Origin of the sequence: Neisseria sp. RH3002v2f, from assembly GCF_014596375.1 — a bacterium.
Lineage (GTDB): Bacteria > Pseudomonadota > Gammaproteobacteria > Burkholderiales > Neisseriaceae > Neisseria > Neisseria cinerea.
On sequence record NZ_MAYZ01000019.1, the window covers coordinates 226301 to 268848 of the forward strand.

Sequence of the window (42548 nt, forward strand, 5' to 3'; positions counted from 1 at the left end):
CGCTGCTGGCGGATGGCCGCAGCATTTTGGGCGCGGACGGCTACTGGTTGGCTGAAAGCGACCAGACGCGCCGCAAGCTGATTAAGGGCGCGTATCGGCTGCACCGTATGAAAGGCACGCCGTGGGCGATACGCGAAATCGTGCGGCGGCTCGGCTTCGGAGAAGTCGAAATCACCGAAGGCTTGGGCAATAAGGAACACAACGGCGAAATCAGACGGGACGGAACCTACGCGCACGGACAGTCCGACCACTGGGCGCATTACCGCATCACCCTGAACGGTGCGCTAACCAACGATCAGGCGGCTTTGCTGCGGCATACCCTGCAAGCCTTCGCGCCAGCACGATGCGTATTGGCGGCATTGGATTACCGCCACGCCGCCGTCCGGCATAACGGACGGGCATCGAGAGACGGAACATTTAACCGAGGAACTGCATAATGGCAAATTTGAACGAAACAGCACAATGGGAAACAGGCATTTATCAATTAGAAACCTCCGACCCCGTTATGGGAGGTCCGGACGGTATAGACAACCGTCAGGCAAAACAATTGGCTAACCGCACCCTCTGGCTCAAAAAACAAACCGAAGACCTTCAGACGGCAACGGCAGGCAAAGCCGCATCATCCACCGACGTCACCGCAGGTAACGGACTAACAGGCGGCGGCAACCTGACCGCTTCCCGCACCATCTCATTAGGGCAGCCGGGTCGGATTACCGCCCAAAGCCAAAATGCCGTACAAAGCAGCGGCCACACCCACGCCATCGACACCGCCACTACATCACGCGCCGGCATCGTGCAGCTTGAGAGCAGCACCGGCAGCCAGGCGGAAGACCGCGCCGCTACGCCCAAAGCCGTCAAAGCCGCCTACGACAAAGCCATCGAAGCCATCAACGCCGCGCAGGGCATCAATATTCCGTCGGTAGGAACCGCCTCCACATCACGCGCAGGCATCGTCATGCTTGACAACAGCACTGGCAGCCAGGCGGAAGACCGCGCTGCCACACCAAAAGCTGTAAAAGCCGCCTACGACAAAGCCGTCGATGCCGCCAACGCCGTCCATGCTTTCAGTATTCCGACCGCCTCCACATCACGCGCCGGCATCGTGCAACTGGCAGACCGAATCAGCAATGCCGCCGCCGACGCAGGCAAAACCCCCACCACCGCCGCCGTCAACCGCGCCATTGACGAGCTGGGCGAGAACGTATTGGGCAGAATCTCACAAGCCAACAACCGTATCGACACCGCCGTCACCCTCACCGGCGACCAGACCATCACCGGCGCGAAAATCTTCCAAGCGGACATCAAAGCCAGTGCCAGCACCACCCACGCCGCCGCCGACCGCTTCATCAGGCTGGGCGCAGACACAACCGGCGCATATGCCGTGAACTCAAAAAGCGGAAAGATTTTATATTTGAGGCATGACGGCAACCTCACCTACGACGGCCACAACGTCCTGCTCGCACGGGAAATCAGCAGTGCCGTCAACTTAAACGATAGCAACAAGGTCGCATCGGCGGCCGCCGTGAAAACCGCCTACGATGCAGCTGCCGCCGCATCCGCTGCCGTGCAGAATATGGCATTAACCGGCAACGCCGTCGAGAACGGCTGGCTCAAGCTGCCCAACGGCATTTTAATGCAATGGGGCAAGGCGACAATCGAGGGCGTTCACCGCCAAAAAGAAATCTTTTTCCCCGTCGCTTTCAGGGAAATTTATTCAATCGCAAGTTCTGCCTATTTCCCCAATGCCGCTTACTGGGACAACATGGCAGGCAGCGTTGTGATTCGCTCCTACACCAAGAATAAATTCGCCGCGCAGGTCGGTTCCGTTTATGCGAACGCGTCCGGCGCAGACACCTGCATTTTATGGTTTGCCGTAGGCAAAGCCGCCTGACCGCCGACCAACCGACAGAAAGAACGATCATGACGATTTATTTTAAAGACCAAGCCTTTTACGACGCGGATACCCCCGAACAAGCTCCCGAGGGCGCGCGTCCCGTAAGCCCCGAACAACACGCCGAGCTGCTCGCCGCCCTCAATTCCGGCTGCATCGTGTCCGACGATCTGACCGTTTCCCCGCCGCGCCCGTCGGAATACCACAAATGGGACGGAAGCGACTGGGTGCTGACACCTGCTGCCAAAAAGAAAATGCTGCAACAGGCGAAGTCTGAAAAACTGGCGGAAATAAACCGCGCCGCGCAATCTTATATCGACCGTTCAGCCGGCTTGGATAAAGTGCCCGAATTTGAGGTGGCGACTTGGACAACGCAGGCATTTGAGGCGAAGGCATGGCATGCCGACCCCAATGCTGCAACGCCGACGCTTGACGCCATTGCCGCTTCTCGAGGCGTGCCGCCCGATGCTCTAAGGCAAAAAGCTTATGAAAAAACGCTTAAATTCGAGCGGTTGACCGCTTATGTGGCAGGCTTGAGGCAGGCGGCGGAAGACAAAATCAATGCCGCGGCCAATCTTGATGAACTGACTGATATATCGCTCGTCATCGAGCTACAAGCCGAGGCTGAATGATAGTAGAGGTTTATCTGGGACTTTTGATAAATAACCTCAATAAAGGAGGATAAAAAATATTAAAGTGGGACGGCGACGTACCGGTGCGGGAACACCGGTACGCCAGCCAAGCAGGGCAAGCTGCATTGACTTCAAGGCCGCCTTAGTCTCTAGAGACTTTGGTATTCTATCCAAAATTGGAGTGAGTGCAAATGCAAAACTACCGCGAACTGCGCTGCCAATATTGCGGCAGGCTGCTTGCAAAAGGCAGCGGCAGCGTGCAAATAAAATGTATGCGCTGCAAAAATATCAATACCTTCAACTAATTAAAAAACATCAGAATGCCACCGAGCATCAAAACATCATGATTCATTATATGGATAAGAGTACCGCGAGTACCCGTTATATAGGAGTAAATCGTGGACTATACAAAATCCCAACCTATCGTCCCTTGGATGGGCGGTAAACGCCGCCTAGCAAAACACCTGTTCCCCATGTTCCCCGAACATTCCTGTTACGTCGAACTGTTTGCAGGTGGAGCGGCACTCTTTTTCCTTCGCCCGAAACCTGCCAAAGTAGAGGTACTCAACGACATCGACGGACAGCTTGTTAACCTCTACCGCGTCGTTCAGCATCATTTTGGTGAGTTTGTCAGACAGTTCGAGTGGACGCTGACCAGCCGTGAAGTCTTCTCCCGACTGCAAAGCACACCACCAGATTGCATGACCGACATTCAACGTGCCGCACGGTTCTTCTACCTCCAGCACAATGCCTTCGGCGGCAAAACCATCCAACAGCATTTCGGTACGGCAACAACATCTAAAGCATGGGACGCCTCTCAAATCGAAGCAAAACTGACCGCTGCCAAAACCAGACTGAGCGGCGTATTCGTTGAAAACGAACCGTGGGAACGGTGCTTCAAACGCTATGACCGCGAACATACCTTCTTCTATGCCGACCCACCGTATTGGCAAACAGCAGGCTATGACCGTTCTTTTGATTGGATGCAGTACGAACTATTGGCGAAATCGATGGCTGAGAGCAAAGGCAAAGTAATGATGTCAATTAACGACCATCCCGATATTAGAGAGTTATTTAAAGATTTCCGAACCACCCGCCTTGAGCTTATCTATTCCGTTGGGCGGGAAAAAACGCAAAAAACCAGCGGCGAACTGGTTATCTGCAACTGGTAAAACAAAAGCGACGGTTATCGTCGCTTTTATAAAAGTGCAAGGGAGTTGCAAATAATGCAATAAATTGCCAAAGTTTTTTCTCAGAAAATGCCGAGATTTTTCTCGGTGCGCTTCACTAAATATAAAAAAAGGGTGGCGATTCTGCCACCCTTTTTCATTTTGACTGCTTATACTTAGATACAACCAAACTTCATTACCACTGATAGCCGACAGATGTGGAAGCACCAAAATGACCGCGTGAATTACCGGATGCCGTACCTTTGATAATCCAATTTCCATTATCAGAAATACTGGAGTAACCAATGGCATAACCGGCTTCACCGCGATACACACCGCCACCGATTGCCAGCAGGCTCTTGCCTGGTAAATAAGCCTGAACCAAACCTGCGGCTGCAATCGCTTGGGCAACACCTCCGCGAAGATTTTTATCTGCCATATCAATCTTATTGTCCAGCGAACCTATACGGTTGTTAATATCTGATGCCACACTGTGCAACTGGCTGCCGTTGATTGCATCGGTAGAAGTTGATGAAATTTCACCTGGTGCTACGCCTGTAATCTTAGTTGGTGCGCCTGTCGCTGTACCAACATTGATATTTCCACCATTGTTAGTAATCTTAGGACCATTATCACCGAATTGAACACTGTCAAAGGTTACATTAGAAGCAGTTGCGTAAGTCACTTTACCGTTAGACTCTTGTTTCACGGTCATATTTTTACCTGCAACCATTTCAACTTTTTTGCCTGGATTGATCATTTCTGGAGTACCTGAAATTTTCTCACCGCCATTTGCTGAAGTGGCTAATGTAAAGCCTGACTTGTTAATTGCATCCGCAACACCTTGAGCGGTTGCAATTTGGTTACCGGCGTTATTGATATTAGTCTGTGCTGCATCAACCTTATCTTGAGCAGCCTTCTTCGCTTCAGGCGTGGTTGCATCTGCTAATACTTTTTTAGCATCATCTAAGGCTTTCTGCATTTCAGGCGTAACTGGACCTGAAACAGAACCATCTTTATTACTTGTAACAGTGCCTGTATCAACATCAAACTTCACGTTACTTGTTGTGCCGTTTGGCGTGGTTTCAACGACAGCTTTAGTGCCTTTACCATCTACAAAGTTTACGGTGTCATAAGGTTTTACAAAATCCTTATCTTTACCATTATTTTGTAGGTTCCAACCTGCATTTAACACATCGGATACGGTCGCTGCATTATTTTTAACTTTAGCAGCGTCTTCATCTGTTGGTGCTGCCTGGTTCAATGTAGGGTTATTACCATTCTTAGTTTCAGGCAAGTTAGATTTCACATTACCTAATGTCGTTGGTGCACCAATTTCATTCGGTTTTGCCGCTGGATTAACCATATTAGTGGTTAAGTTCTCAGGTGCAACTTCTGTTGTCGTTGGGTTACCTTTATCATCAACAGTAAAGTATTTATCACCAACTTTAGTCACTGGCGTGCCATTCTTATCAGTATATTGAACTGGTAAGCCTGTTACATCCACCTTAACAAAAGTCGTCGCTTTTTTCGAACCATCCTCATTTTTTGCATCCACAGTGACCATTTTTACTACAGTATTTTGACCATCTACGAATTTAACATCATCATTAGGATTTACTTTGTCATGAACTTTGGCTTCTTTTTCAAATGCTTTAGTCACATCTTTAGCTTCAGCTTTTCCAATGTTCCACCCAGATTCTTGAATAGCTGTAGCGACAGCGTTACCACTTACAAATTTAGAACCTTCGTTGTTAACCTTATCTCCTTCAGCAAGAGTAATTTCTTTAGAACTATCTGGCTTACCATCCTGACCTTTCTCATAAAGCTTACCATCAGGACCTTTTACACCATTTATAACTGTGCCATCAGCTTTAGTAACAGTCACATCGTTTGTTACTTTGCCTTCAGCAACAGAGATTGTGATTTCACGAACGCCCTTATCATTAGTTTTACCCGTTACAGAAATACCGTTTTCGCCTTTAAAGTCTACTTTATTAGCATTCTTCACAGTATCTACATAACCATTTTCAGGCGCACCAACAACCCAGCCCATATTCGCTAAATCACGAACTGTAGCCGCCGAGTTTAGGACGTCATCTGACAACGGCGCATCTTCACTACCTAAATTCACTAACTTAGGCTGTTTATCTTCAGGTGTTGTTTTTCCCTCAGGAGCAGTTGGCACTTTTTTAGTATTTAATACAGAGCCCACTCCTTTTAATTGAGTTGGTGTAGCTTTATCACCTTCACCCGATGAGAAATTCAATGCGGTAGTCGGCGCTTTACTATCCTGATTATTGTCTGCAGGCGTTGCGTTCTCTGTCTTCAAGTTAACAGGCTGTTTACCATTTTCTTCAGCTTTACCTAATTTTACAGAAGTAAACTCAACATCCTCTTTCGTTGCATAAGTTACTTTACCATCAGCATCTTGTTTCACAGACATATTTTTGCCAGCAACCATTTCAACAGTTGCACCCGGATTGATTAATTCGCCATCATTCTTAGTACCTTTAGCTTTTTCACCGTTACTATTTTTATCAGCAGAAGTCTTTAAGTTAAAACCAGATTTATTAATCATATCTGCGACATTACCTGCAGTTACTAATTTTTTAGCATTATCACCTTCAGGATTTGTAACCTTGCCGCCCGTAGATGTTAAAGTTTCAGTTTCTGGTTCTGGTTGTTTTACATCTACTGTAATAGTGCGAATACCATTTACAGTTTTACCTGATACCGTTGCAGCACCAGTACCAATGAATTTTACTTCATTCGCATTTTTTACTGTATCTTTGTATTCTGCACTTAAAGCACCAGTTGTTTTATCGGAAGATACAAGCCATCCCATGTTTGCCAAATCACGAACAGTTGCTGCAGAATTTAATACATTATCAGGTAGAGCTTTCTCACCTGGCTTAGTTCCTAAATTCACCAAGTTAGGTTGCTCAGTTACCGGGGTACCTGGAGTTGTTGTTACTGGCTTAGCATCTAATGCAGATTTAACTCCAGTAATTTTTTTATTACCTAAATCTACACCCTCAGGATTAAAAGTCATAGTGGTTCCGTTACCACCAATACTTGTAATATCCGTTAGCTCAGGGTTTAAAGAATAAGTAAAGTTTTTACCATCTTGTTTTAACTTGATGTTTTTACCTGCTTTGAACGTTACTGTATTACCAGCTTTCACGCTCTCAATGCTTGTCTTGTTATCCTCAGTAAATTTACCGCCATCTTCATCGCCAGTTACTTTCCAGAATGCATTGTTAATTGCATTAGCAACATCCCCTACGCTCGCGACTTTCTTGTTATCGCCTTCCTTAGGTGCAACTTGACCAGAAGTATCATCTTTCGCTGGTGATACTGGTTCTGCAAATTCACCAGTATTTACTTTAATGCCATCTTTACCAACAGTAATACTATCGTCAGCTGCTTTAACGTCATATTTAATATGGCTTACTTTACCATCAGTATCTGTAGTGACATTAACGCTAGTGCCTTTACCATCAATAAAATCAACAGTGTCATAAGGTTTAACAAAATCACGTACTTCACTTTTTTCTGTTAAATTCCAACCAGCATTCAATACATCGCCTACAGTTGCCGCATTTGAGGTATTAGGCGCATCAGCTCCCTCTGGTAATGTACCTGAGGTTGTAGGGGCGGTAGAGCCATTTTTTGCACCAGGCAAGTTACCAGCGATATTAGCCAATACCATAGGCGTTGTCGTATTATTACCAGCATTATTCATTGAGGCAATTACATCATCATTTGGCACGTTTTGATCTACATTTTTTGGTTGACCTTTATCATCCAAATCAGTTGTTTTATAGAAGTTATTGCCAACTTTAACCAACTTGTCACCAGCTTTATTGGTATAAACCACAGGCTCTTGTTTATTTTCAACACGATCCATCAATGCATATAATTGAGAACCATTGATTGCATCTGTAGAAGTTGGGGTAACAGTACCTGCAGCTAAGTTTTTAATTTGGCGCTCTGAACCTTTTTGACCAATACTTACATAGTGACCAGCATCAGCAGGTTTCCCTGCAAAACCAGAATAAGTAAAGTTAGGACCAGCAATAGTACGAACTGTTGCATCTGTTACTTCTTTAACTTCATGAGATGCACCTGTTGTTCCAACAACTTCTGTTGAGTTCGCGCCTAATACAACTGAATTTGCTGTTGTTAATTTAGTAATATTCGCACCCAATGCTACGGAGTTTGCACCGCTTACATTTGAGCTAGTACCCACTGCGATAGCGTTTTCAGCCGTTGCTTGTGTGTTTTTACCTTGTGCAATAGATGCAACACCTTTTGCACGTGCTGTATTACCAAAAGCAAGGGCACTTTCATCTGTTGCTTGTGATTGGTTACCAATAGCTATAGCATTTGTTGCATCACGTGTAGTACTAGAAGATAAACGCTTAATATCCTCATTGATACGTTTAATCGCTAAATCCAAACGCTCTACTGCTGCTTTTGCTGCAGATAATTGAAATTTATTTTCCGCGGTAGGATCAGCCTTTGCTTTATCTGTCTTTTCTTGCAAACGTTTATCCGCGTTAGCTTTATGTGCTTCAAGTAACATTTTTCTATCATCTAAAGCATCTATGTCTGCTTGAGTATGACCACCTGCAATAGCTGCATGACCAATTGCAATACTATTATTCTTAATCGCCGCTGAATTGGTACCCATTGCAATAGAGTCGTTACCTTTAGAGGTTGTTGCTTGAGTACCAATCGCGACACTACTTGTTGATCGCGCACCAGCCTCCGCACCAATAGAAACTAAATTTCCCCCAGTTGATTCATCAATATTCCTATACACTATACCGCCATTGCCGGGATTTTTAACTTCTCGATCATATATTAATGACGCTGCTCCAGATAATTGACCAATTGCTACAGAACCAGTTTGGTCGGCAAAAGAAATTGCCCCCATAGCAACGCCACCATTTGCAGAGCCACTCACTCGTGAAAATGCACCGATAGCAACACCGCTATCTTTAACAGCTTCCCATCCCCTGTCAGAGCCAATATCAGAACTGGTCCCTACACCAATAGACACTGACGGGCCAGAAACTTGTGCAGCATAACCAACAGCAGTAGCAAAAGAATCTTGGCCTCCGCCGCCACTTCTAACTCGGTTTCCGATTAACGTATCACCAGCATTACCAGATGAATTACCGTTCATATCATTACCAATAGCGACAAACTCATCACCAATTGATGACGGAACACGACCATTACCAATATAAATAACGTTTTTAGGTGTAGTTGCGTCAGTAGACTGAGCATTAATACTAGCTTGATTATTCGTTAAAATTGCAAGATTACCATTTGTTTTGCTTACTGCGGTAATAGTTGAAGATGCGGCCATAGCATCCATTGAAAGAGCTGTCCCTGCAACTAACGAAAGTGCGGCTAATTTTGAAATTGTTTTTGATTTAGTTTTGCCTTTTGCTGAAGTAAGCTCAGAAACAGCAACCCAAGATTGCGCAGTATGGCTCCATACAACACGGAAGATTTTGTTCATAGATAGTTCCCTTATCTTAGATTAAATGAATGAAAATACAGGCATGACCCCTCGGATCAGCCTTACAATTTGGTAAGTTTTTTATTCCAAATCAGATTTGATTTATTCACCGTATCTTTTCAGACGGCAGCTGCCCGTAAGCAAGAAGGGGCAACCAAAATTTTGGTAATTTTATAATACTATCTTAAAATACTACCGAATATAAACTTTAATTTGGGCAAATCTCCCTTTATTTTCATACCATTACATTACGATTACATTACGATTACATAATGAATTAATTTTCTTGTCATAAATATTTTTTAAGTTTGTATAAATACAACATTTATCATTTTTTATGCCGCAGATAATATGTTCTACATTACATATTCCCCTCACCTTCAAAACAGCCGATATTTACAGCTCTATAGTTGCCGTCAATAATCCGGTCTTTTTTGTTTAAGCAGACTTGGTGTTTTTGACTTGTTCGCCATTTATCAGCATGATTGAGAACCTTGATTATGTGATTTAAATTGATACAGGCAAATAAAAAGCCACCCGCTAAAAAGCAGATGGCTTATATTCCGTACCTCTAATTAGTCCCAACGTATTTTAAGTAATTGATTTATTTATTATTTTTGGTGCGGACGGAGAGACTCGAACTCTCACACCTCTCGGCGCCAGAACCTAAATCTGGTGCGTCTACCAATTTCGCCACGTCCGCTTAAGAATGGGGATTATACAGATTTTGTCCGATTGCGCAAGGCTTTGGGCGTAATAGTTGAGGCTTATGCTTTGCAGCGGTAAAATCTGCTATTCGTCCGCCCGGCATCGGAATCCGGCGGTTTTATTTTATTGACGGAATTTGAGTATGCCTGCTGCTTTGATTAAAGATTTTCTGCTGACCCAAGGTTTAAAGCTGCCGCCAGACGAGGTACGGACGGCGTATCTGACCGTAAAGACGGTGATGGATATGGGGATGGCTTCGATAGACCGTTCAGTTTTGTGGCGCAATCATGAAGGTTGGAAACTTGCTGATTATCTTCCGTGCGATGATGGTCGCGAAGACAGCCTGAAACGGCTTTTTATGGCTCTGGATTCGGTATTCTCACGCTCTAAAGGCGTGCGCGCCGCAGCCGTTTATGCCCTGATGCCGTCTGAAAACGCCGCCTTTCGGCTGGTGTGCCTGTCCCAACAGGGAGAAGGTTTGGAAAACATATGGGAGCTGGATGAAAATGTTGCCGATGTTTCGCTTGCCTGCCGTTGCGCGCAAAGCGGCTGGATGAATATTGCTTTGGATGTAGCCCGTTGGCTGGCATTGGGCGAGCTGTCCGGCGGACGCAACCGGCATTCGGAGGCGCAACTTTCCATTCCCGTTTGCACGGAGAGCGGAGGCGTACTGGGTGTGGTTCACGTCGAATTTGAAAAAGCCGGTTGTGCGGATGAGGCAGCACAGGCGGAATGGGTCGCTTTGGCTTTGGCGCTGTCCGAACCTTTGAAGCATCTTTTAGGCATCACTGCCGCAGAGGGAGCTGAAAATGTCTGAGTTATTGAGCTATGTTGCTTCCTGCCGCCTACCTACCGAATGGGGCGTATTTACAATGCACGGTTTTGAAGAAGCAAGCGGTCAGGAACACATCGCGCTGACCGTCGGTGATTTTTCAGACGGCGATCCGGTTCTGACGCGCATCCACTCCGAATGCCTGACGGGTGATGCGCTGTTTTCCAGAAAGTGCGACTGCGGGCCGCAACTTGAAGCGGCCATGAGGGCGGTACAGGCAGAGGGGCGCGGCATCATCATCTATCTGCGTCAGGAAGGACGCGGCATCGGGCTGATTAACAAAATCCGCGCCTATCATCTGCAAGACCAAGGTATGGATACCGTTGAAGCCAATTTGGCACTCGGGCTGCCCGTCGATGCCCGCGATTTCCGTTTGGCACAATATATCTACGAATATCTGGGCATCCGCTCGGTCAAACTACTGACCAACAACCCCGAAAAAATCCAAACCCTAAAAGATGCGGGGATTAACGTGGTCGAACGCATCCCCCTGCACGTCGGGGAAAATCTGGAAAACGAGCGTTATCTCCAAACCAAAGCAGACAAGCTTGGGCATCTGATGTCGGAATAAGCAACACGCCATATGCCGTCTGAAGCCGGATTTCGGGTTTCAGACGGCATATTTACTTAAAAGTAAACTTTACCGAAAGATTGAAAGAAGTTTGCTTTTCGGTAAATGCAGGACTACAATCCCACACAGCAGTTTCCGCAAAGGGAAAAACAATGACCGATACAGCCGACCTGCGCCGCCGCAACCTGCGGCAGTGGATAGAAAAATACTACGGCGGTTTGCAAACCCGTTTTGCCGAAGCCGTCTGCCTCAATACGGGCGAACTCTCCGCCCTCTTAAAAAACAAATCCTTCGGCGAGAAAAAAGCCAGAAAAATCGAACAGGCGGCAAACATGCCCGCCATGTGGCTGGATCAGGCAAACCCTGCCGCCCAAACCGACCATCAAGAAAGGCGCACCATGTCCCATATCTCCACCATCCCCGAAATCCTAGCAGACATCAAAGCCGGCAAAATGGTCATCATTACCGATGCCGAAGACCGCGAAAACGAAGGCGACCTGCTGATGGCCGCCCAATTCGTTACCCCCGAAGCCATCAACTTTATGATTAAAAACGCGCGCGGCTTGGTCTGCCTGCCGATGGCTGGCGAAATGGTCGAAAAACTCGGTCTGCCCATGATGACCCAGAAAAACGGCGCGCAATACGGCACCAACTTTACCGTCTCCATCGAAGCCGCCCACGGCATTACCACCGGCATTTCCGCCGCCGACCGCGCCCTGACTATTCAAACCGCCGTTTCCCCAACCGCCAAACCCGAAGACATCGTCCAACCCGGTCATATCTTCCCGCTTCGTGCCCAAAAAGGCGGCGTACTCGTCCGCGCCGGACACACCGAAGCCGGCGTCGATCTGGCGCAAATGAACGGACTTATCCCCGCCGCCGTCATCTGCGAAATTATCAACGACGACGGCACCATGGCGCGTATGCCCGAGCTGATGAAATTCGCCGAAGAACACAACCTTAAAATCGGCACTATTGCCGACCTCATCGAATACCGCAGCCGTACCGAAAGCCTGCTCGAAGACATGGGCAATTCGCCTGTACAAACCCCGTGGGGCGAGTTCCAACAACACGTTTACGTCGACAAGCTCTCCGGCGAAACCCACCTCGCCCTCGTCAAAGGTACGCCCTCTGCCGACGCAGAAACCCTCGTCCGCGTCCACGAACCCTTCAGCGTCATGGACTTCATCCAAGCCAACCCGCGTCATTCATGGTCGCTGCCCAAAGCACTCGAGCGTATCCAACAGGCTGAAAGCGGCGTAGTCATCCTTCTGCACCGCACCGAAGACGGCGCCGCCCTGCTCGACCGCACCCTGCCCAAAGGCGCAAACCAAGCCTACAAATGGGATAGCAAAAGCTACGGCATCGGCGCGCAAATCCTCGCCGGCCTCAATGTTAAAAAACTGCGCATACTCGGGCAGCCCTCCGCCTTTACCGGACTGACCGGCTTCGGGCTCGAAGTTGCCGGTTTCGAGGAGGCCGAAAAATAACGCGCCTGCCGACACAATTCAATCCAAACAAAATGCCGTCTGAAATTTCAGACGGCATTTTAAGTTTAACCGGTTTCATTCATCGGTATTTATGAATTGAATTTCAACATCGCCAGCCTATCCTTAATCTCTTTTTCCAATTCGGCAGATTCGGTGAAAAGTTTATCCAAATCCGCCGAAAATCCTGCCATTTTTTGCACAAATTCGTCGGCGGAAATATCCACATAATCAATTTTTACTTCAAAATACTGCCCTGCCGACAAGCTGTAATTCTTCGCTTTGATTTCATCGTAGCCGACCACCACGCTAAAATCTTCCACTGCCTGTTTGTGCGTGAAGGTATTGCAGATTTTTTGTTCTTCTTCGCGGGAGAGTACGGTTTTTTGGTTTTTGCCGTCTTTGATTTTTTCGCCCAAGCCCGATGCGTCGATTAACACCACTTCGTCTTTATTGGCTTTATCGATAAACAGGATGGAAACGTTGGTTCCTGTCGTGGCGAAAATATTGGAAGGCATGGACACCACGCCGGCGAGCATTTTGTTTTCCACCAAATATTCGCGGATTTTTTTGTCGATGCCCGATTGGGCGGTGATAAAGCCCGTCGGCAATACAATCGCCGCTTTGCCCTTTTCTTTTAGGCTAAACAAGATATGCTGGATAAAAAGCTGGTAGATTTCCATCTTATCCGTGTCTTTTGCCTTGATTTTCGGGATACCGGCAAAAAAGCGTTCGCGGTTTTCCTCGCCTTCCAGTTGGTCGCGGAAATCGCTGAAATCCAATTTAAACGGCGGATTGGAAACGATGAAATCAAATTTTTTCAGACGGCCTGAAGCGTCTTTATGGGCAGGCGACAAAATCGTATTGCCTTGAACCACATTATTCAAAGAATGCACCAAATTGTTCAAAATCAGATTCAGCCGCAAAAGATTGGATGATTTTTGCGAAATATCCTGCGTATAAATCATACATTTATCTTCGCCGATGGCATGGGCGACGTTCATCAACAGCGTTCCTGAACCGGCCGACGGGTCGTAAACGTCCACGCTGCGGATTTGCCCGCGTACCTCTTCCGGCACCAAAATATCCGCCATAATCCGCGCTACTGCGTGCGGCGTGTAGTATTCGGCGTATTTGCCGCCGGAATTGCTGTTGTAGTCTTTAATCAGGTATTCAAAAATCGTGGCGAAAAAGTCGAATTTTTGCGCAAAAATCGCCTCGAAACTAAAACCCGCCAGTTTGGAAATCAGCGCGCGGCAAAAATCATCACGTCGGCCTTCATCCGTAATATATTGACTGATACGCTCGAACAACACGATTTTCGCCCCGCCTTCGGTTTTCACCGAAAACAACTCCGCATTACAAGCGGCAATATCGGTGAGCGTATCGTCAAAGAGTTTGGCAAAGTCCGCGCCATTTTGTCGCTCGGACAGATATTTTATGGAATGTTCGGGCTTCAATACCGCCGTTTTTCCTTCAATATCCATATTGACGAACTCGATTGGCTCGTCGGGCTTTTCTTTGCGAATTTGTTTAACTTCGAAATCGTATTTGTCGTTTAAGAATTTATACAAAAACGCCTGACTGATGATTTTAAATTCGTTGCCATCGTTACCTAAGCCATAGTTGGCGCAGATAGTTTTCAAACTGTCAATCAGGGCTTTGGTTTGTTCGGTAAAGTGTTGTTCGGTCATTTTTTATCTCGTTTTTTTATTGTATCGGCCGGATTTTTGAATCCGGATTATTCCGCCACAGATACCTGTCCGTTCATCAGCATGGGCAGTAGGAAATCGCGTAGTTGGGTTAGTTGGTGGTTTTGTTTTTGGGTTATTAGCATTTTTTGAAAAATAGGAGTAACAATTCTTTCCATTTTTTCCAACAATAATTGAGAAGGAATACAAATATATGCTTGTTTTAAATGGTCTTGGGTAATATGTCCCATCGTAGTTTTTCTTAAATCAGCAATCATTTTAAAATGCTTCAAATAGTTTAATAATTCAAAATAAAAAAAGTATTTTGGATATTCGGAAGAAGTTACTTTAAAAATATGTTGATTTAAAGCCCCTTTGCCTTGAGACCAAATTTTGATTTCTAAAGTTGCAGACCAAGAAAATAAAATATCCCCATCATCAATAATTGCTTCTTTTGGGATATTTGTTTTAGCTCTTTCAGTATTTAAAGAAACACCTTCATTCATTTCTCTAATTTTAATAACTGGCAAAAAATCATCGAATTCATTTTCAGGACGATATTTTTGCAAAGCTAATCCGTTAAAATACTTCGCTACTTTCCATAAACTCTTCACCTCCCATCCCTTCGGAATCTCACGTTTCAAGGTTTCGTCAAACACCATGTCGCCGCCTGAGGATTTGTAGGGCTTACCGTTGACGTCGGGGAAGTCGAACTGCACAAACCAGTAGTCGTATAGGGTTTTCGCCATCTCTTCCAAGCGCACGTTGATTTGTTTGTTTAGGGCGATTTTTTTGTCCAAAGCGGATAGAACGGCGGCGATTTTATCCTGTTCTGCTTTCGAAGGAATTCTAAATTTGAGTTTCGTTAAAAAATCTATATTTATATTATCTTGTATACTTCCACTTGCGGCAGATTGAATCGATTTTTTTATAAAGGTAAAAATATAGTGCATAAATAATTCACTTGATATACCTTTATAAGCAGTAAACCCAACGACACTATCAGGAAAGCACATTGGGTATTTTAACAAGGTTGTCTCAGCAATATTAGCTGCAATAGTGATACATAACGTATTTTCTTTCCATAGCTTGCTCTGCTTGAGCCCAAATTCGTTATAATTTTCTGTATGATGTTCTAAATATAAATTTGCTTCTTTTATATCCCCAGTTTGAATAAATGGGTAAATACCATTTTGAAATAACTTTGGGTCATTACGTGGACGATGGCTAGATTTTCCTCTAGTAAAATCCCCAAGCTCAGATAATGCCTTTATTTCCCATTGTTTATTAAGTTTAGATTGATTGAATATCATATATTTCATGCCACTCTCTTGATTATCAGTAAGTTAATATTCCACCCTGCACTCACCCTTCAAAGGTCGTCTGAAAAAAACATTTCAAAATCCGACCGCACTTTTATTGTCCACTTCGAACGTATGCAATACGCCCATAAAGGCTACCTGAAAAACCACGTCCTCAAATCCGCCCGCTTTCTTTTAAGTATTCCCGCACCAACAGGCGGTTGATGGCTTGGATGTCTTGGGGTTGAACAGGGAATTTTTGCTCCGTTCTGAAGCGTTTTAATACGATGCCCTGTATTTGTTTTTCAAAGTAATTCTGGTTGTCCAAAATCTGCTCCATATCCAGCACTTTTTGGTCGGCATCGGTTTTTACACCGCTTAGCGCGTTAAAGACTTTGAGTTTGTCGCCATAGAGGGCGGGGTTTTCCATCAGCCGCTTGTGGGTGCGGGCATATTTGGCGTCGCCGCCGTATTTGTGCCGCAAGAGGTCGTTTTGTCGGTTCAGCTCTTTGATTTTGGTATAGACGGTTTGGAGTGTGGCGATGTTTGCCTGCATTTCTTCTTGCCCGACTTCGGTGAGGTTCTTTTTCTTGAAGATGCGTTCCAGCTCTTCGCGCAGGCTGATGTATTCGGGGTCTTCTTGGTCGAAGTTGCCCGCCAGCCCTTCGCGGACTTTGCGCATGATGTCTTTCAAATCGTCGGCAAGTTTGAGCTCGGCTTCGCCGATTTTGACGAACTGGAAGTAAACGTCTTCCAGCGCTTCATTGAGCAAATGGGCGGTGTCGCCTTGCTGTAATTTTTCGGCAAGGTTTAAGGTATCCAAGCGGGCGGCGGTTTCGCGGTACAGGAGATTGAGCTTGTCAAAATCCAGATGCGCGAGAAATTCATGGCTGCCTTGCAGGCGCAGGACGTTGTACAGCTCTTTGGCGGTTTGCAGGGCTTTTTTTAAGGCTAGAAGCTGTTTTTTGTCTTCTATTTGGCTAATTTGGCTGCAAAATTCTTCGGCATTTTCGGTATCGAAATCAAACAGGGCGTTTTTAATGTCTGCAATTTCCTGTTCGATTTCTTCTGCCGTTTTGAAAAGCTGGCTGTAACTTCCGATTTCGTCGCCCAATTCGTTCGAAAGTTCGTCCCAATAGGCGCGGTTGGTTTTGTCAAATTCGCGTTCAATGTCGGCAAAATCGACAACATAGCCGTAACGGTAAGATTTGTAGGTGCGGTTGACGCGGGTCAGGGTTTGTAAAAGGTTATGGGCTTTTATCAGTCTGCCCAAATAGAGCTTTTTCAGGCGCGGCGCGTCAAAACCGGTCAAAAGCATGTTGTACACAAACAGGATGTCGGTTTTACCTGCTTTGAAGTCTTTAACCCATTGGTCGCGTTCGTCTTTGGTGCCGACGTCGTGCAATATCAGCGCGGCGGTTAAATTATGGTTTGAGGCCGTCTGAAAATGCTCAAAAAGCTGGCGTGCCTGTTCTGCGCTGTCGCAAACGACCATGGCGCCGAGGCTGTCGTCTTGGTTGGTTTTTCTGAATTTGGCGAAGTCGTCCAAGATATAGTCAAGCATCGGGCGGACGAAGTGCGGATGGGCGTAGATTTCTTTGCGGTCAAAGCTGCCTTTTTCGACTTCAAGCTGCGCCAATGCAGCCTGCAATTCAGCTTTGTATTGGCTGCTGATGGCCTCGCGAATCAGGCGCAAGGTGTAGCCGTCGGCGATGGAGGCGTTGTAATAGTATTTATGGATGTAGTCGCCGAAGAGTTCGCGGGTATTGACGTTGCCTGCGGTTACGCCGATAAGCGGCGTGCCGGTCAGCCCGATTTTGACAGCGTTTATGTCGGACTGGTTGAGGTTGGCAAGAAACGAGCCTTTGGGGTTGTAGCTGCGGTGTACTTCGTCGAGAAAATAGACGCGCTGGATGGCAAGATCGTAGTCGTTACGGGCGACGACATTGGGGTCGTCTTGGAATTTTTGGATGTTAACAACGGTGATTTCCGCTTTGCCTGAGTGGTTGTGCAAAGTTTGGGCGGATTTGATGTCGGCAGCAAAGGCTTCACGGCTGTCGATGGTATGGACGACTAAATCGCGGGCGGTAAATTCGCGCTGTGCCTGTTTCAATAAATCGAGCCTGTCCACGATGAAATAGAATTTCGGCACGATGCCCTGTTTGGCGTAATAGTGAGTCAGGTAGCGGGTGTTGTAATAAGCAAGCGCGGTTTTGCCGGAGCCTTGGGTGTGCCAAATCACGCCTTTTTTGCCGCCGTTTGATAAATGTTTTTCAATGGCAAGGGTGGCGAATAGCTGCGGATAGCGCATGATGTGTTTTTGCAGCGCGCCTTGGTTACTTTTAACGTAGGTCAGCCCGTGTTGCAGGATAAAGGCGAGGCGCTCGCGGCAAAGCAGCGAAGTCAGGATGCGGTTGGTCGGCGTATCGGGCGATTTATTGCTGATAAATTCGGGGCTGTGTTTGATAACGGGCAGATTATTGTCTTGCAGAACGTTGTTTTCAAGGTCGTCTGAAAGCGTGTTCAATAACTCGGCAAGGTTTAATTTATGCTCTTCGCGGAAGTAGTTGAATACGGGCTTGCCGTAAGCAGACGAGGCGTAAAACGCGCCTTGTGCTGGTTCGGTTGCGCCGTCGTCGTATTCCATGTTGTTGGAAAAAATCATGAATTGGGTGATGTTGATAAAACGGCGGAATTTGGGATTTTTCGCACGTTTGCCCATGCGCTCCCGCTCTTCGCCGATGCCGCCTTTGTTGTTGGGCTTTTTGACTTCGATAAAGACCAAAGGCATACCGTTTACCAGCAGGGTAATGTCGGGGCGGAATTCTTCATCGCCGTTGATGCATGGCAATTCGGTTACAACATGGAAACTGTTGTTATCAAAATTTTGGAAGTCGATTAGTTTCTTACCGCCGGATTGATTGGTGAGGCGTTCGTAAAATTTTTGCCCCAAGTCTTCATTATCCAGCTCAATAGTGATGTCGGTCAGCAAACGACGTACATTGTCCGGCGACAAATCGGAATTGATGCGGCAGAGGCTTTCTATAAAGATTTCGGGGAAGATGTTGGTTGGTTTGTCCCAATTTGCGTTTTTAAGCGAGAGGTAATCGTAGCCCAACCGCATCAGGTGCAAAACGGCGGGGATTTTGACGCGGGAATTTTCGTTGTGAGTTTGGGACATAAACGTAATCAACCATAAGTATAATTATTGAAACAGATTATAACACCTGAAAAAAGCTGATACGCCTTTTCGGTGTACTGGCTTTGCCATACTGTTCTGCTTCAGACGGCATCGCTTCATTTTGTCTTTAATGCTTCTTCGTCCAGCGATTTAAGCCACGCCAGCTTTTCGCCGATTTTGATTTCCAGCCCGCGCGGGACGGGTTGGTAGAAATCGGGTTCGTCCAAGCCGTCGGGCATATAGCTTTCGCCGGCCGAGTAGGCGTTTGGTTCGTCGTGGGCGTAGCGGTATTCGCGTCCGTAGCCCAATTCCTTCATCAGCTTGGTCGGGGCATTGCGCAGGTGGATGGGCACTTCGTCGCTGGCGTTTTCTTTGACGAAGCGGCGCATTTGGTTGTATGCCTTGTAGCCCGCGTTGGATTTCGCGGCGGCGGCAAGGTACAGCACGGCTTGCGCCAGCGCGAGTTCGCCTTCGGGCGAGCCTAGGCGTTCAAAGGTGGTGGCGGCATCGTTGGCAATTTGAAAGGCGCGCGGGTCGGCAAGTCCGATGTCCTCCCACGCCATACGCACGATGCGGCGGGCGAGGTAACGCGGGTCGGTGCCGCCGTCGAGCATACGGCAAAACCAATACAGCGCGGCGTTCGGATGTGAACCGCGCACGGATTTGTGCAGGGCGGAGATTTGGTTGTAGAAACTCTCGCCACCTTTGTCGAAACGGCGGATTTGCGCGCCCAAACTGTCGGCGAGAAATTCGGCGGTTAAGGTTTTCAGACGGCATGTATCGGCGGTGCGTAACAGTTGTTCCAACAAATTCAACAATCTGCGCGCATCACCGTCGGCGGTATTCACGAGTAATTCTTGCGCATCGGCTTCAATCGTGAAAGCTTGGTATTCAGGCAAAGCCAACACTTTGGCAATCAGTTTCTTGAGGTCGTCTGAAGACAAGGATTGCAAAACATACACCTGCGCGCGGCTCAACAGCGCGGGATTGACTTCAAACGACGGATTTTCCGTCGTTGCGCCAATAAAGGTCAGCAAACCGCTTTCGACATGCGGCAAAAACGCGTCCTGCTGCGCCTTGTTGAAGCGGTGGACTTCATCGACAAACAAAATCGTCGCGCGTCCCTGCTGCAAAGCAATTTCGGCTTTATCGATTGCCTCGCGTATGTCCTTCACACCGGAAAATACGGCGGAAACAGGCAGAAACTGGGCATTGAAACTCTGCGCCAAAATCCGCGCCAACGTCGTCTTGCCCACGCCCGGCGGCCCCCACAGCAACATAGAATGCGGCTTCCCGCCTTCCACTGCCACACGCAGCGGTTTGCCTTCGCCGATTAAATGCTGCTGCCCGATAACGTCATCAAGCGTATGCGGGCGCAGGCGTTCGGCAAGCGGCGCATCGGGTTGGCGGGTGAAAAGGTCGGACATGGATGTTTCCGTGAAAGAGGGTTTTCAGACGACGTAGATTATAGCAGGTCGTCTGAAAGGAGAATTAACGTTCTTTGGGCGTAATATCAATATAATTTTCATTCAAAATTTGTAGTGATTTCCCGCTGATGACGATACATTCTGTTGCTAATTTTGCGGCTTCCTTTTTTCCTTTGTTGTTTTCAGCAGTTGGCGGGCAGAAAACTTTGGTGTCACCTAAGTTCCAAGCCATATAGCCGTATAAGGCATTGTTGCGTTGTTCAGGTTTCGAAGAACAATCAATACCTTTTTTTAATTTTTCATTTTCTGAAAGTATGGAACATTTGAATTTTTGTTTTAATTTAATCAAGTCATTTTTGTTGATGCCATTGATTTCTTGGAGGTCGTTGTTTTGTTGAAAATTATTATGTAATAAATACCATAAAGAGTTTTTAGGAATTTCCACAAATCGAACAGGATAAAGCATATGTATTGCAGAGTTATTAGAATATGAAAGCAACAGTAAAAATGACAAAAAAGAAAGAAAAACGGGAAGTGTATAAATAGATTTATTTTTTGCTTTAATGCTATTGCTTTTATTTATCTCATCTAATACAAATTTGATATTTAGGAATATAAAAAAACTTAAGCAATATAAGTACATGTATTGTGTTAATCCGTTAGGTATCCAGTCATATGCTAAGATTATGAAAATGAAAGGGTAAAAAAACATTGTAAATGATATGAAGAGCAGGATGAATAGTACAAATAAGGTGGATTTGATAGTACTTAGAAATGAAATTACGCTTTCTTTAGTATATTTGAAATCTGCTACTGAACCTAGTATAAGAATGAGCGGAATTGTCGTTATAATTATGAAGATTAAACAAGTAAAATAAAATATAGTATATAAAATTTGGAAGAAATAAATTTTAATAAATTTAATAGGCTTTAGAATTATATTTTGTTTTTTATTGTCACAATAGTTATCTGATGGCAGTTCATATTTTAAAAGTTTCGAAAAAATAGAGATATTTCCCTGTAGTAGGTAAAAAAAGCAGGGTAGTGTCAATATAATTAGAGAAAAAACATGAATTGGTAAGTTATCTTTATTCCCAAAATATTCCATGAGTATAAGTAATGTAATTAAAATCGGGAAGCTTAAGGCTAAGGTATATAAAGGTAAATGTAGTTTTTTAAGCTTCTTCCCTTTTTTTCTATATTCGCTAGATATGTGTAGCAGAAAATAAGGAGATACAAAAGGAAAAATGAAAACTATAAGAATTAGAGCAAAAATAAATAAAATAGTAGTTAAACTGGAAGAAGAAGTCATGGCATCAGGGAAGATGCTAGATTGTTCAATAAAATCTAAATATCGATGAGTTAAAAAGCTTCCAAGTATTAATCCAAGCGCAGCCAAAGCGGCAAAAAATTTACCAGCCATTTCTAAATAATTGATAATTATTGATTTTTTATTTGACTCTAAAGGCTTTATAAGCAATAGTGATCTAATTTGTTTCTGCTTATTTTTTTTAAAATGATTCATGTCTAAAATGCTCCATTTTTTAAATAAGTGCTGAATTATACCCCACTCTCTCCAATCCCCCATCTCACACCGCTTACGGTATAATACGCGTTTGTAAAGACTTTGCAGGGCGTTTCAGACGACCTTGCGGCAAGGGATGGCTATGAATATGAAAAAGATTGTTACCGTTGCTTCTATAGCGGCGTTGTTGGGCGGCTGCGCTTATGATTCTGACTCGGCGTTCGGCGGTTTGGGCGGCGGCACAGGTATGGGCGGCAGCATCGTCAAAATGGCGGTAGAAAGCCAATGCCGTGCGGAATTGAACAAACGCAGCGAATGGCGTTTGACCGCGCTGGCGATGAGTGCCGAAAAACAAGCGGAATGGGAAAACAAGATTTGCGGCTGCGCTACCGAAGAAGCACCCAACCAGCTGACCGGCAACGATGTGATGCAGATGCTGAACCAGTCCACGCGCAATCAGGCAATTACCGCCGTTACCGCCAAAACGGTTTCCGCCTGCTTCAAACGCCTGTACCGCTAATCCACCGGATTTCGGACGACTCGGACAACATACCGTCCTCCCTTTTTCCTTACCGTATAAGCAGAGAAAATCATGAAATACATCAGCACCCGCGGCGAAACCGCACACAAACCGTTCAGCGAAGTCTTACTGATGGGTCTCGCACCCGACGGCGGGCTGATGCTGCCGGAACATTATCCGCAAATCGACCGCTGCACGCTCGACCGGTGGCGCGGATTGGACTATCCCGGATTGGCGTTTGAAATCATGCGCCTGTTCGTTACGGATATTCCGGAGGACGACCTGCGCGACATCCTCGACCGTACCTACACCGAAGCAGCCTTCGGTACAAAAGAAATCACCCCCGTCCGCACGCTTTCAGACGGCATTAAGATTCAGGCCTTATCCAACGGCCCCACTTTGGCATTCAAAGACATGGCAATGCAGTTTTTAGGCAATGCGTTTGAATATGTTTTAAACAAAGAGGGCAAAAAACTCAATATCTTGGGTGCAACCAGCGGTGATACGGGTTCGGCTGCGGAATATGCCTTGCGCGGCAAAAAGGGCGTGAACGTATTTATGCTGTCGCCCGACGGCAAAATGAGCGCGTTCCAACGTGCGCAGATGTACAGCCTGCAAGACGGGAATATCCACAATATCGCCGTGAAGGGTATGTTTGACGACTGTCAGGATATTGTGAAGGCGGTGCAGAACGATGCCGCGTTCAAGGAAAAATACCACATCGGTACGGTCAATTCGATTAACTGGGGACGCATCGTCGCGCAAGTGGTTTATTACTTTGCGGGCTATTTCAAAGCGACGCAAAGCAATGACGAGCAAGTCAGCTTCTGCGTGCCAAGCGGCAACTTCGGCAACGTTTGCGCGGGACACATCGCCAAACAAATGGGCTTGCCCATCCGCCGCCTGATTGTCGCGACCAATGAAAACGATGTGTTGGACGAGTTTTTCAAAACCGGCGCATACCGCCCGCGCAACAGCGCGCATACTTATGTTACCTCCAGCCCGTCGATGGACATTTCCAAAGCGTCCAACTTCGAGCGTTTCGTTTTCGACCTGATGGATCGCGATCCTCAGGAAATCAACACGCTGTGGACGGAAGTTGCGGCAGGCAAGGGCTTTGACTTGCAGTTTGCCTTGGACAAAGTCGGCGGCAAATACGGCTTTACCTCCGGCAAATCCACCCATGCCGACCGCCTCGCCACCATCAAACAGGTTTATGAGCAAGACCAAGAACTCATCGACCCGCACACTGCCGACGGCGTAAAAGTCGCCCGCGAAGTGCGCGAAGAAGGTGAAACGGTGGTTTGTTTGGAAACTGCGTTGGCGGCGAAATTCGATGCAACCATACGCGAAGCCGTCGGCGATGTCGCCATTCCGCGCCCCGCCGCGCTGGAAGGTTTAGAAAAATTGCCGCAGCGTGTGCAAACCGTGCCGAACAGTGCGGATGCGGTAAAAGGCATCATCGAACAAACCCTTGCCTGATGTCCCGTGTGGGCGGCATTCCGTCCGAACTTAAGATTGAAAGAAAATGACTTTACCTATGCAGGAAACCCGTTTTTCCATCCTGCTGGACGAACTGGCGGCAAAACAGGAGGCCGCCATCGCCCCCCACCTGCTTGCCGACGGAACCAAGGTATGGATACGCAAAGCAGGCAGGCACAATGCACTATGGCGCTACGCGCTGCTCGGCATGGTTGCCCGGTATTTGAAGCTGGGTGTATTGAAGCCGGTCCCCAGTCTCGGAGGTGAGCCTGCCATTGCAACCGAGTCGAAACGCCTGTACGAATTGCGCTCTGCGGGGATAGCCGTTCCCGAATTGCTCGCTGTCCGGAAAAATGCCCTTATGTTCGGCAATTTGGAAGGGGTTCCGCTCGATACGCAAATCCGCAAAGAAGCCGAAGCCGGAAAGGCAGACGCTTGGCTTGCCGGTTTGGAAGCCATTGCCCATGTGCATGAAAAACGGCAGTTCCTCAGTCAGGCGTTTGCACGGAATATGATGTCGGACGGAAAAAACATCAGCTTTTTGGACTTTGAAGACGACCCTTCCGAAGTCCTGACCCACGCGCAATGCCAAGCCCGCGATTGGCTCTGCTACATTCATTCTACCGCACTAATATTGAAAAACGGCGGACTACTAGAAGCGGCAGCGGAAAAATGGGGCAGCGTACTGTCAGCGCAGCCTGCCGAAATACAGAGGCTGATTGCCGCCACCGTCAAACCGATTCTCCCAATACGTAGGCTGGAACACCCACGCTGGGGACGGGATGCGCTCAGGCTGGCAGCCTCAATTTCCCTGATTTCCCTTGCGGATATGCCGCCGTAAAGTACCGCCTATCCCGCTATGCCGTCTGAAAGCCCTTCAAACGGCATATAATCGCTGTGCATCAAGCATTGTCGCAACCATCCGTTTCGTTTAGAATTTTGACTTTATCCCGAATTGGGCAAATATTCTCATTCTGACACACGTCCCAAATAAACACTCCCCATTTCTTTTACTGACAGGAAACCCAAATGGCAGCATTCAATACCCAAAAAGTATTGTCCGTACACCACTGGACAGACGCATATTTTACCTTTACCTGCACCCGCGACGAATCGTTGCGCTTCGAAAACGGCCAGTTCGTCATGGTCGGATTGATGGTGGACGGCAAGCCGCTGATGCGCGCATACAGCGTCGCCTCCGCCAACTGGGAAGAACACCTCGAATTTTTCAGCATTAAAGTCCAAGACGGACCTCTGACCAGCCGCCTGCAACACCTCAAAGTCGGCGACGACGTGTTAATCAGCAAAAAACCGACCGGAACTCTGGTTGCCGGCGATCTGAATCCGGGCAAACACCTTTACCTGTTGAGCACCGGTACCGGCATCGCCCCTTTCTTGAGCATCACTAAAGACCCCGAAATTTACGAGCAATTTGAGAAAATCATCCTCGTACACGGCGTGCGCTACAAAAAAGATTTAGCGTACTACGACCGCTTTACCAAAGAATTGCCCGAACACGAATACCTCGGCGACTTGGTTAAAGAAAAACTGATTTACTACCCGATTGTTTCGCGTGAAGAATTCGAACACCACGGCCGCCTGACCGACCTGATGGTAAGCGGCAAACTGTTTGAAGACATCGGCCTGCCCAAAATCAATCCTCAAGACGACCGCGCCATGCTGTGCGGCAGCCCTGCGATGCTGAAAGACACCTGCAAAGTTTTGGACGATTTCGGTTTGACCGTCTCTCCGAAAACAGGCGTGCGCGGCGATTACCTGATTGAGCGCGCATTTGTGGACCAATAATCTGCTTGAAAATGCCGTCTGAAACGGCAGACAAAATCCAACCCGAATCCTGAAAGTCAGAATTCGGGTTTTTTCGGGTTTTTTTATGCTTTACGCCGGTCAGTGTTTTTCAGACGGCATGTCCACCTGCTTGTGAAGCCGCATGGCGTTGCCCAATACGACCAGAGAACTGAAGCTCATGCCCAGTGCGGCAATCCACGGTTGGACATAGCCCAAAACGGCAAGCGGTACAGCAATGATGTTGTAAGCACTCGCCCACGACAGGTTCTGACGGATAATCTGCCGCGTCCTTCCCGCCTGTGCCAGCATATGCGGTACGGTATTCAAATCTTCGTTTAGAAGGACGATATCCGCGCCGTCCCTTGCAATATCGGTTCCTCCCGCCACCGCTGCAGAAGTATCGGCCTGTGCCAAAACAGGGGCGTCGTTGATGCCGTCGCCTATCATCAACACTCTTTTCCCTTCTTTCTGCAAAGCCTTGACATATTCCAACTTGTCTTCCGGCATGGCTTGGGAACGGTAATGTCCGATACCTAAGGCGCGTGCGGTTTCTGCAACGGCGGTTTCACGGTCTCCGCTGAGCAGGTGCAGGGTCAGGTTTTGCCGCTTCAACTTGCGGACAACTTCCTCCGCCCCTTCCTTCAACGGGTCTTGAAGATAAAACACAGCTTGGAAACCGAGCTGGTTGCCGAGATAGACCGCACTGCCGCTTTCTGAAGACTGTTCATCCTGCGGAGGTTCTCCGGCGATTTTAGCGACATAAGCCGCCCTGCCCAATGCCCACACCTGCGTTTCCCCGTTGACGGTCAGTTGCGCGCCTACGCCTTCACCGACATGATTGAGGCGTTGTCCGACCCGTATGTCAGGAATCATGCCGTCTGAAACACGGTGGTTGAGGATGGCGCGGGCAAGGGGATGTTCGGACTGTTGTTCCAACGCCTGCGCCACCGCGAGAACAAAGGCTTCGTCTGTGCCGCTCAACAATGAGATACGGCTGACGGTGGGATTTCCCCGGGTCAGCGTTCCTGTTTTATCGAAGATGATGTCGGTGGTTTGAGCGAGCGTTTCCAGGGTTTGCTTACCGCTGATTAAAATGCCTTCGCGCGCCAGCGCACCGGTAGAAGCAGCCAGGGCCGTCGGCGTGGCAAGCGATAAGGCGCACGGACAGGTAATGACAAGCAGGGCGACAGTAATCCAAAGCGCGGTATGCGCATCGGCGTAAAACATCCAACCGATGAATACGGGGACGGCAAGCAGCAGCTCCCCGAAAACGAATGTCGAGGCGTATTGTTCCGCCAACTCGGCGGTGCGCGGTTTTTGCGCCAAGGCGCGGTCGAGCAAGCGGACGATATGGGACAGGCGCGTACTGCTGCCGGTACGGTCGGTGCGTATGATTAGGGGGCTTTGCGTATTGAGTGTGCCGGCGGTTACTTTTTCAGACGGCATTTTGGCGACGGGCAGGCTTTCACCCGTCAGCATGGCTTCATTGACCGCGCTGCTGCCTTCGACAACCGTACCGTCGACAGGTACGGTCTCCCCCGGTTTGACCATCACGATATCGCCCTCCTTCAATTTGACGACGGCTGCCTCGCAGGTTTCCTGCGTATCGGGGTAATCGGGCATATGATGGCAAAACGCAGGAATCAGCTTGACCAGCCTCTCGGCGGCATCGCCTGCCTTACGTCGTGCGATTTGTTCCATAAAACGTCCGCCCAGCAGGAAAAACAGCAGCATGGCGATGGATTCGAAATACATCCCCTGTCCCACATTGGTCGCAAGGCTGTAAACGCCGGCGATAAAGGTCATAATGATGGCGACGGTAATCGGCGTGTCCATACCGACCCGGCGGTTTTTCAAGTCGCGCAGCGTGCCTTGATAAAACGGAACGGCGCAGTAAAAGACAACCGGCAACACCATCAGGAAACCGCCCCAATGGAGGATTTGTAGGAAATCTTCTTCAATGTCGTTGCCGTAAAGGTAGGTCGGCAACGCGAACATCATGGTCTGCATCATACCCAAACCGGCAACGGCAAGGCGGACGATATATTGTTTCCGCTCCTTCTGATTGGCGGCCTCGATTTTCTGTGCGTCATATGGTTCGGCGGTATAACCCGTCTGCCTGATTTTCAACAAAATATCGGAAAGGCGGATTTTTTCGTTGTCCCATACGGCCCGGCAGCGCCGGGTACTGTAATTGAGATCAATGCGGATGATGCCGTCTGTACGCAAAAGCTGTTGTTCGATGAGCCAAATGCAGGCGGCACAGGTAATGCCGCCCAGCATCAGCACCGCCTCATGCGTACCGTTATGGGTTTCGACAAAATCAGACTGCACCTCGGGTAAATCATAGAGGCGGATTTGATCGAGGATTTCCTGAGGCGGCAGCTCGCTTTTCTGTGCGTCGGCGGTACGCTGTTTGTAATAGCTGTCCAAACCGGCGTCGATAATGCTTTGTGCGACCGCCTGACAACCGGCGCAGCAGGTTTCCCGGTCTTCATTTTCATAACGGACAGTCAGGTGGAGGTGTTCGGGAACATCCAGACCGCAGTGGAAACAGGTTTTTTTCATGGCGTTTCGGTTTCGTCATCGGTTGTCGGCATGGCGGCGCAATATTCGGCAACCGCATCGCGCAATGCGTTTATGCCAGTTTTTTCTTCGGCAGAAAGATAAACGGCGGCAATCCTGCCCCTGCCATCCCGCTGTATCCCCGTATTTCTGTCTTCAGACGGCAGAAGGTCGGTTTTGTTGTAAACTCTGATACACGGGATGCGGTCGGCTTTAATTTCCCTGAGGACGTTTTCTACATCTTCAATCTGCTGTTCTTTACCGGGGGCGGAGGCATCGACGACGTGCAACAGCACATCGGCTTGGGCGGTTTCCTCAAGCGTGGCGGAAAAGGCGGAAATCAGTTTGTGCGGCAGATCACTGACAAAACCCACAGTATCGGTCAGGATGATGCTGCATTCCGGATTGATATACAGCCTCCGTGCCGTAGTGTCCAGTGTTGCAAACAGCTGGTCCTGTGCATATGCGCCCGCTTTGGTCAGACAATTGAACAACGAGGATTTGCCTACATTGGTATAACCGACCAATGCGAAGGTTTTAATTCCGCCCGATTCGCGCGGTTTACGGCGGAGTGCGCGTTGTTTTTTAAGGTTGGCAAGCTGTCTTTTCAACGCATTAATCCGATGGGCAATCAATCGGCGGTCGGTTTCCAGTTTGGTTTCGCCCGGGCCTTTCATACCAATGCCGCCCCGCTGGCTCTGCAGATGGCCGTAACCCCGTATCAAGCGTCCGGCCAAATGGCTCAATTGCGCCAACTCGACTTGCAGCCTGCCTTCCTGAGTCCGTGCGCGACAGGCAAAAATCGCCAAAATCAACCCTACCCTGTCCAACACGCGGCACTTTAGCTCCTTTTCTAGGTTGCGCTCTTGCGTCGGCGTCAGTTCGTGGTTGAATACGACCAAATCGATACCGTTGGCCGCAACATCCGCCGCCAGCTCTTCAACCTTGCCCGTACCGACAAACAGCGCTGTATGCGGGCGGGCGCGTTTGGCGGTTTCCACAAGGACGGGATCGCCTCCGGCCGCTTTGACCAGCTCCACCGCTTCCACCAATGCCGTCTGAAATCCGCTCAAACGGGCGGCGCTGCTGCCCGTTCCTTCCTTATCCAACATCACGCCCACCAGCATGACGCGTTCCGGTTGCGCCTGAGTGGCACTGTTCCGTCCTGTTCTGCCTGACATAACTGTCAATCCTGTAAATAAAGGGTTACGCCGCGTTCCGGGCTGTCTTCCGGAGCAAGCCTGATGCGGCTTCCCGCCATTCCGCCGACGCTGAAGACGATGCCGCCCGCTTCGTGCCGGAGTATGGACAGGCTGTTGCCGAACTGCCGCCGGTAGGTATAACGGGTACACGCTTCCAGACACCAGCGTCCGCGCCAGTGGATGAAATATTCTTCGCCTTTCTTGACGGCAAGCGTCTCACCTCCGTTTACCTCAAAATAAGGGTAATCGGGTTTTCGGGTTCTAAACTGCCATTTCGCCTGCCCGCGCCGTCCGTTGCGGAGATAATCGAATATTGCCGTATAAAGCGTACCGTATTCCAAAGGCTTGATCGGGAAAAGCGCAAATTGGTAGGCCGTCAGCCTGCCGTTGGGGTCGTTGCCGGTGGTTAAAACTTTGACGGGACGGATTTCATTTTTACCCCGATACAGCTTGAAATTTTTCATCACAATTTTGCCTGCCGCCTCAGAAAAATCAATGCTGACAGGATTTCCCGTCATTTCATATCCCGGCATAGGGTCGGGACGCTCCCCGTAAAAATAAGGCAGCGCGTCGCTGCCGACCGGATAGGCGGTATAAAGCAATTCCGTTGCGGGCATGACTTCATCGGCATAAACGGCCGCACCGTTATGGCAGGAATTACGGTAATATTTCCGTCCTGCTTCCGGCTGCTGCATTCCCCGGGCACAGGCGCGCTCAAACCTACCGTTGCCTTGGTTGAATACGAGGACGGTTTTACCGTTTTCCCTGACAAATGCTGCTCCTGCCTCATCCGTATGCCGGTCAAGTAGCGAAAGGCGGTGATAGACGGCACTCATCAATCCGTCTACTTGGCGTTGCTGCGTACGGATATCCCCATCTCGCAATCCCGATTCCTCTTCCGTGCTGACATTTTCATGTACACCGTTGTAAAGATAACCGGCAAGGCGTGTGCGTCCGGTCAGCTTTCGGTCGGTATAATGAGGGTTTTCGACATGATATTCTCCATGTCCGTCTTCGGGATTAAGCGTGAGATAGCGTGCGTGCCTGCGGGCGGAATTTTCCAAAACCGGCGCGTGTGCCAGCTCGTGCAAACCGATTTGTGCGCGGATGAGGTTAAGGTAGTGCAACGCATCGCCCTGCCCCCTGATTTGCGGTGCAGACGGATAGACAAGTTCTCCCACAGGCAAGGATTGGTTTTGGGTATGGTAGAAAACGCCTGCTGCCGAGCCCAATAGGAGCAGCCAGATAACAAGGGATTTCATGATGTCGCCCTTTCGCCCCGGCAACGGGATATTTCATGAAAACGGCAAACTTGAAAATCACGTTTCCGTTTGCCGATTTCCATTTCCCGTACCGGCTTCCGAACCTTATGCCGTCCGAACCTTCAGACGGCATAAGGTGTTTATTTTTCCGTCTGAACCGGTACGGGTTCGTATTGCGTAGACTCGTCCCCGTAATACAACACGCCGAGTTTGATGGGGATTCTGCCCTGTGATTTGCGGTGGGCGTTGGAATCCCTCAGGGAATAGGCACAACCGCAATATTCCTGCTGGTAGAAGTTTTCACGTTTGCTGATTTCAATCATGCGCGCGCTGCCGCCGCCTTTGCGCCAGTTGAAATCCCAATACACCACATCATCGTAAGGCGCGGCGGCGCGGCGGCCGCAGTCGTTAATCTGGTTCATGTTTTTCCAACGGGAAATGCCCAGCGAGCTGGTGAAGACGGGGAACCCGTGTTCATGCGCATATTGCGCCGCCTTTTCGAAACGCATATCGAAACACATGGTGCAGCGGATGCCGCGCTCAGGTTCGAATTCCATACCTTTGGCTTTGGCAAACCATTCTTTGCGGTCGTTTTCGTAATCGTCGTCTTTGTCGATGAAGGGGATGCCGAACTTTTCCGCAAAGCGTACGTTTTCCTCTTTTCGGAGCATATACTCTTTGTGCGGATGGATATTGGGATTGTAAAAATAAATGGTGTAATCAATGCCGCTGGCCAGCATGGCTTCCATCACTTCGCCGCTGCACGGGGCGCAGCAGGAATGCAGCAAGACTTTTTTATGTCCGCCGGGCGGGACGAGTATGGGGCGGTCAATGTCGGTAACGGTAGGTTTGTTTTGTGTTTCCATTAACTTAACAATATCTGTCTAATACGGTTGAAGCGGCTATTTTATCAGAGCCGCCGCATGTAAAACAGAGTGTCAGGACATCAACCCGAGCTGCCTGAACGAGCAGACACTCCGGGAAGTTACGATGAAATGGTCAAGCAGGGAAACATCAACCAGCGACATGGCCTGTGCCAGCCGTCCGGTGAATGCGATATCCTCATGCGAAGGCTCGGCGGAACCGCCCGGGTGGTTGTGCGCGATAATCAGGCTGTCTGCATACTCGTCCAAAGCCAGTTTGACGATTTCGCGGATGTAGAGCGTATTCTCGGCAACCGTTCCGCGCGACAACTCCCTGACGGAAATCAGCTGGTTTTGGCGGTTCAGCAGCAGCGCGACGCTGACTTCGATTTTCTCGTGCCCCAAATGCAGGCGAAGATAGTCGGCCACCGTATCCGGATCGGACAGGACGATGCTCTCCTGCAATTCTTCGGCCAGTATCCTGCGTCCGATTTCCCTGACTACGGCAAACTGTGTGAAACTTGCCGTCCCCATGCCCTTGTATGCCGAAAGTTTGCCGATATCCGCACTCATCAGTTTTCCCAAGCTGCCGAACTCCTGCAACAGGTAGCGCGCCAAATCGACCGCGCTCATCCCGCGTGTTCCGACGCGCAGCAGGATTGCTAAAAGTTCGGCATCACTCAAAGCCGCCGCCCCGCGCTCCAGCAGTTTTTCCCTCGGCCTTTCTCCCTCCGGCCATTGCTTGATGCTCATCTCATCCCTGTTTAGTTGAATTTGAAATGCCGTCTGAAGCGGATTTACGTTTCAGACGGCATGTTATGGCGAAACAGTTTTACGCTTTTACGCTGCCCGTTCCAACTCGATGGACGCCGCAAGAAGCGAAAGGCGTGCCATTACGCTGTAAACGTAGAGGCGGTTGTGTTCGTTATCCACGTCGCAGTCTTTTTCAGAGCGCGGCATACCGAGCGAGTCCCATTGTTCGAATACGCGTTTGCAGGCTTCGGGCGCTTCTTGGGAATTATCGCCGTTACCGGTAGGAATGCTGTTGGACAGCGGAACAAACACCATACCGCCGGCGTTGAGGTTTTCGTCCGCGCCACGGCCTTCGTGTACGCGGAAGAAGCCGCCGATTACGAAACGGTCCATCATATACACGACGGGTTCGCACACGGCGCCGTTCATGGTTTCGTAGGTATAAATACCTTCTTGGACAATGACTTCGCTGACTTCCAAGCCTTCTTTTACCTTCGCCATTTTGTTGCGGTTTTTACGGTTCAAGCCGCGCACTTCATCGGCGGATTTGACGCTCATCACGCCCATGCCGTAAGTACCCGCGTCGGCTTTGACAATCACGAAAGGCTCATCGGTAATGCCCAATTCGTCGTATTTGGCTTGGATTTTCGCCAGCACGCGTTCTACCGCTTCTGCCAACGCATCTTCACCTTCCCGCTCTTGGAAGTCCAAACCGCCGATTTTTTCAAAATACGGGTTAATCTGCCACTCGTCGATGTCGATCAACTTGGCAAATTCGGTGGCAACTTGGTTATACGCGCCGAAATGATCTGTTTTGCGGCGCGTCGTCCAACCGCCGTGCAACGGAGGCAATACGGTTTGGCTGATGTCTTTGAGAATGTCGGGAACACCTGCGGACAAGTCGTTGTTCAACAAGACGACGCAAGGCGAGAAACCGTCTGCAAGATGGACGCGCTCGCGGGTGCGCAATAAAGGTTCCAACAGGATTTTGTCGCTCAAGGCGGTTTCAAACTCGGTCGGTTCAGTAACTTCCGGATTCAAGCTGCCCAAGCGCACTTCATACCCTGCCGAGCGCAAAATCTCGCTGAGGGCGTAAACGTTTTGCAGGTAAAACGTATTGCGCGTGTGGTTTTCAGGAATAATCAATACGGATTTTGCCGTTTCGCAAGCACGCTGCACCGCATCTTGCGCAGCAACCGCCGCCAGCGGGATAAAGTTGGGATTCAAATTATTGAAGCCGCCCGGAAACAGGTTCATATCGATAGACGAAATTTTGTAACCGGCATTGCGGATGTCGACCGAACCGTAAAACGGCGGACGGTGCACATTCCACTGCGAACGGAACCATGCTTCAATTTTTGCGTGGTTACACAGGATTTTCGCTTCAAATGCCTGCAGTTGAGCCAAATGCTCGGACGATATAACCGGTAATTTCATCTTTCCTCTGCCTGACGTGGTTTTAACAAGGTACAAATAATAATGCCTTTAAAAGAATCCCGACAAGTATTCTTTCATATCAAATCATTCTTTGAATATAACCGTTCTTTTAAATAGACAATATGTCTAATTTTTATCTACAGATTGTTTTCAATTTTCCATTTTTTCAAAAATTAGACAAATTTTGTTGCATGACATGTAAAATCCGTCTAGAATTTTCATCTTACATTACTACCCACACAAAAGAACAACACCATGACAGCACAAACCCTTTACGATAAACTTTGGAACAGCCACATCGTCCGCGAAGAAGAAGACGGCACTGTCCTGCTTTACATTGACCGCCACCTGGTTCACGAAGTAACCAGCCCGCAAGCATTTGAAGGCTTGAAAATGGCCGGCCGCAAACTCTGGCGTATCGACAGCGTAGTCTCCACAGCCGACCACAACACCCCGACCGGCGACTGGGGCAAAGGTATCCAAGACCCGATTTCCAAACTGCAAGTCGATACTTTGGATACAAACATTAAAGAGTTTGGCGCACTCGCCTACTTCCCGTTTATGGATAAAGGCCAAGGCATCGTACACGTTATGGGCCCGGAACAAGGTGCTACCCTGCCCGGCATGACCGTTGTCTGCGGCGACTCGCACACTTCTACCCACGGTGCGTTCGGTGCGTTGGCACACGGCATCGGCACTTCCGAAGTCGAGCACACCATGGCGACCCAATGTATTACCGCGAAAAAATCCAAATCCATGCTGATTGCCGTTGAAGGCCGTCTGAAACCGGGCGTTACCGCCAAAGACGTCGCCCTCTACATCATCGGAAAAATCGGCACAGCAGGCGGTACGGGCTACGCCATCGAGTTCGGCGGCGAAGCCATCCGCAGCCTTTCTATGGAAGGCCGCATGACCTTGTGCAATATGGCGATCGAAGCCGGTGCACGCTCAGGCATGGTTGCCGTCGACCAAATCACCATCGACTATGTAAAAGGCAAACCTTTCGCACCTAAAGGCGAAGCGTGGGACAAAGCCGTCGAGTACTGGCGCACGCTGGTTTCCGACGAAGGCGCGGTATTCGATAAAGAATACCACTTCAAAGCCGAAGACATCGAGCCTCAAGTCACTTGGGGCACTTCGCCTGAAATGGTTTTGGACATCAGTGGCAAAGTGCCTAATCCTGCCGAAGAAGCCGATCCGGTTAAACGCAGCGGCATGGAACGCGCCCTTGAATACATGGGTTTGGAAGCCGGTACGCCATTAAACGAAATCCCTGTCGATATCGTCTTTATCGGCTCTTGCACCAACAGCCGTATCGAAGATTTGCGCGAAGCCGCCGCCATCGCCAAAGGCCGCAAAAAAGCGGACAATGTACAACGCGTATTGATTGTCCCTGGCTCCGGTTTGGTTAAAGAGCAGGCAGAAAAAGAAGGCTTGCACGAAGTATTTATCGAAGCCGGTTTTGAATGGCGCGAACCGGGCTGCTCTATGTGCCTCGCCATGAATGCCGACCGCCTGACCCCGGGACAACGTTGCGCCTCCACTTCCAACCGTAACTTTGAAGGCCGTCAAGGCAACGGCGGACGCACCCACCTCGTCAGCCCCGCTATGGCAGCCGCCGCCGCAGTGACCGGCTGCTTTACCGACATCCGCACTATGGCTTAAAGTATTTTCAGACGGCCTTTATTCATCAGACCGTCTGAAACAACACCTTACACAAGTAAATTTTCCTATTGCGAAAAACGTCCGAAAAACTTCTCAATCATTGATAACTTGAAAGGAAACTAGTATGAAAAAACTGTTTGCATTGGCTGCCGCAGCCCTCATCCTGTCGGCTTGTTCCAGCACTTGGTCAGGCGCAAAAAAGGATGCCAACCGCAATTGGGACAAAACCAAAGAAACTGCCGAGCGCGTAGCCGACAAAACCAAAGAAACTGCCGAGCGCGTAGCCGATAAAACCAAAGAAACCGCCGAGCGCGTAGCCGATAAAACCAAAGAAACCGCCGAACACGTTGCCGACAAAACCGGCGAAGCCGTTAAAAAAGGCGGCAATGCAATAGGTCGCGGCATGAGCCATGTTGGCAGCAAAATCGAAGCCGCTACCGAATAATTCGGTAAATCAGGCCGTCTGAAGCTCCTGACCCCGTTTCAGACGGCCTGATACCTGATTACTTGTTCAGACATTTTCACGATTCCAAGCAAAGGGAGAAACAATGGGTAATCCGTCAAGCTGGTTTGGTATTCACGCTCATGATTTGGATCGCGCCAAAGCCTTTTACGAATCCGTATTCGGCAAGCCCCTGCAAGACGTTGGCGGCAACGGATTCCGTTTCATCATTTTTCCAGCCGATTACACCCAACACGGTACGGCCGGCATGATTTGGCACGACAGCAACGCCCAGCCCGGCCACGGCGGTACAACCATTTTCTTTAATTGCCCGGATTGTGCCGAAACAACAGAAAAAGCCGTTGCAGCAGGCGGCAAACTGTTACAAGAGAAATTCCGCATTGCCAACGGCTTTGCAGCCTTTATCGAAGATACAGAAGGCAACCGAATTGGTTTGCACAGCACACGCTAACCCGAATAGCCATAAAATTTCCCATTATTACTATAAGAATCTGACATGAAAGCCTTTACCAAAATTACCGCCATCGTTGCCCCGCTCGACCGCAGCAACGTCGACACCGATGCCATCATCCCCAAACAATTTCTGAAATCCATCAAACGCAGCGGCTTCGGCCCCAATGCCTTTGATGAATGGCGTTACCTCGACCACGGCGAACCTGGCATGGACAACAGCAAACGCCCGTTAAATCCGGATTTCTCCCTGAACCAGCCACGCTATCAAGGCGCACAAATCCTGTTGACGCGTAAAAACTTCGGTTGCGGCTCTTCACGCGAACACGCCCCTTGGGCATTGGACGACTACGGCTTCCGCGCCGTCATCGCCCCCAGCTTCGCCGACATCTTCTTCAACAACTGCTACAAAAACGGCCTTTTGCCTATCGTTTTGACAGAAGAACAGGTTGACCAGCTTTTCAAAGAAGTTGAAGCTAACGAAGGCTATCAGCTCTCCATCGACCTTGCCGAGCAAACCCTGACCACCCCTAGCGGCGAAACATTCACATTCGACATTACCGAACACCGCAAACACTGCCTCTTAAACGGCTTGGACGAAATCGGCCTGACCCTGCAACATGCTGACGAAATTCATGCCTTTGAAGAAAAACGCCGCCAAAGCCAGCCTTGGCTGTTTAACGGTTGATATACAAAAGGCCGTCTGAAAAATTTAAGTGTTTCAGACGGTCTTTAATCTACAAAAATATACCATGATTACCGACACCATAAGCAATGCCACCCGCTACGCCGCGCTGCATCCCGACTTTGCCGAAGCCTTCCATCTGTTGCAGACCTTGGATTTTGCCAAACTGCCCGACGGCCAAGTACCGTACGAGAATCCCAATATCCGTATTTTTATCGGCAGCGAGCCGATGAGGACGCAACGAGAAGCCCAGCCTGAAGCGCACTTAAAACACATTGATATTCAAACGCCGATTGACGGCAGCGAAACGTATGGCTGGATAGACAGAGGCCGTCTGAAAAACGGTTTGGGCTACAACGAAAAGCGCGATATCGAGTTTTTCGACTGCGAGCCGGAAACCTGGTTAACCTTGGAGCCAGGCGAATTTGCGCTATTTTTCCCGAATGATGCGCATGCCCCATTGGTCGGCGACAGGGCGAACATACGCAAAGCCGTTTTTAAAATCCGTATCGAAACAGAGCGTCTATAACGACATCTTAGTATCGCATCCGACCTCTAAACCTGCCCGAACCTTTTTCAGACGGCATCCCCACTCTTTATTGACAAAAAAAGGAAAAACAATGACCAAACATATCGCTATCTTGCGCGGCGACGGCATCGGCCCTGAGATCATCGCCGAAACCGTCCGCGTACTCGACAAACTTATCGCCCAAGGCTTGGACGCCGGCTACGAATACGCCCCATTGGGAGGCGAAGCCTACGACGAATACGGCCATCCTTATCCAGAATTCACGCAAAACCTTTGCCGTAAAGCCGATGCCGTCCTGCTTGGTGCAGTCGGTTCTCCGCAATACGACAATCTCGACCGTCCATTGCGTCCTGAGCGCGGCTTGTTGGCCATCCGTAAAGACTTGAATCTTTTTGCCAATTTGCGCCCCGCTATCCTCTATCCCGAGCTAGCCAACGCCTCCACGCTCAAGCCTGAAATCGTTGCCGGTTTGGATATTTTGATTGTGCGCGAACTCACCGGCGATATTTATTTCGGCGAACCGCGCGGCATCCGCGTTCTGGAAAACGGCGAACGCGAAGGCTACAACACCATGAAATACAGCGAAAGCGAAATCCGCCGCATCGCCCACGTCGCCTTCCAATCCGCCCAAAAACGCAGCAAGAAAGTCTGCTCCGTAGGCAAAGCCAACGTTTTGGAAACCACCGAACTCTGGCGCGAAATCTTTGAAGAAATCGGCAAAGAATACCCTGATGTCGAGCTTTCCCATATGTACGTCGACAACGCCGCCATGCAGCTCGTGCGCGCGCCCAAACAATTCGACGTGATTGCCACCGGCAACATCTTCGGCGATATCCTCTCCGACGAAGCCTCCATGCTGACCGGCTCCATCGGTATGCTGCCTTCTGCTTCTTTGGACGAAAACGGCAAAGGCCTGTACGAACCGTCACACGGCTCCGCCCCCGACATCGCCGGACAAAACAAAGCCAACCCGCTGGCCACCATCCTCTCGCTTGCCATGCTGCTTCGTTACAGCCTGAACGATGAAGCGCGCGCGCAACAAGTCGAAAACGCCGTCCAAAAAGTGCTGCAACAAGGCTTGCGCACCGGCGATATTTACGAAGAAGGCACAAAACTCGTTTCCTGCTCCGAAATGGGCGATGCGGTACTCGCCGCCTTGTAAAAGGCCGTCTGAAACCCAAAGCGCGGACTACTCCGCGCTTTTTTCATTAGGGCTGTCGACATTTAATTTTCCCGGTGGATTTTTGTTTACAAAGCGGAAGATTCAAGGCGTAAACCGTAACAAGGTCGGATACCCGGTGAGGATTTCCAACGCAGAAGATGTCGCTTTAGGGATAACGATTGAATATCGACAGCTCCCAGTATTGCCCTTCTCAGGTTTCAGATGACCCCATCATCAAATCCAGGTAAATCCACCGTTCGTCCTTAAGAAATGATATGCATTCTTTCCTATGTTAAGATAAGCATCTTTACAGCCTCACACAAAGGAAAAGAATCATGAAAAAAATCATCATCGCCGCACTCGCAGCAGCAACCATCGGTACTGCCTCCGCCGCCTCCTACAAAGTGGACGAATATCACGCCAACGCCCGTTTCTCCATCGACCATTTCAACACCAGCACCAACGTCGGCGGTTTTTACGGTCTGACCGGTTCCGTTGAGTTCGACCAAGCAAAACGCGGCGGTAAAATCGACATCACCATCCCCGTTGCCAACCTGCAAAGCGGTTCGCAACACTTTACCGACCACCTGAAATCAGCCGACATCTTCGATGCCGCCCAATATCCGAACATCCGCTTCGTTTCCACCAAATTCAACTTTAACGGCAAAAAACTTGTTTCCGTTGACGGCAACCTGACCATGCACGGCAAAAACGCCCCCGTCAAACTCAAAGCCGAAAAATTCAACTGCTACCAAAGCCCGATGTTGAAAACCGAAGTTTGCGGCGGCGACTTCAGCACCACCATCGACCGCACCAAATGGGGCATGGACTACCTCGTTAACGTTGGGATGACCAAAAGCGTCCGCATCGACATCCAAATCGAGGCAGCCAAACAATAAATCTTGATACGAGTCAATAAAAATGCCGTCTGAAATATTTCAGACGGCATTTTTATTTTCATCATAACAAATTTGCTATATCATAAAAAGGCTAATTATTATTAATTATGTGGAATGAACTTTATGACTACTCCGTTTAAGCTAAATACGCATCGTCTTTTTAATCTCAACATCATCCTGCTATCTCTGCTTTCCGCATCATGCTACGCAGAAGACATGACATCTGCCGAGTTGCCGCAAGTCAACGTTAACGCACACAAAGACAAAAGCAGCCGCGACCTGCAGGCTAAGGACGTTTTAGGCGACGGCGACGTGCTGACCGCCCATGATTTGAAAACCAAACGCGCCGTCTCACTCGGTCAGACTTTGGAAAAAGTCGGCGGCGTACAAAACGCCGGTTTCGGCCCCAACACCGGTCTGCCTCAAATCCGCAGCTTGAGCGGTTCGCGCGTCTATATCAGCGAAAACGGCATGGGTGTGTCCGATATGGCCGCAATCAGCGGCAACCTGCCGACCATGGTCAACCCGTTTTTAGCAGATAAAATTACGGTTTTGAAATCCTCAGCGGCAGTCCTGTACGGCGGCAATGCCATCGGCGGCGCGGTTGATGTCGATACCGGCATCATCCCGCATAAACTGCCGGAACAAGACTTCGGAGGTAAAATCGAATTGAGCGGCGGCTACAACACCCCGCACAACGAAGCCTTCCGTTTCGACGGCAAGACCGGTAATTTCGCATGGCATCTTGATGCTTCCAACAGCCAAATTTCAGGCTACCGCATCCCCGGCTCAAGCAAGCCCGATTTGTGCTACGACCCGGCGAACCGCCTCAACTCGCGCCTGATGTGGTCTTGCCAGATTACCCCCGTTATTACTGAAGAATTGAACCCGGGCTATTACCGATATGTCCACAAAGGGGGCAGAGCATGGCTGAATGAGTTGGAGAAGAAATACGGCGAACACCTCGATGATTCAGAAATGTACAAGTTGAACAAACCTACATGGGGCAATTCTGCAGATTGGATTGACAATCCCCTTTACGACGGTTCGAAAGAGTTCCGTAAAACCACTGTCCACGCCATGCGCGACGATACGCCCGTCCGCGGAGGCCGCCTGGGCAACAGCAGCTTGAAAAACCGCAGCGTTTCATTCGGCGGCAGCTATATCGGCGAGAGAGGCCATATCGGTGCCGCCGTCAGCCGTAGCCTGTACCGTTCTGGTATTCCCGGTTTCTCCTATTACAATATCGACGGCAACGGCAACCGCAAACTTGCCGCCGAACCCGCATCCGTCTATTCTCAGCAAACACGCTGGCTTGTGGACGCACTTTACCGTCCGCAATCCTCTTGGGTGGACAACGTCAGCTTCCTGACCTCATACACCGATACGCCGAATACCGAACTCTTGGGCTCAACCAAGGTTAACAGCCTCGACAGCCGTACCCTCCAAAACCGTATCGAACTGAACCACCACTTCTCCTCCCTGTTTAACGGTAGCATAGGGGCCGACTACAAACGCCGCCATACCGAATCTTCGGGCTTGAACGGCAAACGTACTGGCAACTATTCCTACCTGCCCGATACAAACAGTCGTGAATACGGCATATTTGTCTTGGAAAACCTCAAATACCGCAACTATGAAGCCTCGCTTGGTTGGCGTTATGGCAATGTCCGCCACGGCCTTGACTTGGACAGCTACAAAACAGCCCGTAATACCGATTCCCAAAAAGGGCTTGAGAAACGAAGCAGCCTCAAATACAGCCTCAACAGCTTTCATGCGTCAACCGGTTGGAAACCCCTTCCGTTTTGGAAAATAAATGCCCGTTACAGCCGCTCCCAACGCGCGCCGGAAATTAACGAACTCTATGCAGGCGGCAGCCATTATGCGCAACTTGCTTCGGAAAATTATTCTTCCGATTCCGTCTTACGTCCGGAAACTGCCAGAACATGGGAATTCGGCAACGAGTTCGAGTGGAACGGCGGCAAACTCCGCGCCAACTATTACCAAACCCGATTCAACGACTACATTTATCTGTCTGACGTTGCACATGACGGCGGCAACCACCTGCCGACCAAATACTGGCGTGCGGCAGATACCCGCATCCAAGGTTTGGAAATCGAGCTGACCCAACTTTTCGACCTGAAACAATACGGACAACTCGAACTGCGCCTGTTTGCCGACAGGGTCCGCAATCATGCCGACGACAAAGACAGTAGGAATGCGGACTCAAACCGCCTGCGCAATGACGGCTACTATATGCCCAACCTGCCTGTTTCCCGCTACGGGCTGGGTGCAAGCTGGAACAAAGGAGCATGGCAAATCGGCAGCAGCCTGACCCGCTACGCCGCCGCCAAACACACCGGAAACATGGCTGCGGCATACAAAGAACCCTCACTCGGCTCCTACGCCCTGCTCGATGCCTATATCAGCCATACGCAAAAACACGGCAGATACAGCACAGAATGGTTCTTGGACGGTCGAAACCTGACCAACCGTACCGCGCGCGCGCAAAACTCCATACTCAAATACATTGCGCCGCTGCCCGGACGTTCCATCCGCGCCGGTGTGAAAATTTCGCTGTAAATTGAAATAACGCGCTAAACCAAATGCCGTCTGAAATATTTTCAGACGGCATTTTTATATCGGCATGAAGAGATTTATCAACCGTAAGCCGATATTGCCCGACCCAATCATCCCCTTACCGCCCTGATACTGTGAAGTATAGTGGATTAAATTTAAATCAGGACAAGGCGACGAAGCCGCAGACAGTACAAATAGTACGGCAAGGCGAGGCAACGCCGTACTGGTTTAAATTTAATCCACTATACAACCCGCCACGCTATGTTTCAGC

Annotated in this window: 31 protein-coding genes, 1 tRNA gene and 1 pseudogene (1 of these 33 cut by a window edge); 20 read left to right on the forward strand and 13 right to left on the reverse strand. The window is 49.2% G+C overall.

All coding sequences use genetic code 11. From position 1 onward, the window contains the following. The 5 genes and pseudogenes from BBW69_RS03825 to BBW69_RS03850 form a co-directional block, all read left to right on the forward strand. Positions 1-437: the 3' portion of a phage tail protein gene (locus BBW69_RS03825; RefSeq protein ID WP_107859114.1), read on the forward strand. The gene continues 142 nt to the left of window position 1, outside the view; 437 of the gene's 579 nt are visible here — the last part of the coding sequence; its start codon lies off the left edge, out of view; the stop codon is at positions 435-437. Beyond that, positions 437-1048 (forward strand): annotated as a pseudogene (locus BBW69_RS10105) (tail fiber protein); the annotation flags it as partial. The gene BBW69_RS03825 and the pseudogene BBW69_RS10105, both read left to right, overlap by 1 nt. Positions 1049-1920: 872 nt before the next feature. Beyond that, positions 1921-2523, forward strand: a complete 603-nt coding sequence (locus tag BBW69_RS03840; RefSeq protein ID WP_188210448.1) for a phage tail protein — start codon at positions 1921-1923, stop codon at positions 2521-2523. Between the two features lie 191 nt (positions 2524-2714). Continuing rightward, complete coding sequence (locus BBW69_RS03845; RefSeq protein ID WP_118777865.1) at positions 2715-2828, forward strand: Com family DNA-binding transcriptional regulator; 114 nt, start codon at positions 2715-2717, stop codon at positions 2826-2828. A gap of 129 nt (positions 2829-2957) precedes the next feature. Next, positions 2958-3695, forward strand: a complete 738-nt coding sequence (locus BBW69_RS03850; protein WP_188210487.1) for a DNA adenine methylase — start codon at positions 2958-2960, stop codon at positions 3693-3695. Between the two features lie 193 nt (positions 3696-3888). On the opposite strand, the gene BBW69_RS03855 is transcribed toward BBW69_RS03850, so the two are convergent. Beyond that, positions 3889-9231, reverse strand: a complete 5343-nt coding sequence (locus tag BBW69_RS03855; protein WP_188210449.1) for a YadA-like family protein — start codon at positions 9229-9231, stop codon at positions 3889-3891. A gap of 618 nt (positions 9232-9849) precedes the next feature. Continuing rightward, positions 9850-9934 (reverse strand) — tRNA-Leu (locus BBW69_RS03860). Between the two features lie 147 nt (positions 9935-10081). Between BBW69_RS03860 and BBW69_RS03865 the strand changes: the two genes are divergently transcribed. The 3 genes from BBW69_RS03865 (at position 10082) to ribBA (ending at position 12832) form a co-directional block, all read left to right on the forward strand. Further along, positions 10082-10756 (forward strand): hypothetical protein, encoded by a 675-nt coding sequence (locus BBW69_RS03865; RefSeq protein ID WP_188210450.1) that lies wholly within the window; start codon positions 10082-10084, stop codon positions 10754-10756. Further along, positions 10749-11342 carry a GTP cyclohydrolase II gene (ribA, locus tag BBW69_RS03870; protein ID WP_188210451.1) on the forward strand — a complete coding sequence of 198 codons (594 nt, stop codon included), beginning with the start codon at positions 10749-10751 and terminating at the stop codon, positions 11340-11342. The genes BBW69_RS03865 and ribA overlap by 8 nt, the downstream gene beginning before the upstream one ends. Positions 11343-11494: 152 nt before the next feature. Next, the gene (ribBA, locus tag BBW69_RS03875) at positions 11495-12832 is read left to right on the forward strand and encodes a bifunctional 3,4-dihydroxy-2-butanone-4-phosphate synthase/GTP cyclohydrolase II (RefSeq protein ID WP_188210452.1); all 1338 of its coding nucleotides are present in this window, start codon (positions 11495-11497) and stop codon (positions 12830-12832) included. An 89-nt stretch (positions 12833-12921) separates the two neighbouring features. Here ribBA and BBW69_RS03880 read toward each other — a convergent pair whose 3' ends face one another. The 5 genes from BBW69_RS03880 to BBW69_RS03900 form a co-directional block, all read right to left on the reverse strand. Further along, complete coding sequence (locus BBW69_RS03880) at positions 12922-14523, reverse strand: class I SAM-dependent DNA methyltransferase (RefSeq protein WP_188210453.1); 1602 nt, start codon at positions 14521-14523, stop codon at positions 12922-12924. Between the two features lie 47 nt (positions 14524-14570). Further along, positions 14571-15842 (reverse strand): restriction endonuclease subunit S, encoded by a 1272-nt coding sequence (locus tag BBW69_RS03885; RefSeq protein WP_223169932.1) that lies wholly within the window; start codon positions 15840-15842, stop codon positions 14571-14573. Positions 15843-15996: 154 nt separating this feature from the next. Next, entirely contained in the window at positions 15997-19002 is a 3006-nt protein-coding gene (locus BBW69_RS03890) for a type I restriction endonuclease subunit R (protein ID WP_188210454.1), read from the reverse strand. Positions 19003-19118: 116 nt separating this feature from the next. Further along, positions 19119-20429: a replication-associated recombination protein A gene (locus BBW69_RS03895; protein WP_188210455.1), complete on the reverse strand. Its 1311-nt coding sequence runs from the start codon at positions 20427-20429 to the stop codon at positions 19119-19121. A gap of 64 nt (positions 20430-20493) precedes the next feature. Continuing rightward, positions 20494-22017 carry a hypothetical protein gene (locus BBW69_RS03900; RefSeq protein WP_188210456.1) on the reverse strand — a complete coding sequence of 508 codons (1524 nt, stop codon included), beginning with the start codon at positions 22015-22017 and terminating at the stop codon, positions 20494-20496. A 79-nt stretch (positions 22018-22096) separates the two neighbouring features. Here BBW69_RS03900 and BBW69_RS03905 point away from each other — a divergent pair, with 79 nt between their 5' ends. The 4 genes from BBW69_RS03905 to BBW69_RS03920 all read left to right on the forward strand — a co-directional run bounded on the left by BBW69_RS03905 (position 22097) and on the right by BBW69_RS03920 (position 25762). Beyond that, positions 22097-22474 carry a hypothetical protein gene (locus BBW69_RS03905; protein ID WP_370628306.1) on the forward strand — a complete coding sequence of 126 codons (378 nt, stop codon included), beginning with the start codon at positions 22097-22099 and terminating at the stop codon, positions 22472-22474. Positions 22475-22546: 72 nt separating this feature from the next. Next, a complete protein-coding gene (thrC, locus tag BBW69_RS03910; RefSeq protein ID WP_188210457.1) occupies positions 22547-23956 on the forward strand; it encodes a threonine synthase in 1410 nt (469 codons plus the stop codon). Between the two features lie 46 nt (positions 23957-24002). Next, the gene (locus BBW69_RS03915) at positions 24003-24797 is read left to right on the forward strand and encodes a hypothetical protein (RefSeq protein WP_188210458.1); all 795 of its coding nucleotides are present in this window, start codon (positions 24003-24005) and stop codon (positions 24795-24797) included. 188 nt (positions 24798-24985) lie between these two features. Further along, complete coding sequence (locus tag BBW69_RS03920) at positions 24986-25762, forward strand: ferredoxin--NADP reductase (protein ID WP_002213456.1); 777 nt, start codon at positions 24986-24988, stop codon at positions 25760-25762. 99 nt (positions 25763-25861) lie between these two features. Here the strand turns inward: BBW69_RS03920 and BBW69_RS03925 are convergent, their stop codons facing one another. The 6 genes from BBW69_RS03925 to gshA all read right to left on the reverse strand — a co-directional run bounded on the left by BBW69_RS03925 (position 25862) and on the right by gshA (position 33844). Further along, entirely contained in the window at positions 25862-28330 is a 2469-nt protein-coding gene (locus BBW69_RS03925; RefSeq protein WP_188210459.1) for a heavy metal translocating P-type ATPase, read from the reverse strand. After that, the gene (gene hflX, locus BBW69_RS03930) at positions 28327-29508 is read right to left on the reverse strand and encodes a GTPase HflX (RefSeq protein ID WP_107960548.1); all 1182 of its coding nucleotides are present in this window, start codon (positions 29506-29508) and stop codon (positions 28327-28329) included. The genes BBW69_RS03925 and hflX overlap by 4 nt, the downstream gene beginning before the upstream one ends. 5 nt (positions 29509-29513) lie before the next feature. Further along, complete coding sequence (locus tag BBW69_RS03935) at positions 29514-30791, reverse strand: CAP domain-containing protein (RefSeq protein ID WP_188210460.1); 1278 nt, start codon at positions 30789-30791, stop codon at positions 29514-29516. 140 nt (positions 30792-30931) lie between these two features. Continuing rightward, positions 30932-31657: an epoxyqueuosine reductase QueH gene (locus tag BBW69_RS03940; RefSeq protein WP_003677367.1), complete on the reverse strand. Its 726-nt coding sequence runs from the start codon at positions 31655-31657 to the stop codon at positions 30932-30934. 72 nt (positions 31658-31729) lie between these two features. Further along, positions 31730-32407: a DNA repair protein RadC gene (radC, locus tag BBW69_RS03945; protein ID WP_188210461.1), complete on the reverse strand. Its 678-nt coding sequence runs from the start codon at positions 32405-32407 to the stop codon at positions 31730-31732. Between the two features lie 87 nt (positions 32408-32494). After that, positions 32495-33844, reverse strand: a complete 1350-nt coding sequence (gshA, locus tag BBW69_RS03950; protein ID WP_188210462.1) for a glutamate--cysteine ligase — start codon at positions 33842-33844, stop codon at positions 32495-32497. A gap of 255 nt (positions 33845-34099) precedes the next feature. Here gshA and leuC point away from each other — a divergent pair, with 255 nt between their 5' ends. From leuC to BBW69_RS03990, 8 genes are all read left to right on the forward strand, one after another. Continuing rightward, positions 34100-35509, forward strand: coding sequence for a 3-isopropylmalate dehydratase large subunit (gene leuC / locus BBW69_RS03955; protein ID WP_188210463.1), 1410 nt, complete (start codon positions 34100-34102; stop codon positions 35507-35509). Between the two features lie 124 nt (positions 35510-35633). After that, positions 35634-35954: a hypothetical protein gene (locus tag BBW69_RS03960; RefSeq protein ID WP_111726892.1), complete on the forward strand. Its 321-nt coding sequence runs from the start codon at positions 35634-35636 to the stop codon at positions 35952-35954. Positions 35955-36057: 103 nt separating this feature from the next. Then, positions 36058-36423, forward strand: coding sequence for a VOC family protein (locus BBW69_RS03965; RefSeq protein ID WP_188210464.1), 366 nt, complete (start codon positions 36058-36060; stop codon positions 36421-36423). A gap of 45 nt (positions 36424-36468) precedes the next feature. Further along, positions 36469-37110, forward strand: coding sequence for a 3-isopropylmalate dehydratase small subunit (leuD, locus tag BBW69_RS03970; protein ID WP_003677355.1), 642 nt, complete (start codon positions 36469-36471; stop codon positions 37108-37110). 64 nt (positions 37111-37174) lie between these two features. After that, complete coding sequence (locus BBW69_RS03975; RefSeq protein WP_111726888.1) at positions 37175-37636, forward strand: YhcH/YjgK/YiaL family protein; 462 nt, start codon at positions 37175-37177, stop codon at positions 37634-37636. Between the two features lie 91 nt (positions 37637-37727). Next, positions 37728-38798 (forward strand): 3-isopropylmalate dehydrogenase, encoded by a 1071-nt coding sequence (gene leuB / locus BBW69_RS03980; RefSeq protein ID WP_107960554.1) that lies wholly within the window; start codon positions 37728-37730, stop codon positions 38796-38798. A gap of 335 nt (positions 38799-39133) precedes the next feature. Further along, positions 39134-39697: a YceI family protein gene (locus tag BBW69_RS03985; protein WP_188210465.1), complete on the forward strand. Its 564-nt coding sequence runs from the start codon at positions 39134-39136 to the stop codon at positions 39695-39697. Positions 39698-39913: 216 nt separating this feature from the next. Further along, entirely contained in the window at positions 39914-42280 is a 2367-nt protein-coding gene (locus tag BBW69_RS03990; RefSeq protein ID WP_223169933.1) for a TonB-dependent receptor, read from the forward strand. Positions 42281-42548 lie beyond the last annotated feature (268 nt).

Coding starts and splice junctions, on each gene's coding strand:
- BBW69_RS03840 (WP_188210448.1), top strand. CDS start 1,921: ATGACGATTTATTTTAAAGACCAAGCCTTTTACGACGCGGATACCCCC.
- BBW69_RS03845 (WP_118777865.1), top strand. CDS start 2,715: ATGCAAAACTACCGCGAACTGCGCTGCCAATATTGCGGCAGGCTGCTT.
- BBW69_RS03850 (WP_188210487.1), top strand. CDS start 2,958: ATGGGCGGTAAACGCCGCCTAGCAAAACACCTGTTCCCCATGTTCCCC.
- BBW69_RS03855 (WP_188210449.1), bottom strand. CDS start 9,231: ATGAACAAAATCTTCCGTGTTGTATGGAGCCATACTGCGCAATCTTGG.
- BBW69_RS03865 (WP_188210450.1), top strand. CDS start 10,082: ATGCCTGCTGCTTTGATTAAAGATTTTCTGCTGACCCAAGGTTTAAAG.
- ribA (WP_188210451.1), top strand. CDS start 10,749: ATGTCTGAGTTATTGAGCTATGTTGCTTCCTGCCGCCTACCTACCGAA.
- ribBA (WP_188210452.1), top strand. CDS start 11,495: ATGACCGATACAGCCGACCTGCGCCGCCGCAACCTGCGGCAGTGGATA.
- BBW69_RS03880 (WP_188210453.1), bottom strand. CDS start 14,523: ATGACCGAACAACACTTTACCGAACAAACCAAAGCCCTGATTGACAGT.
- BBW69_RS03885 (WP_223169932.1), bottom strand. CDS start 15,842: ATGAAATATATGATATTCAATCAATCTAAACTTAATAAACAATGGGAA.
- BBW69_RS03890 (WP_188210454.1), bottom strand. CDS start 19,002: ATGTCCCAAACTCACAACGAAAATTCCCGCGTCAAAATCCCCGCCGTT.
- BBW69_RS03895 (WP_188210455.1), bottom strand. CDS start 20,429: ATGTCCGACCTTTTCACCCGCCAACCCGATGCGCCGCTTGCCGAACGC.
- BBW69_RS03900 (WP_188210456.1), bottom strand. CDS start 22,017: ATGGGGGATTGGAGAGAGTGGGGTATAATTCAGCACTTATTTAAAAAA.
- BBW69_RS03905 (WP_370628306.1), top strand. CDS start 22,097: ATGAATATGAAAAAGATTGTTACCGTTGCTTCTATAGCGGCGTTGTTG.
- thrC (WP_188210457.1), top strand. CDS start 22,547: ATGAAATACATCAGCACCCGCGGCGAAACCGCACACAAACCGTTCAGC.
- BBW69_RS03915 (WP_188210458.1), top strand. CDS start 24,003: ATGACTTTACCTATGCAGGAAACCCGTTTTTCCATCCTGCTGGACGAA.
- BBW69_RS03920 (WP_002213456.1), top strand. CDS start 24,986: ATGGCAGCATTCAATACCCAAAAAGTATTGTCCGTACACCACTGGACA.
- BBW69_RS03925 (WP_188210459.1), bottom strand. CDS start 28,330: ATGAAAAAAACCTGTTTCCACTGCGGTCTGGATGTTCCCGAACACCTC.
- hflX (WP_107960548.1), bottom strand. CDS start 29,508: ATGTCAGGCAGAACAGGACGGAACAGTGCCACTCAGGCGCAACCGGAA.
- BBW69_RS03935 (WP_188210460.1), bottom strand. CDS start 30,791: ATGAAATCCCTTGTTATCTGGCTGCTCCTATTGGGCTCGGCAGCAGGC.
- BBW69_RS03940 (WP_003677367.1), bottom strand. CDS start 31,657: ATGGAAACACAAAACAAACCTACCGTTACCGACATTGACCGCCCCATA.
- radC (WP_188210461.1), bottom strand. CDS start 32,407: ATGAGCATCAAGCAATGGCCGGAGGGAGAAAGGCCGAGGGAAAAACTG.
- gshA (WP_188210462.1), bottom strand. CDS start 33,844: ATGAAATTACCGGTTATATCGTCCGAGCATTTGGCTCAACTGCAGGCA.
- leuC (WP_188210463.1), top strand. CDS start 34,100: ATGACAGCACAAACCCTTTACGATAAACTTTGGAACAGCCACATCGTC.
- BBW69_RS03960 (WP_111726892.1), top strand. CDS start 35,634: ATGAAAAAACTGTTTGCATTGGCTGCCGCAGCCCTCATCCTGTCGGCT.
- BBW69_RS03965 (WP_188210464.1), top strand. CDS start 36,058: ATGGGTAATCCGTCAAGCTGGTTTGGTATTCACGCTCATGATTTGGAT.
- leuD (WP_003677355.1), top strand. CDS start 36,469: ATGAAAGCCTTTACCAAAATTACCGCCATCGTTGCCCCGCTCGACCGC.
- BBW69_RS03975 (WP_111726888.1), top strand. CDS start 37,175: ATGATTACCGACACCATAAGCAATGCCACCCGCTACGCCGCGCTGCAT.
- leuB (WP_107960554.1), top strand. CDS start 37,728: ATGACCAAACATATCGCTATCTTGCGCGGCGACGGCATCGGCCCTGAG.
- BBW69_RS03985 (WP_188210465.1), top strand. CDS start 39,134: ATGAAAAAAATCATCATCGCCGCACTCGCAGCAGCAACCATCGGTACT.
- BBW69_RS03990 (WP_223169933.1), top strand. CDS start 39,914: ATGACATCTGCCGAGTTGCCGCAAGTCAACGTTAACGCACACAAAGAC.